Raw genomic sequence first — 57,671 nt, 5'->3', positions numbered from 1 at the left:
CCCAAACCAAGAATAATAATTTTCATCAGGTCATTGGCGTAATCGAGCACCGGCATGAAGAAGACTTGAATGCGAGTGATCTTAAGGCGGCATTCAAGCAACAGTTGATTGAGCTTTTCGGTTTCCGCCTTCACCCAAGGTGACATCTGCTGGCTCTTGATCAGATCAATCCCAGATAGGTAACTCATTAACTGAGCAGACAGGTTTTGCAGGCGCTTCATGTGCTCTAAGTGCAGTGTTTTCATACGCTTGAAGCCCACTCGGAAAATCACAAAAGCGATTGAGATAGGAATAATCGAGTAAAGCGTTAATTCTGGTGAGATACGCCACATGTAAAGAGGCGTCAGCGACAAAGCAAGCAACGCATTGAAGAACTGCAAAAAGCCCACGCCGAACATCAAACGGATCCCACCAAGGTCATTATTGATGATTGAAATCAAACGACCTGATGCGAAGCGTTCATGAAAACTACTTGGTAAGCGATTCAGCTTTTGTAGCAGTGTACTTTTGAGCGCAGCCTCTGTGATGCGCCCAGGGTTCAACGCATAGATCCGCGATAAGATGCGCACGACAACCATAGCGACCGACATGCCTACCACAATCCAAACATAGGTTTGAAGCTGTTGGTGACCTGTTGAAGAGGCATCATCAATTAAATCTATCGCCAATTGAATATAACGAGGGATCTCTACTTGTAACCAGTTAACGAGAAAAATGAACACAATCGCCAACAAATAAGAGGTGCGATTCATGCGCAAGTAATGGGCAATAAACTGTCTTTTAGTCATAGTATTCTTTGTTTAGGGCAGGCACACAGCGATGTGATGGTGTTATCCGGCAAGATGAGACATCGCAGAGGTAAAGATACATCAAAAACACATAGTTGACAATGTCAACCATGTTTAATTGTTCGATATCGTGGTTATATTTTAGCGCCACAAGAAACAACTTTGCCGCACTAATGGCGGCAAAGTATCTTAAGTACACTAAATGGGGAGCTTTAAATCAAACTCAATACCACAGCAACAAAAATCGGATATTGATTCAGCCAACACCCCCTCACTCCAGTGGCAAGGCGGTTAGAGGATCACATCGACCTGCCCGTTTTCGACATCAATTGAGCGTTTCACTTCACTGCCCATCGCCGATGGATACCATACTTCAACCCAAACTTTTTCAACATGGTTAGGGAGAAGTAGTGTTGTAGAGAAGTCGATATCCTCATTGATTGGTACTCTCAATACTTGTGATGTGTAGTCGACAACATCGCCATTGAACTCGGTATACAGGCTCATAAAACCTCGTGAGCTTTGCGAGCTTGCCACATCAACGGTCACTTTCACTTCTCTTTCGGTTGAGAAGTCAAAACCCTCAGGTACAACGAGCTCGACCGATTTCAATGCTTGCTGAGCGGGTGCAACGCTTGATGTCACTGCGGTACTGCCTCCCGATGGAGTGTTTCCTGAAGAAGAACCACCGCCCGGTGGTGTTACTGCACTTGGCGTTGAGGTGGTTGAACCGCCACCACCGCCACAAGCCGTAAGGAAGACAACAGTCACGCTACTTAGCATTAGTTTAGTTAGTTTCATAAATCCTCCTTAATTAGTCTTCAGTAGACCAAGTTTTGTCTGAGTTAGGGTTTAAATACCAAGTCGGTTTAGAAGAACCGCCAGTAGTAGCCCACTCCGCAAAATCTGGGAACGCTTCACTGATGTCTATGTACTCGGATGGGTGATTCCAAGGAGATGAAATTAAGATACCCCAAGGCATGTTCTGCGTAGTTCGGTAGTATTTTCCACTATCTGGATCTGAATCATCTTGTGCCACACCGTAAAAGTCGCTCACTAACGTACCACGTGACGTTGGTGGAAGATCCGCTGTGTGAATTTCCAGATCTTTACCCGGAGAGCCAGTAAAACTAGAACCATGGTAATATCCTTCACCTGGACCAAAGATGAACGGGTCGAAACCACTCAATGGTAAAAGTGAACTCACCGTTGGTTGATCGTCGTCGTTAAACGGTAGTGAGATACTGAACGTCATTTGGTCAGACTCAAGAGACGGATTACAAGACGGGTTAGTACGGTGGAACATACACTCATCGTTGATCGGGATATCATTTCTCAAGTTCAGTGAAGCGACAACAACAAGGTCTCCTCCTGGTGATGCAACCGATTTATCTTCGCCCGTGAACGGTGAAATATTCACACGAGTTGCGCCGTTTTTCTGCACTCTGGCAGTCTGCAAGTCAACATCCGACTCATCAAAGCCACTCAGTTTCCAACCTAAACCATTACCGTAAGAGGCGCCGTAGGCCATGATGCTACCGCTAATATCCATACGCAATACAGCATCATCTTTACTCATAATGGTAGTTCGGTAGTAAACGACAACATCGTTTAAGTCGAAGTCACCCACTTCAGGCCAGTTATCTTCGAACGCTGCAGTGTAGTAGTTAGAGTGTTGAATTGTGGTTCCCGGATCAGTCACGTTGAACACGTAATCCTCGACTTCCCCGTCACCAACGTAACCATCACTTGGGATGTTAGGGCTGCTCGCTAGACGGAAACGTGTTTGTACAGTCCCCACACTCGCATCATCAGCCACTCGAATTGGAACCACTTGTCCACCTTCGACAACCGAATGGTTCTTCAAGATTTGCTCATCATCATCGAAAGTACCACTCAAGTCCCAGTCAGCCCAAGCTTGTAGGTAACCATTACCCACTACATTAACGTTAATGAGGCTATCCAACCCGATTTCTAGGTTAGTCAGCAACGTAATACCGTCATCATCATTCCCGTCAACATCTAAGTCATCGCCGTTTGATAAGGCGCCCGGTTGTCCGTCAGAATCTGTATCGATGCTAGCCCCTAGATAAAGCGTTGAAGAGACAGCATGTTCTGCACCATTGCTTGCTTGTAACGTTCCATAAGTGTCTGGAGCGTCACCAAAATCAGACTCGTCAGAACTCTCAATTGGCGTAGTAAAGCCACTTAAGTCCCAGTTACCATCGAACGCTGAGAAGATTGGGTTGGGAAAACTACTACTGCTAGAAGTGACGGTTTCAAACTGTAAGGTAACAATAGAAGTGTTTTTATAGATGAATTTAACCGCACCTGATGTGTCAGTTTCTGAGTAGTTAGTACCTGGGCCTGTAAATAGAACGGATGTTCCATCAGCACTCTCTTCGGCGGTCAAGCTGGCACTTGCACTACCCAATTGATAACTGAAAAAGCCTTCACTTTTAAATACTCGTACTTGCTCTGACTGAACGGGCTCGCCGTCAATGTCGTAACCGATCATTTCAAATTCTGGAACTGTGTATGGCACAGAGAAGGTGCCAGACAGACCATCAGTTCCGTCAAAGAACTCAAAGGTATAAATCAAACCTGCAGACCCGGCTGAGTTAGTCTGATAGAGGAATCCAATATCACCAGAGGGCTGAGTTGAGCCTTCTTTGTAGTTGGGAGCATGGAACATAAACGTTGCATCACCAAATACGCTACTGGATACCTTAGCATCAATGGTCTTTCCGTCATGTGTGCCGACATTGAGAAAGTGCATGGAGGCACCATCGTAGGTTGGTCCCGCCCAACCACTACTTCCGTTCGTTGACTCTACGTGGTTTGAAAAATCCAAATCCACGATGGTTGCGTGGACTGGGACGCTAACTATTGCGCCAATGAGATAGATAATTTGCTTGTATTTCATAGTAAACCTCGACTTCTTCTTCGCTTGGGCGATTTCCTTGAAAAGTACGTAAACTCTGAACGGCAAAGCTAAATAAATGTCTCCCTAAAATCTGATGCTACGAGACAAAGGATGTCTATTTTTATTATTTTGGTGCCGATAAAACGAGCTGCATAAGAAAAAGAAGCAAGAGGAGAGCCAAGTTTTCCAATACTTAGAAAATATACATAAGCAATTGAAATTAAAAGCTTATTATCTATATACTTTTCGAGCACAAGAATAAAAAAAACACTTTATTCAAAATAGGAATCAATTTGATGAAGGAAATGAGTCAACTTGACAGCTTGTCATAGATAGGAGTGAAAGAAGTAGATTCCAAGCGAATAAAGATGTCGTTCAAACAGCAGGAAGCTGCATGAAGCTGGAGAAATAATGGCTGTTGATTATAAACGAAGTTGGATGACAGAGAGCACTAACAATGAACTGTTTAAATGCGGGGTGAAATTAAACAGTTGAAAGATCATTGTCAGCCGCACTTTAGTTACAGCTGAACAATTACTTCAATATAAGGTTTGGTGAGATTAAAGCATTTCTTTTGCGATCAAATGCAACAAAAACGTCTCGCGCTCAATACTCATGCCCTTTTTAGGACTTTCAGCCATCGTTTTTTCATTATGAGCAATCGCTTCATGGATATTCATCCACACCGGCTTCATTCCGTTTTTGACTTCGTAATCTTCGTAAGCCGTTTCACCAAGCTCACGGTCGATCTTGCATGAGTAGCAGTAAGAGATCATGTGCATCATATCTGCGTCGTCTTTATACCAAGGACGAAATTCTTCAAAGATACCGAATGGCTTGATGCTGTGAATGTTCTTCGCACCCGTCTCTTCTTCCAGTTCACGAACCATGCCTGCAATAACATCTTCACCCTCATCCAAACCGCCACCAGGAATGGTGTAGTCGTGATAACGCTCTGTATAAAGCATCAAAATGTCTTCGCCATCCAACACAATCGCACGGGCTGCGTTGCGCTTATATACCGTTTTATTGTCTAGATGGTCGATATCAGGGTGGATAGTGGTTTTTAGGTGTCTCATGATTGTGACTGCTCTACTGAATTTTGCGGCATCATATCATAATCATCAATAGATTCGAGGTGCACAATCGCCTTCAAGAACGCTTTCCTACTTCGCCTCCCAGCTGTAAACGCACCGCCACCGAGTCACAGTAAACCTCAAACGAGCGCGCGTCACACAAGGAAGCTCCACTTGAAGCTTGGCTCTAGTTAGCTTGATCTAGCACTCAAAATTTGGCGAAATCCAACGAAATATCAACCTATTTCAATATCTTGACCAAATTAGGACAACCTTTTCTGAAATCTAAAATATACTCATTTCATAGAGCTTCTAATTGGGTTCTGTAGAACTTAACGCATTTATTTGTAGAGTTATCACGTAGGAGATAAACATGAAGAAAATTGGTTTGATGGCTGTATTTGCCGTTGTATTAGGCGGTTGTGCAAACGACTATGCAGAATATAGCGAAGGCCAACGTGTTTCAGTCGCTAACCCAGCTGCGGTTTATTGTGTTCAACAGGACGGTGAATTAGATACGGTGACTGAAAACAATCAACGTACCACTTACTGTGTATTCGATGACGGTGAGCGCATTGAACAGTGGGAGTACTACCGCAATAACCACGAGCAAGAAGCTGAAAAGTAATCACTTCGACTGCGAGTTTCTAACCTCACCGCTGTAAGATCCCACCTCAAAAATTCTATGACGTTACGTAAACTGCCTGCCTTAAGGCAGCGGTTTACCGTATACACACACCAATTGTACGGTGTTTTATTGCTGGCATTTCCATGACATTGTGAGGACGATCGAGACGATAGAATGCCAACCTGTTACAAAACATTACAAGCCGTATTGATATGAAAAGCCAATCTAAAACCAAAGAACAAACTCATATGTCACTTGAGCTCCCAGAGTTCACGCTGTCGCAATCAACCTCTCAAGTTATCTACAAAAGATGTCAGACAGCGTTAGTCGTATTGGCGATCAGTATTGTCGCGAACCTTGCACTTCGAATTGACTTTGTATTGTTGAATGGCAATGTTGGTGAGGTCTCAGTGACTGAGATGCTCCAGCAATTACTGCTTGTCGTGACTTCTGGTTCTTTTATTTATCTCGCAAGAGAGAAAAGCGAAGTTAAACATGCAGCCCTTCTCATCAGTGCCTTCTTTGCTGTGATGTTTATCCGTGAGATGGATTTTTGGTTTGACAAAATCGTACATGGCGCATGGGTTGTGCCTGCACTTTTAGTTGCTGGTAGCGCGATTTTTTATGCAGTAAAAAACGGTAAGCGCACGATTGATCAGCTTGTACTTATTCTTGCATCCCCACACATGAATTTGCTAGTGACTGGCGTGATGCTACTGTTGGTGTTCTCCCGCCTATTTGGCATGGGTAGCTTCTGGCACAATGTTATGGGTGATGATTACGTTCGCGTGGTTAAAAATATTGCCGAAGAAGGCACCGAGCTTCTGGCCTATTGTTTGATCGCTTTTGCTAGTTTAAAAACGGTTCATGGCATCACGAGAAAGAAATAAACACTTATCGCCACCAGCGATGTGTGTGATCCGATTCAGGATCTAAATATCGATTCAATAAAGTCAGGTTAGTGTCTAGTAGTGCTAGATATTCCCTGACTTTTTTTGTGTCCGTATCCACCGGAGTCTGTTGAATACAACATTCCAATACTGGAAGCAGGCTTCCCACGATACTAAAAAGGGGTGAACGCCCTAGCAATTCTTTTGCTTTCGCTAACGCTTCAACGGAAAGTCTTTCAGGCTCTTTCCTCACCGTATCTAAATCTCGTTGAAACGCCCCTGCGCTTACGCCTTCAAGATAAACTCGGTACGTAGTTAGTGCATCCATCAACAAAAACAGTTGGCCTTGAGTCGTTTGGTACGGGTATGGCACTGGAATATGAGATTCCAACTTGAGATCTATCTGTAGCTCTACACCCAGCGCTGAACACTTTTCAATAAGCACCTTAAGCAATCCTTGCTCGTCCATCAGCGTTTGAATCTCAAAGATACGTTGCAGGTGATAATCGTTAGAAACAAACGTTACTTTCACACTCTGCCCGCGAGTAAACAGCCCGCTCTCGATCATTTCAGAAGCCAAATTCTGAATGTTCTCCACCGTATTTGTTGAGCGTTGCTCAAGCAAGATTGCACCCAAGTTAAATAGATGTTCACGCTGAGCTTCAAGCTCTCGAAAATACTGGTGCATTGCATCCGCTTCAGAGAGAGTTTGTCTCTTTGTTACCCCGCCACAAAATGCAACGGCCGTTTGCTGATTCGACTCTTCGACCAAAAGCTCCGTCAGATACCCAACTAAAGCATCAACTCGACTGGTTCCTTCATCAGTCAATTTATTCTCATTAAGTCGCTTACCCAGCACAATAAGGAGGTGATTAATGCTCATTTTATGTTCAAGTCTCGTTTTGGTGATTAGATAGAGTGAATTATGTATACAATATCCAGTAACAAAAGTATTTTTAAATTCTCTTAGGTTGCTCGCAATAATGCTCACTATTGATAGCTACACCTAAGGCAATGCAAGAATAGACGTGACGCTTTAAAGCTAAAATAACGCGCTCTTGCATTTCATTGCTCTGAGCTCGCTAACACAAGTTTCAATAAAAGAGACGTTTCAAGCACAGAACAAGCTCGACTAAAAATGTTTCATGAAAAGTGAAACGAACAAAATACAAATTTTACACAGAGTTCGTACATCGAACCGTCTTCACAGGAAGTTACTATGCTGTCTATTTTTGACATTTACAAAATCGGGGTCGGGCCTTCCAGCTCCCATACCAACGGACCAATGATCGCTGGGTTCAATTTTACCCAAAAGATTGAACCTGTACTTGGTCAAGTTACCCGTATTCAAATTGACTTATACGGCTCATTGTCACTAACAGGTATTGGTCACCACACCGACCGTGCAACCCTGTTAGGCCTACTTGGCAACCGCCCTGATACGATCAAAATAACCAGCGCTAATGCGGCCATGCGTAAAGCGATTGAAGATAAATCTTTAATGGTGAGTGGCAACCATGAAATTCATTTCGATGTAGAGAGCGACCTGCTCTTCCACAAAACCAACCTACCCCTTCATGAAAACGGCATGACTATCTCTGCCTTTGATGAAAGTGGCAGCCTTCTGGATATGGAAACTTACTATTCGATTGGCGGTGGCTTTATCGCAACCGCTGATGAGCTTCAAAATGGCAAGCAAGAGTCAGAAACACAAGTTGAATTCCCCTTCTCTTCTGCCGACCAATTGCTTGAACTGTCCGACCAAAATGGAATGAGCCTTGGTGGTTTAGTCCTACGCAACGAAGTGTCATTCCAAGGCATGGATGTGATCGACCAAAAAGCCGACCAAATTTGGAAGGTAATGTCTCTGTGTATGCAACGCGGTTTTGACACCGAAGGTATCCTTGATGGTGGTCTAGAAGTCACACGTCGTGCGCCTGCGCTTTTGAAAAAGCTGGAAGCGAATGCCTCTATTGAAAACGATCCAATGGAGATTATGGATTGGATCAACCTATTTGCTTTTGCGGTGAGTGAAGAGAATGCCGCGGGTGGTCAAGTAGTAACATCACCGACCAACGGTGCTGCTGGTGTTATTCCTGCAGTATTAATGTACTACCATCGTTTCATCAAGGAACTGGACACTAAACAACTGAAAGACTTCTTAGCGGTGTCTGGTGCTATCGGTATCCTATACAAAACCAATGCGTCTATTTCTGGCGCTGAAGTGGGTTGTCAGGGTGAAGTTGGTGTATCTTCTTCGATGGCTGCGGCTGGCTTAACTGCCCTACGCGGCGGTAGTAACGAGCAGATCTGTATTGCGGCTGAGATTGCAATGGAGCACTCTCTGGGCATGACATGCGACCCAATCGGCGGGCTAGTACAGGTACCGTGTATTGAACGTAACGCTATGGGTGCGATGAAAGCCATCAACGCATCACGTATGGCACTAAAACGTACAAGTAAGTGTCTTATCTCGTTAGACAAGGTTATTGAAACCATGTACCAAACAGGTAAAGACATGAACAAGAAGTACCGTGAAACGTCTCTAGGCGGTCTAGCGGTGATTCACATGGCACCACCGTGTGAATAACAGACAAGAACACGAGTTCAGAAAGCCCTTATAGAGACGGCATTCTTGTAAACTTAGTTTTCAATATCAAAACAAAGCCAGCCGCCAAGCTGGCTTTTTTATTGACGAGAACCCAACCGCCAATTGAAAGTGATACTCACTTAGAAACATTTACCGAATGAGTCTCGCTAACTTTCTCTTTAATAGTTCATTACTTAGCCACAAATCAAGGCGGCTAATTTTTGCACAGCTACGCATCCACTAGCAAAATCTAACATTGCAAATTTCATTCATGAGAAATATGAATGCACTCATAAGAAAAGATATATCGAGCAAAGTCCGGTTTGGGATACATGTTTCAGTTTATGTATTACTAGCAATGGTATTATAATTGGGTAATTACACTACATATTAATACTAATGTGAGAATAAAATAATGTGGAATAGATTAAACAAATCAATGATGTTCTGCCAAATGATGTTTGGACTTTCGTTCTATGGCGTCATGGTGATCTTGACTCGTTTCTTCCTTGAAGACCTGAACTACAATGAAGCTGACACCATGATGGTCGTTGGTGCTTTCTCCGCAATCGGACCACTGTTTGCTATCGCAGGTGGCTTCATCGCCGACAAATTTTTAGGCGCTTACCGTTCTTTAACCATTGCCTTTTTAGGCTTCGCAAGTGGTTATGTTTTACTGGTACTCGGTGCAGCAGCAACCAATGTACCGATGGCATTATGTGGTATCGCTTTAGCAAGTTATGCACGTGGTTTGATGTCTCCTTCTTACCCAAGTCTTTACAAACGCACGTTCAAAACTCAAGAAGATTTTGAAAACTGCTACCCTATCAACTACTCAGTAAACAACATTGGTGCACTACTAGGCCAATACTTGTTCCCAATGCTAGTGCTTGTTGTTGGTTTCCACGGCGGTTTCCTTCTTTCTGCTGTTCTAGCTGGCGCCGCGCTTCTAATGATGATCTTTGTTCGCAAAGGTCTTGTTGAAGCAAGTGCAGAGATCGACCAACAACCAGTAAGTACGAAAAACTGGGCTGCGTTCCTTGGTCTTTCTGCCGCTATGATTGGCTTGGTATTCTTCATGTTCTCTAACATGGATATTGGCCAAAACATCGTATACGCAATTGGCGGCGCAGCGATCGTCTACTTTGTTTCTTTGATGTTGAAATCGAAGAAATCTGACATGCTGAAGATGGGTACTATCTTAATCATTACATTCCTAACCACCTGTTTCTTCGTGTACTACGGTCAAATGATGACATCGATGACAATGGTAGCGATCAACACAATGCGTGGTGACCTATTTGGCTTTATCCCTGTCGCTCCAGAAGCTTCAATGGCAATGAACCCACTGTGGTGTATGGTTGCTGGCCCTATCATCGCGGGCATCTTCTCTAACCTAGAAAAGAAAAACATTAACTTCTCTACTGCGACCAAGGTAGGTTTCTCATTCATTCTAACGGCTATCGCTTTCGGTATCCTAACAATGGCAGTGACCACAGTGGGTGACGACGTTCTGATTCGCCCTGAAGTATTCCTAGCAATTCACTTTTTCCTAGCATTTGGTGAAGTAATTGTTGGCTCTATGGTTGTGGCGTTCATTCTGTCTGTTGCACCTAAGCACATAGAGAACTTCTCAGTAAGCTTGTTCTCTGTAGCAATCGCCCTATCAGGCATTGTTGGTGCGGTATTCTCAACGTCAATTGCACTAGAGAAAGGTCAAGAAATCACACAAGAGATCGTGCAAACGGTTTACGGCGATTACTTCCAAATGCTGACTGTTCTTGCAGTCGTAATGGTAGGTATTGCGATGGCAGCGTCATTCATTATTCGTAAGATGCTAGAAGCAGCAAAAGCCGCTGATGAAACGATTGAACTAGAGCAAGCTAACAGCTAATTACTCTCACGTTCAACCGCGCTAACACATCAAGCCCTTTAGTTTTCTAAAGGGTTTTTTTTGTCGATGAATTTTACCGACAAAATAGAGGAGTTCTGGTTAGATTGCACTAATGTAAATTACAGTAAATGATAATTATTAGTATTGAGTGTTTTCTGGTTCAGGATTATGATGTCTGAATCAAAATCTAAGAGAGCCTTATATGAGCAAGCCTAGCCCTATCACATTAACCGTTACTCAAACCTTAACCATTACTCCAAACATGCAGCGTATAACGTTGAGCGGTCAGGGATTAAGTAAATACCCAACAGAATGTGCCGGCGGCTACATCAAGCTTTTATTCTCGCCACTAGGCACCACCGATTTGAGCCAATTGAATGAAGGTGAGCGCCCAACCATGCGCACCTACACCATTCGTCAGTACAATCCAGTAGAGCAATTCATCGAAGTCGATTTCGTTCGTCACATCACTAAAGATTTGCAATGTGGTTTTGCCGCAAGATGGGCAATGAGCGCGCAAGTGGGTGATACTATTTCAGTGGCTGGCCCAGGTTTAATTCAAGGACTGAACTTTGATTCAGATTGGTTCTTCTTAGTCGCAGACATGACTTCACTCCCTGCGCTTTCCGCAAAAGTAAAAACACTTCCAGAGAACGCGACAGGCCACGCTGTGGTTCAAATCAACTCAGCAGCAGACAAGCAAGCTCTTGAAGCCCCTCAAGGCATCAAAATCACTTGGTTGATTGAAGATGAAACTGAAGAAACACTATCACAAACCGTTCGCAGCATAGATTGGTTAGACGGTCAGGTTTCAGTATGGACAGCGTGTGAGTTTGAAAGCATGCGTGAGCTAAGACAGTACTTCCGTAACGAAAAAGAAGTCGCAAAAGAGAACATCTACATCAGCAGCTACTGGAAACGTGGCGTCACTGAAGATGGCCACAAAGTGCTGAAACAACAGGATGCTCAAACTTTAGAGAGCTAAAGGTCTTTGTAACACAAGCGCTTAAGCTAAAAGCATCAAAGACAAATAGAAACGCCCTTAACGACTTCATATCGTTAAGGGCGTTTTTTCATCTAACTCAAGAAATATACCTCTGCACAAATCTCCAATCGCTCTGGTGATCTTTTAATTCAGTGAGATAACTAAACCGGCAATGATAAAAACGACGCCTACACCGCGAGTCATGTGCCACTTTTCCTTTAAAAAGTAGATCCCCATCACTACGCCGAAAATGATACTTACTTGCCTCAGTGCCACAACCAAGCTGACGTTCTCTGTCATGGTCATTGCAAATAACACTAAGCCATAAGTCGATGCCATCATAATACCTGCAACCGTGGCTTTCTTACGCAGTATCCATGCGTTGGTGAACTCAACTCTTTGATTGGTCACCAACAACCAAATACTCAACGGAATCACTATCGCCCAAAACTGAATGCCTAGGTAGAAAATCGCCGTGTGTTTATTCGTAATGGTAGGCGTGCTTAATGACTCCAATAACAAAAGCGCTTCTTTATCAATAATGGAGTAACCCGTGGTACCAATAGCGGCGATGAGTGCCCACAACACACCAAGGTTCAGGTAAGCCTTGAGCCTCAGCTCAGAGAACTGTTTCAATGGAACAAACAAACAGCCTAATGTGATCAGTGCAAAACCAACCCATTGATTCAGTGACAACTCATAGCCAATCAATACGGTCCCCAAACCTACCATTAACACAGGTAGCGCTCGTGCCATTGGATAGATAACACCAATATCAGCCTGTTTATAGGCGATGCCTAAGCCGATTAAATAAATGATTTGGCAAATGCCACTCAGGAAGAGCAACTGCCAGAATGGAATTGTGATGTTGGAAAAGCCGACGCTATAGACATACCAAATCAAATAAGGGGTCAGAATCGCGGCAGCGGCAAAGCCAGACGCTAAGAAAAAAGATGAGCCAGAGCCTTGATTTGATTTACCTAGGACATTCCAACCCGCATGCAGCAGAGCCGAAATAATCACGATGATGATGGCAGAGAATTCCATTTCATTCCTAACTTGTTGACTAATAGAAGCAGTCACTGAAAACAGAGGATAAAAAAGGCCTCCAGATAAGAGACCTTTGATCATTCCAGTTGGGCAAATCCCTAAAGTGAGATGTGCCAGCGTTCTAACGTACGACTAACGATCTAGCTGTGCTATCGACTCGATGCTGATCGCGTCATGACGCCAATACTCAATATCGCAGTCAATCAAATCGCCGTTTTGATTGTAGTTAACACGCTCGACAACCATTGCAGGAGACCCTGAAGTCGCACGCAATGCTTGCGCGGTTTCTCCCAACAGAGACGTTGTACTCACACGGTAACGGATCTTCTGATACACCACGCCAAAGTGCTCACGGTAGATGTCCGTTAGCGATTTAGACAGGTCATAATCGAGCAAGTTAGGAAACAGCTCTGGTCGAATGTAGTTCGTCACATACACAACCGGTCTGTCTTCAAGGTAGCGAACTCTGTCGACTCGATAAACGTCTGAGAACGGTTGCAACTCAAGAAGCTTAGTCGCCTCCTTGGTTGCCAACATCCCTTTCGCCGCCACTAACTCTGTTTTCGGCTTTCGATTCTGCGCCAGAGCCATATTAGTGAAATTCAGAGTTTGTGTTGGGTCGTAACGCAGCGGCGCTGGTGAGATAAACCAACCACGGCGATCTTCTCGATAAATACGCCCTTCCGCTTCGAGCGAAGATAACGCTTCACGTAACGTAACTCGTGTTGTATCAAACGATTCAGCCAACTTACGCTCTGCAGGCAGCTTCTGTCGTGGCGTTAACATCCCCGACTCTATCTGCTCTACGATGACATCTTTGATTTTTACGTACTGCACTTAATTTCCTTTCATTCTTGTTCTTGTCGTCAGCCACTCCTTGGCCAACTGCAATATAAATGGTTCGCTAGCGCTTGCGCCAAGCTTGCGTGCGCTTCTCGAATAACTTATTGATTAACATATGAATCAACTTCGCACTCGCCGCAGATATCATGATCATCACCGCCATGGCTGCTGCTGCACCAGTTTGCCCCGCATCATCCATATTCAGTACTGAAACTGACGCAGGTATCGTATCGGTAGAATACAAGAATACTACCGCAGATGTCGTGGTAAGTGCATTAATAAACAGGTATGTCGCAATATCTAAAATCGCAGGCAGACAAACAGGCACAGTCACCTTAAAGAACAACTTGTATTGCGGTAAGTTTACCGAGGCTGCGGTGGCTTCAATTTCCGAAGGTAACTGCTTCAGCGCAGTTAATGCCGTCATGTGCCCTACAGTGTAGTAGTGGACCACGGTATTGATAACCAAGAACGCCATCGTGCCATATAGGAAGTTGAGTGGGTTACTTAAGTCATTAAAGTAGAAGATGTAGCCCAAGCCTAACACCATCCCCGGAACCGCCATTGGCACAACACTGAGCATCTGCATCGCCTGACGAACAGGACCGAATGCTCTGCCCTTCTCAATGCAGTACGCACCTAAGAAAATCAACACGGTACCGATAATGGCAGTCCATGCGCCAAGCGTTAGAGAGTTGAAGAACGGAGTCCAACCATAGGTACTCATCTCTGCGAAATTATAGTTGTTCAGTGTAAGCGCTTTGTTCCAAGGCCAGAAGGTCACCATAGAACCGTATATCGCCATGCCCAACACGATAACGACAGCAGCCGAAATGATCGTGCAATAAAGAAAACACAAGCCGTCACGCACGGTATTTGGCTCTGGTTGATACGCGACAGAACGAGTATCAAACAAGCTCTTCTGTTTCTTTTGCACCCAGCGATCCACTGTAAATGCGAGCAATGCAGGTAATAGCAACAAGATACTGGTCACCGCACCCATCGAGAAGTTTTGTTGACCGACTACTTGTTTAAAGATGTCCGTCGATAGAACGTTGTAGCTACCGCCAATAACCTTTGGTACACCAAAGTCACACACCACCAGCGTAAACACAACGATCAGAGTGCTGATCAAACCATATTTGGCTGCAGGTAAGGTCACCATGAAGAAGGTTTTGAGCGATGAAGTATTTAGAGCACGGGCTGCCTCATAAAGACGAGCATCGGACGTTCTGAGTGAAGTGGTTAGAATCATCAGTGCATGTGGGAAAGTCCAAAATATCAAGCCGAGTGAGATACCAATCAAGCCGTATACCGAGTTTCCACCGAGGACTTCTTTGGCGATACCTTGGTTACCAAATAGGAAGATCAGACTAATTGCAGGAAGTAATGAAGGCGCAAGTATCGGCGCAGAGCCTAATACCTGAAATAGTCCCTTAAAAGGCATGCATGAACGAGTCAAAGCATAGGCATAACCAAACGCTAAAACGCCAACCACTGTCGTTACCAACAAACCCAAGGTGAAAGTGTTACCAACGGATTGCCACAAGCTTTGAGAAGCAAAATACGTCGCGAAATTCTGTAAACCGACAAATTCGCCATCTGCGTTTTGAACACTCTTTTTCAACATTGCCCACAATGGCATCAGAATAAACAGTGTCATGACTACAGACAAGAATGCCAGCAGCCCAAATAGGATAACGTTGTCTTTACTCAACCGAGCAAGAAAAGGTTGTACTCGTCGTTGAAATAGCAGCTTAGATTGCATCATTTGAGTCGATTCCATGATTGATTACGCCGCCTCGTCTTTCATCACTTGTAAGCTTTTCGATGGGTAAGCTCTCAAGCCTTCTTGATCGAATGCCACGTAACGAATATCACTGCGGCGCAGCTTCAATCGATTGAACTCTTTAACAGGCACATCAACAATGATCTCTTTCGCGGTTGAGTCGTGTTGTAACTCGCACTCCACGCGATAGAACGCTCCTAGAAATTCGCTTGATACGATTCGAACAGGTAAAGATTCATTAAAACGATCAACAAACTGAATTTGCTCTGGACGAACCGCGATATCAAACACATCACCCAGCTTTGGTTCTAAGTTATCTAGCCCGGGCAATGGCAACATAGACTCAGCAATACGCATTTTTCCTTGGGCTGCTACAGACGCTTGAATGAAGTTCATACTGCCCACAAACTCAGCTACGAAACGGCTCACTGGTTTTTGGTAGATCTCTTGTGGAGCACCGACCTGCTCAATAACTCCATGATTCATCACCACAATGCGGTCAGCCATGGTCAAAGCTTCATCTTGGTCGTGCGTCACCATAATAGTGGTGATACCCAGCTTGCGTTGCAGTTGGCAGATCTCATCGCGCAGGTGTGTTCTTACCTTCGCATCCAATGCCGACAGCGGTTCATCAAGGAGTAGCAAGCCAGGAGACAGTGCCAAAGCGCGAGCCAAAGCCACACGCTGCTGCTGTCCACCAGACAGTTGGTTTGGGAATTTCTGACCCGACGTTGGTAAGCCGATGGTTTCTAACCAAGATTCAACAGTCTCAAGGGCTTCTTTGGTCGACATACCTTGGTTTTTAAGGCCAATCGCAATGTTTTCTTCCACAGTAAGATTCGGGAACAAAGCATAAGATTGGAACACAATGCCGAAGTCACGCTTTTCTGGCGGCAAGAAGGTTGTGTCATTACCGTTTTGCTCGATAGAGCCAGAAGTTGGTAAATCTAAACCTGCAATCGCACGTAATAAGGTGGTTTTTCCACAGCCAGACGGGCCAAGGAAACAGACGAACTCGCCTTTTTCAATAGATAAGGAGATGTCTTTTAGCGCTGTAAATTGGCCAAATTGCTTTACAACGTTTTCAATATTCAAATAAGTTTGGTTGCTCATACTACAGCACTCTTTAAATGGTATATACCAAATTTAAACTTTGAATATTTCAGTTGAGTGACAAATTTATAGAAGCTAAGTGACAGTTATATTGCAGAAATAAAATTCATTCTAATGGAGGATAATGCGAGTTAAGCAAGTTTTAACATTCAATAGCTTACAGAAAACCAATGGCTTCAGAAAAGTATTTGACGATGAAAGCCAATGTACTTTTCACCGCCAAATATCAATGCTTGCTGATGGTTATACCTATCGCTTGTGCCAATACTGAAATCAGTAGACCGCACACCATGGAGCAGAGTCCGAACGAGCGCTTAAACGTTCGTGTGGATTAACGAGATGAGGGCGATCGGCCAATTCATATTGAGGCAAGTCGTTGATTGAATCACCATTGTTTTGACGTTGATGAGACGAGGTACTGTACTGCTCTAGCCACTCTTTCAAACCAACACTCTTTCCGTATGGGTGATTTGGAAGCCCTAGAATTTTGGCAGTGTATTGACCCGATTCTTCCGTTAGTTCGATGCCAACAACATTTGGAATATTAAGCCTTTTCGCGACACACGCAGGAATGAATGAGACGATCGCAGAAATGATCACCATCGGCTGCCCTTGTGTTCTGGAAGACCAACTCCCCTGCATGACTTGAGGAAAGATTTTGCTCAGAACTTTGCTATCAATACACTCTTCTAACAAAGCACACACCTCTTGATGTGTCTTCTTCGCTAGAGAGCGTGTAGCAAATTCAAGGTAAGTATCTTCATTAAGAATACCTTGAACGTACAGTGTCATTAGCCGGCGTTCTTCGTTCAGAAAGCTAGGTTCATTCGCTAAGCCTTTCTCAACCAAAAACTCATTCCAAATCATGGCGCTGTTTCCGTCCATGAGTGTTTCATCTAGATCAAATACATACAGCGGGGTCGTCATATCAATTCTCACTTCAAATCAAATTTAACTTCCAACTCAGACTTAGCGGGCGAGAAAAAATCTACACAACAGATTTACTCTACCTTGTCGGCTTTACCTGCCGCACCAGCCAGCTTTGCCAATTGCTTATCTAGCCACAATGGCGTGTTACCAGAATCTTCCGCGTTCTCTTTTCTTCGTACTGCATCACGTACCATCATTGCACCCACCCAACGAAATGGCTCTGGCGGGAAATGTCCAAGCGGTCCTTTGGTGAGTCCACAACACGTCCAAGCGTTATCAGTACCGAGTACCATGGACGACAAGATCTTTCCGCCCATACGAGTTTGAGCAACACCATTACCTGAGTAACCGAGCCCATAATAGATGTTGTTTTGGCCTTTTAGATTACCGAAAAATGGCAATCCTGTTACCGATCGATCTGAGCCCCCCGACCAGTTGTAGTCGAATTCACTTTGTTCCAGTTTAGGGAACAGTTTTTGGAAGGATTGATTGAGAATCGGCAGATAATTAGTCGTTTGGTTAAACATGCTTTCTACTTGATTGGCAAACGAGAATTTATTGCCACCTTTGCCTAGCATCAATCTTCCATCTTGGGTGTCTCGGTAGTAGTGAACAAAGATGCGGGAGTCCACCACTGCTGCTCCTTTCTCTGGGCCAAACTGTTTAAGTTTTTCTGGAATTGGTTTGGTCACCACCATGTCTGACGAGACAACCACAATGCTGCGTTTGAACTCTTTGAAGTGATCGAGCATCCACGCGTTGAGCGCCAAAATCACTTTATCAGCAAAGACAGATCCACCCTTGGTTTGGATGCGAGCCGGAGAGCCGTAATCGAGTGACGTCATCTCTGTGTTTTCGTGAATTTCGACACCTAGATCAATAGCAACTCGGCGTAACCCTCTCGCCAATAACGCTGGCTGCACACTACCCGCAGCCTCTGAGTAATAACCTTCAATATGACGATCTGACCCAGCTTTATCGGGCAATGACTGATCGCACTTCTTCCAACTGTTGATGCCCTGCTTGACCAACTCATTTACAACAGGTTCCATTCCACCTTTTTGCGCTTCATTGGTCGCCGTGTAATAAGTGCCACTGCGATAGAGATGCGCGTCGATGTTGTGTTCGTTACAGAAAGCTTCGATCTCGTAAATGACCTTTTCCGATTCTTTAACCAGCCATTTTGCTTGTTCTTTGCCGTAGAGCTTCTTCAACGTTGGATACTTTGTCGACCACGTCAGCATGCAGCCACCGTTCGCGCCAGAAGCACCGCTGCCACACAATCCTTTTTCAATCACTACAATATGCTTTTGAGGTTGCTGCTGTTTGATTAAAATCGCCGTCCATAACCCGGTGTAACCACCGCCAACAATAGCGATGTCGCAGTTAATGTCTTTTTGCAGTGGCTTCGCGGATTCTAGACCTGCATCTATGCTGCCAAATTCCTTTTCTAGTGCTTGCTTGAACCAATATGAATAGTGTTTTGTCATTTGTCGTACCTTACTTAAAACCTAAAGGCGTAAAACTAAAAAAGGAAGACCGAAGCCTTCCTTTACTGATTTCTAACTTCTAATGAACTCAATAGTTAATTAACTGAGTAGCTCGATAGATTAAGATTTTGGCTCTGATTTAGCGTCAAACTTCTCAGACCATGTTTTCAATACGTCTGCACGCTCGCTGCCCATGCGTGCAAAGTCCATTTTTGCCATGTTCTTTTCGACGTTAGGGAAGTTTTCAATTGTTGCCGTCACATCTTGGTGGCCAACAACTGGGTACATTTCGATGTACAGCTCGTTTGCTGCTTTAGAGATAGACCAATCGACCACACGTTGCGCTGCATCAGACGGCTTAACAAGACCTACCGCTTCAGATTCCCAGCCGATACCTCCAGGCGTAATCACAGAAAGTGGTGCACCTTGAGTTTTCAGCTTAGCGCCGCGGCTCGCCATAGAGATACCGATAGCAACTTCACCCATACCCGCTTGAACACATGGCTTAGAACCAGAGTGTGTGTAGTGAGCAATGTTTTGGTCTAGCTTCTGCATGTAGTTCCAACCTTGGTCTTCACCCATGTTTTGTAGCCAAGCCGATACTTGCATGTAACCCGTACCAGAAGACGCTGGGTTTGGCATCGCAATGTGACCTTTGTAGATAGGCTTCGTTAAGTCATCCCAAGACTTAGGTGCTGGTAGGTTAAGTTGTTTCGCTACCGCTTCGTTGAAACAAACCGCATTGAAGAATGCATCGTTACCATACCAAGCTTGAGTAGATTGCGGATCGTTGAGGTTTGAACGCAGCGCCTCTACACCTTGAGGAGTGTAAGGCTTAAGAATGCCCTCTTCTTTAAGTAGAGCCATTGAAGAACCAGCAAGGCCCCAAACGACTTCTGCACGAGGGTTGTTTTTCTCAGCCAATAATTTTGCCGTCATGATTCCTGTTGAATCACGAACCCATTTGATGTTGATGTCTGGGTTTTCACTTTCAAATGCGTTTTTGTATTTCGCTAAAATGTCAGTTTCAAAAGCTGTGTAAACCGTCACTTCCTGTGCTGCATAAGCATTACCAGCTAATAGAGTAACTAATGCTGCAAGTGATCCTTTCATAAAACGGTTTTTCATCATTTTCTCCAGTCAGGCCCGATGCCAAGGTTAGAAGTTAGAAGCTCCATCTAGAGGCTTCTATATCCATAAATTCATTTAGGTTGTTAGCACACACTCTTCACATTGGTATGTACCAGATTTCGAGTATTAAGCTAACTGGCTTTTATGACGATTAAATGAACAAAAAATGGCAGTTTAAAGATCGGGAAACTTCTCGAGGCAAGTGACCAATTTTAATATGAAGCTTTTGTGAAAATGATGTTTGGGCTATTTACGACCGTTTAAATTGGTTGTTAAAGTAACTTCAAATATTGGTATAGTCCAAAATGAACATCACGAGAATTGAACATGATAAACGAATATTTACTACTGACACCGGGTCCTCTATCTACTTCTGAAACCGTTCGCCAAGCAATGCTAAAAGATTGGTGTACTTGGGATGATGAATACAACAAAGACGTTGTTGAAGTGATTCGTAGCAAGCTAGTGACTTTGGCGACTAAGCAAGCGGGATACACAAGCGTATTAATGCAAGGTAGCGGCACGGCTTCAGTTGAAGCAACGATTGGTAGTGTTATCTCTAACAGCGGTAAGCTTCTGGTTGTTGATAACGGTGCGTACGGCGCTCGTATTGCTCAAATCGCAGACTATTTAAACATTCCATGCCATGTCGTTTCCCCAGGTGAAACATCACAGCCTGACTTGAACGAAATGGAAACGGCATTGGCATTGGATTCAGACATTACTCACGTTGCGATTGTGCACTGTGAAACCACGACTGGCATGCTGAATCCAATTGAAGACATTGCCAAATTGGCAAAACAACACAACAAAACCGTCATTCTTGATGCAATGTCGAGCTTTGGCGGTATCCCGATGGATATTGCTGACTTAGGCATCGACTACATGATCAGCTCGGCAAATAAGTGTATTCAAGGCGTACCGGGGTTCGGCTTTGTTATCGCCAAGCAATCGGAGCTGGAGAAGTGCGAGGGCCAAGCTCGCTCATTAAGCCTTGATCTGTTTGACCAATGGCACTGCATGGAAAGCAACCACGGTAAATGGCGATTCACGTCTCCAACTCACACGGTGCGTGCTTTCTACCAAGCTCTGCTTGAACTGGAACAGGAAGGCGGCATCGAAGCTCGTCATAATCGCTACCAAACCAATCAAACCACATTGGTTGCAGGTATGCGCTCTCTTGGTTTTGAGCCTCTGTTAAATGATGACCTTCATTCACCGATCATCACCTCTTTCTATTCTCCCACTCATAGCGATTACCAATTCAAGGAATTCTATGACCGTTTGAAAGAGCAAGGGTTTGTGATCTATCCGGGCAAGGTTTCAAACGCAGACTGCTTCCGCATCGGTAACATCGGTGAGGTTTACCCTTCTGACATTGAAGCCCTCATTGGCGCAGTGAAAAACGCTATGTACTGGGACATCAAATAATGACGATGACCAATCAAGAGCCAGTTCTAAAGGCGACACACTTTCGAAGCGAAGGCGATGTGAACACAACACCAGCACGCGAGAAATGGAACGAATCGCTAAACGATGATGCGACTCAAGCAATGTTAAAACGTGACTCTGACGTGTTTCTTCATCAAGCGATGTCAACGCCTTGCCTAGATACACTTGAAGCCGCAGAGGGCATCTACATTCAAGATGCGACTGGCAAGAAATACATGGACTTTCACGGTAACAATGTTCATCAGCTGGGTTATGGCCACCCACACATCATTAATAAAGTAACTCAGCAAATGGAGTCATTGCCGTTTTCACCGCGTCGCTTCACCAATGAAACCGCCGTTCAGTGCGCTGAAAAGCTAACACAGATCTGTGGTGGTGATTTGAATCGCGTGCTGTTTGCTCCAGGTGGTACTTCTGTTATCGGCATGGCACTCAAACTGGCTCGACATGTCACCAACAACTTCAAGGTCGTTTCATTGTGGGATTCATTCCACGGTGCGTCACTGGATGCAATTTCAGTGGGTGGTGAAGCCTGTTTCCGCGAAGGTATGGGGCCATTGATGGCTGGCGTAGAACGTATTCCACCGGCGGTTTCCTATCGTGGTGCTTTCCCGCTCAATGACTCTTTGTCGCGTCGCGGGCAAAACTCAAGCGATAACAATGAGACGGCATGTGATGTGCACTATGCCGATTACCTTGAGTATGTGATTGAAAAGGAAGGCGGTATTGGAGCCTTCATCGCAGAAGCGGTTCGTAACACCGATGTTCAAGTGCCAAGTAAGGCTTATTGGAAACGCATCCGTGAGATCTGTGACAAACACAACGTCATGTTGATCATTGATGACATCCCAAATGGCATAGGTCGCAGCGGTGAATGGTTCACACACCAAGCGTTTGATATCGAACCTGACATCCTTTGTATTGGTAAAGGTTTTGGCGGCGGCTTGGTTCCAATTGCAGCCATGGTCACCAAAGACAAATACAACACGGCAGCGCAAGTATCACTTGGACACTACACCCATGAGAAAAGCCCTATTGGCTGCGCGGCGGCACTGGCTACCATGGAAGTGATTGAGCAAGAAAACCTACTTGAAAAAGTGCAAGCGGACAGCGTATTCGTTCGTGAACAACTGCTGCAAATGAAAGAGAAATACCCAGTTATTGGTGACGTTCGCGGTATCGGCCTACTTTGGGGTGTGGAATTGGTTACTGACCATATCACCAAAACCCGAGCGTTCGATGAAGCAGAAGCCGTACTTTACCAATGTCTGAACGATGGCCTGAGCTTCAAGGTGTCACAAGGTAACGTGATTCAATTAAGCCCGCCATTGATCATCAGCCGTAGCGAGCTAGAAGTCGCTCTGTCTGTCTTTGAAAAAGCGATAGCCAAAGTCTGCAAAGATTTTGAATACCTTTAATTCATTCTCTAAATCAACATTTAAACCAATAACCTAAAACAATCATTCGTCCTCCCAGTACTTTGCACTAGGAGTGACACAAAAATAGGACACTATTATGAACACAACATCACCTATCCAAGCGGTTATCTTTGACTGGGCTGGCACTATCGTTGATTTTGGGTCGTTTGCTCCAACTAGCATCTTCGTTGAAGCATTCAAACAAGGTTTCGACTTTGACATCGACTTAGCTGAAGCTCGTGAACCTATGGGTATCGGTAAATGGGATCACATCCAAGCGGTGGGTCGAATCCCTGCTGTTGATGCTCGTTGGAATGCCCAGTTCGGACGTTCGATGACCGGTGAAGACGTTGATGCGATCTACGCGGCATTCATGCCTCTTCAAAAAGCGAAAGTAGCCGACCACGCAGCACCGATTTTAAACGCGATAGAAGTGGTAAATAACCTTAAACAGAAGAACGTGAAGATCGGTTCTTGTTCAGGGTACCCACGCGAAGTAATGGATGTGCTAATTCCTGCGGCTGCAGATTATGGCTACCGACCAGACAACGTCGTTGCAACGGATGACTTACCTCAAGGCGGTCGACCAGCTCCATTCATGGCGCTTAAAAACGTCATTGATCTAGGCGTGACCAACGTTGCAGCGTGTGTGAAAGTGGATGACGCAGCACCGGGTATCGATGAAGGTCACAATGCAGGTATGTGGACGGTAGGACTTGTTCTGTCTGGTAACGAAGCAGGCTTAACGTATCAAGAATACTTAGATGCAGACGAAGCAACACTGGCATCAGCACGTGAAAAAGCGAGCGTGAAGCTAAACAAATCAAACCCTCACTACCTGATCGATACCATCACCGACTTACCTGGAGTGATTGCAGATATCGAAAAGCGTTTACTGTCAGGGGAACGCCCTTAAACAAAAGCGAGCTATTCGCATGATGTGAAAGTGCGCGAAAAACATCTCTGGTCACGTTAATTCAAATCCCTATCTAATCATGTACTCATTTGAGTTCAACATGTTGGGTGGGGATTTTTGCTTTATAAGCATGATAAAGCGCAAGTTTTTGACCTATTCCCCTTTAGAGCCACTGGTAAATGGACGAGGCTAGGCTATAGCTTAAATATACGCATTCTAACAAATGATAAAACCAACAATAAAGGCATCTTAAATATATAATATTTAACAATTTCATTGACTCCAATACGCAATCAGATTAACAATATGAGTACTGAAAAAGAAATAGGTTCACCTGAACTAACACCTTGATTTACTTATTATAAGCAGGGTCGTAACCCAATAAGTGATCGTTTTACTGATAAGTTCAGATAAAAATAAGAGTTAATCCAAGGAAAAGATTATGAAAAAATTGTCAAAAATCATGTGTGCTGTTGTAGCCGCTTCAGGCTTAGCAGCAGCTCCTTCTATTGCTGCAACGACTTACGTGGGTGCAAAAGTGGGCGTGGGCTGGCTAGACAGCGCATGCGTAAGCGGCGAAAAGTGTGATGATGATGCAATTGGTGCTGGCATCTACTCTGGTTACAATTTTAATGACAAGTTTGGTATTGAGCTAAGCTCAGACTTCCTTGGCGACTACAAGACAAGCTTTTCAAAGAACGGCACAACAGCTGCGTTCAGCGATCCACTGATCGCAATCTCTCTAACTCCAATGTACCGTCTACCAGTACAACAAGAATTTGACGTATTCTTCAAAGCAGGGCCTGCATACATTTCACACGGTGGCGAAGATGACGTTGTTCTTTCTGCTGGTATCGGTGTAGAGAAGCAGCTTTCTTCTGATTGGGCACTACGTGTTGAATACCAATACTTTGACGACTTCGACGACAACTTCGTTCAAGACCTAAACTCGAACCTACTGTCTGTTGGTGTTAGCTACAACTTCGGTACTGGTAACACAACTGCATCAGCGGCGGCAGCAGCAGCTTCTGCGGCAGCGGCAGCGGCAGTGACACAAGCACCATCAGAGCCAATCACAGAGCCTGCAGTTGTTGTCGAAGAGAAAAGTACTGTTGTAGTGACTAAAGCACAAACAGAGAGCTACTCTCAAGAAATGTTCGCAACTAACAGCACAGAACTGTCTACAGACGGTAAGATTGCACTACAACCTCTAGTTGAAATTCTTAAAGCTCACCCTCAATCGACTGTTGTTGTTGTTGGTCACACTGACTCAACAGGCGCTGCTGAATACAACATGATGATCTCTAAGAAACGTGCTGCTGCAGTTGCTGCACACATCGAAGAGCAAGGTATCGAAGCTGAGCGTATCACTGCTACAGGTGAAGGTGAAGATAACCCAGTTGCATCAAACGATACAGCTGAAGGTCGTGCTCAAAACCGTCGTGTTGACGCAACGATCCCTGGTTTCGAATACCAAGAAGAAGTAAAAGTTGAAGAAGTTATCGTAGAAACTGCTGAATAATAGCACTCTACCTTAGCCGAAATAGTAAGGGCGGAGCACTCAAAGTGCTCCGCCCTTTTCTTTATCTGTTTTTACTAATAAGCCGTAAGCCGTAAGCCGTAAGCCGAAAAGTACCGGCCCAAAGCCAAGCTGTACAATCAGAAAACTAAACGATTTCCCAGCTGTGAGTCATTTCTACGCCAGCACCTAACATTAGACATACTGAACAGTATTTTTCTAGCGAATCAGCACATACTTTAGCAACCAACTCAGGATCAAGGTTGTCACCAGACACTTCAAAGTGAATGTTAATGACGGTAAAGATTTTTGGTGCTGTTTCACGACGTGTCGTTTCAAGTTTTGCATTGCAGCCTGTGATGTTCTGGCCCGCAGATTTCAAACCATCGACGACATCAACAGAGCTACAACCACCAGCGGCCATAAGGACCATTTCCATAGGGCTTGGCGCGGTTGCACCACCACTGCCATCCATTACTACAGAGTGGCCAGATTGAGATTGACCTAGGAATTTAAAGCCTTCGACCCATTTAACTTCTGCTTGCATGTTGTTCCTTAGATGTACGATAACCGCCATCACTGTCTATTATTGGATATCAATACTGACACCCTACTACTGGCGGCATTTATGAGCAAGATTTTCTCGGCGACATATTTTTTTGTGAATGGTGCAATTTTTTCCATCTAAAACCTGTCTCTATTCGTACATTCAAAATCGAATGAGAAGAACGTCAAGATGAGGTATCTATGAATAAATTATCTAAAATATTGGTATCACTCGTGGTTGCGCTACCACTGATTTCGCTGTTTGTGAGCCAGACTGGCACTGCCAATACAATGGATAAAACGGCTAATTCAGGTAAAAGTGAAATCGCGACACTGGCTGGTGGTTGTTTTTGGTGTACGGAGTCCGATCTAGAGAAGCTAAAAGGTGTCACCGACGTTATCTCTGGATATTCTGGTGGCGAGTTAGAAAACCCAACCTATAAACAGGTCTCTTCAGGCAAGTCTGGTCACATAGAAGTGATCAACGTGACCTATAACCCTGATGTTGTTAGCTACGAGCAGGTTCTTGACCAATTCTTCCGACACATCGACCCAACCGATGACAAAGGATCATTCGTAGACAGAGGCCCTCAATATCGACCTGCTATCTTCTATCATAACCAAGAGCAAAAAGATGTCGCTCAAAACTTCATGATGGAAATCGACAAGGCTCAGATCTTTGGTGAACCACTTAAGACAGAACTGATTGAGTTTGAGAAGTTTTGGACAGCAGAAGATTATCACCAAGATTACTACAAGAAGAGCAAGGTTCGTTATAACTACTACCGCTACGCATCAGGTCGTGATCAGTACTTAGATAAAATCTTCGGGAACGATAGAAAGGACAACCCACAAACACTCCGTCAGATCATCGATGGTAAGAATGCGACAGCCAATGCTAAAACCTACGTTAAGCCATCTGATGCGGAGATCAAAGCCAAGCTAACTGCACTTCAATACGATGTAACGCAAGATGACGCGACAGAACGCCCGTTTGATAACAAATACTGGGATAACAAACAGGAAGGTATCTATGTCGACATCGTTACTGGTGAGCCGCTGTTCTCTTCAAAAGACAAATACAAATCAGGTACAGGTTGGCCGAGCTTCACACAGCCAATCAGTGAGGCTTATGTCGTAACCACTACTGACTACAAGTTGCTGTACCCAAGAACAGAGGTCCGCAGTAAATTTGGTGATTCTCACCTAGGTCACGTATTTAAAGATGGCCCTAAACCGACAGGTTTGCGTTATTGCATGAACTCAGCCGCAATGCGTTTTATCCCTGCGGATAAATTAGCAGAAGAAGGCTACGAAGAATACGTTGAGATGTTTGAGGGCTAATTAACGACTCAATCCCAACTCGTTCAGTTCATCAACAACATTCTATTCATAAACAACAAAGCCAGCATATCGCTGGCTTTCATTTCTCTAACGCACTAACAAAAAGGGTTACCCCTAGCCTGTTAGCATCATTAACCCGTTAACACAGTATCTTCTGGATACTTGAGTAAAGAAGGTTCTGGACGAGCTAACATATACGCAAGAGTCAAAGGCCCAATACGCCCGATGACCATCACAACAATCATGATGTATTTGCCTGGCTCCGTCAGGTTCGCAGTTAATCCGGCAGTTAACCCTACCGTTGCAAAAGCAGAGATCACCTCAAACATGACTCGATCAAACGCGGCTTTTTCAGTAAGCATCAACAAAAACATTGCGGTGGTTAATAGCGCCCCACTGACCACAATAATGGCCAATGACTTGGTTACTGCTTGCCATGTGACAGTGCGCTTAAACATCACTACATGCTTCTTCTGACGCAAGAACGTCCAAGTCGCTACGAATGCAACCGCAAAGGTTGATACCTTAATACCGCCACCTGTTGAGGTAGAGCCAGCACCAATCAGCATCAAGACAATCATCACCAATAAAGCAGGCTGTGTGTATTGAGATAAATCGACACTGTTAAAGCCTGCAGTACGAGCACTCGCCGATTGGAAAAATGCCGCAAGCCATTGTCCTTGTGTCGATAGCCCTTCCATGGTCGCGGAGTTGCTTCTCTCCAACAACCAGAACAATACCGTACCCACTAACAGTAGAGTCGGCGTTGCTGTCAGCATTATCTTGGTATGTAAATGTAGATGTCTGAACCCTTTACGCCAATTACTAGATAGGTCACCCACTACCGTGAAGCCTAAACCACCAAAAATGAACAGAGCCGCGAGCGTAAAAATCACTAATGGGTCGTCAACAAAGCTCATCATACTATCTGAAAACAGAGCAAAGCCTGCGTTATTGAAGGCTGATATCGCATGAAAAAGTGCGTAAAAGCTCCCTGTTGCCCATCCCATTTCAGGAACCCACCGGAAACAGAGCAACACAAAGCCGATAAATTCAGCGACTAACGCAAAAATGATGATCTTCTTGACCAGTTTTCGAAGGTTAATCTTACGATCTTGTCCCAATGCTTCTTTCGCTAATGCTTGTTGCTTCAGGCTTAACCGAACACCAAACATGTACAGAAGTACCGCTGATAAGGTCATCTGCCCTAACCCGCCCACTTGCATCAAAAACATCAGTAAGATTTTACCAGCCAGGGTGAAGTGCTCACCCGTATCAACAACACCCAAACCCGTCACACTGATCGCGGAAGTCGCGGTAAACAACGCATCCGTAAAGCTAAGCCCTGTAACAGAGAAAACAGGCATCGTCAGCAGTATGGCCGAAGGGATAAGAACCCCTAAGAAACTCGTCAGAATAATCTTAGGTTCGGAGCCTTTACGTGGCTTTTCGTCTCTCTTAAGCGTGTAGAAAGTACCTTTTCGTTTTAACGAATTCATACTAATACCTTATGACCCATTACCGGTTACCAATTACGTAGCTTTCTAGACAAGGTCTCTTTCGGCCCTGCAATGATCACAACATCACCGATTTCTAAACTCACATCCAACTCAGGTGCTTTGGTTAGGTTTGGACCACGCTTGAAGCCAAGAACTTCAACGCCAGTCTCTTTGCATAGCTTAAGTTCGCGAAGTTGTTTACCCAACAACTTGGCACCGATAACAATTTCGGTCATCGCTAAACCACTACCTAGGTCGATAAACTCAAGAACACGTCTATCCAACATCTTACGCGCAACACGAATACCCATATCGCGCTCTGGCATTATGATATGGTCAGCACCAATCTTAGAGAGGATCTTGCCGTGGAACTTATCGTTCGCCTTCACCCAGACAGCTTTTGCGCCTGACTCTTTAACCACCAAAGTGGTTAAAATGCTAGAGTTAACATCGGAGCCAATCGACACCATTACCATGTCATAATCGTCTAGCCTTAACTCTTTTACCGTTTCTTCGCTCGTACAGTTAGCAACAATCGCTTGTGAAACAAAAGCCGCGGCTTCTTTCACTCGCTCTTCATCAATATCGACGGCTAGCACCTGCGCCCCTGAACTTTGCAGCTCTTTGCATACAGATAACCCAAAACGCCCTAAACCGATAACTGCATATTGTTTGTCGCTCATTTGAAATCCTGTTGAGAAATTTTAATTACACGGGATAGCCAAACCTACATTAGTTTCTATCTCAAAAAAAGTTAGTTTTTCAATAATAAGGTTATACTAGTGTCATAATCGCTTGATTTATAAAGGTAGAGAACAACTCGAGTTTCTGCTAATTTCCAATTCATAATTTCTGCGGCAGCACACACAATGAATGAATTTTTAACCCAAGTACAAACCTACATTAACCAGAGCCATAGTGATTGGGCGAACAGTGTCCTATTCATCACTATTGCGAGTTTTCTTGCTTGGGTAGCTTGGCGAATTATCCACAATCGCTTAGAAATTCTGGTACAGAAAACCCCTTTCCACTGGGATGACCTGTTATTAGAAGCACTAAAAACCCCAGTCAGTACGTTACTTTGGTGTTGGCCAGCTACGGTCTCTATCGGGCTGATCCTTCAAGACCAGTTTGGCAATGAAATCAACTGGTTAAAAACACTAAAGCACATATTAATCATATGTACCTTCGTTTGGTTTACCTTACGAATGATTACCAACACTGAAGCATATGTCTTAGAGCAAAAAACCAGAGACGAAACCACAGTACAAGCTATCGCGAAAGTCGCTCGCTTGTTCTTTATGGTAATGGGTGGCCTGACGATCATGCAGGCATTTGGGCTCAGCCTATCAGGCTTGCTGACCTTTGGTGGTGTGGGTGGTTTGATTGTCGGTTTGGCGGCAAAAGATCTACTATCGAATTTCTTTGGCGGGATGATGATTTACTTCGACCGTCCTTTTAAAGTCGGCGATTGGATTCGCTCTCCCGATCGTCAAATCGAAGGTACTGTCGAACGTATTGGCTGGCGCATGACCATCATTCGCACCTTCGATAAACGCCCATTGTACGTGCCAAACTCGGTATTCAGTAACATTGTGGTGGAGAACCCGTCTCGAATGTTGAACCGCCGAATCAATGAAACCTTCGGGCTTCGTTACCAAGACGCGAGCAAGCTGGCTCTCATTGTGGATGACGTCAAAGCCATGCTTGAAACGCACCGAGATATCGATGCTAAGCAGACGCTCATCGTGAACTTCGATAAGTTTGGGCCATCAACGCTGAACTTCTTTATCTACACCTTCACCAAAACCGTCAACTGGGTGAGATACCATGAAGTTAAGCAAGATGTATTACTGCAGGTGCTAGCCATTATTCACAAGCACAATGCGGATATCGCCTTCCCAACACAAACACTCAAAATCGACCCGCAAGGTTTTAACGAAGCTCAAGACATAGTCATGTCCAATCCGGAAGTTCATCGATAAGTAAATTTCTTATCGATCAATAATAACGGTGAAGCGTGGTAACATGGCGCCAGTATTTTAAGGCACCCAATTACCACGATATGATTTTACCTGTCATTCTAGCTGGCGGCTCTGGTAGCCGCCTCTGGCCACTGTCTCGCGAGCTTTATCCTAAGCAATTTCTAAATATTGCTGGCGAACAATCGATGCTCCAGCAAACCCTTTTGCGTTTGCAAGGCCTTGAAGCGCACTTAAGTGATACCGAGTGTGCCGCTCCCTTCATTATCTGTAACGAAGAACACCGCTTTATTGCTGCAGAGCAAGCCCGATCGGCTAACATCGAACACAGTGGTATTCTGTTAGAGCCTGTAGGTCGAAACACAGCACCCGCCATCGCACTCGCAGCCTTACAGGCCTTAAGTCACTCGAACAGCAACCAACAGAACAAGTCAGATCCAATATTATTGGTACTGGCAGCCGATCATCACATCGCCAAAACGACCGAATTTCAGCAAACGGTAGCGAGAGGTGTCGAATACGCGAAACAAGGCAAACTCGTCACATTTGGTATTACTCCGAACGCACCCGAAACGGGCTATGGTTATATCAAGCAACGAGAGCCTCTCTCCCAAAGTGCTTATACGATTGAGTGTTTCGTTGAAAAGCCCGACCTAGCAACTGCAGAGCAGTACATTGATTCGGGACAATACCTATGGAACAGCGGTATGTTCATGTTTAGAGCATCACGCTACCTTGAAGAACTTGCTGAACATCGTCCAGAGATCTTAGCGGCCTGTAAACTCGCTCTCGCAAAGCAAAACACCGACCTCGACTTTATCCGTATTGACGCCGAAGCATTCAAAAGCAGCCCTAGCGACTCTATCGACTATGCAGTGATGGAAAAAACGTCACACGCTGCAGTAATTCCTATGGATGTTGGCTGGAATGATATTGGTTCATGGTCTGCAATCTGGGATGTCAGTGACAAGGATGAGCACAACAACGTGATTGAAGGCGATGTATTGACTGTCGATTCTCAGCACAACTATATCCATGCTGAAAATAAACTGGTTGCGACTGTGGGTGTCGAAAATCTGATTATTGTCGAAACTAAAGACGCTATATTGGTTGCGAACAAAGACAAAGTCCAGGGTGTGAAATCTATTGTTAGTCAGCTAAACCAAGCTGGTCGCACAGAACATGTTCATCACCGTGAGGTGTTTAGACCTTGGGGTAAATACGATGTGATCGACCTAGGCAAGCGCGATAAAGTTAAACGTATCACCGTAAAACCCGGTCACAAGCTCTCGCTACAAATGCATCACCATAGAGCGGAACACTGGGTTGTCGTCGCGGGCATCGCGAAGGTGACCAATGATGAGAAAACTTACCTAGTCGAAGAAGACCAATCTACCTACATTCCATTAGGGCATGTTCATAGCTTAGAAAACCCAGGTGATTCCCCATTGGAAATGATTGAAGTACAAACCGGCAGCCATTTGAGCGAAGACGACATCATCCGATATCAAGATAGCTATGGGCGAGACGTGAAATGCGAACAATCTGATTCACCTCAAAACAACAAATCGAACTAAAGCAGCGACAAATCAATGAAATCAACATTAGACCTGAGCTGCTTTAAGAATAACGATATCCGCGGCATCATTGGTGAACAAATCCATGAACATTTCGCCTTTCTGCTTGGAAAGGCATTTGGCGAACACGTACTTTGTGCTTCAGCTGAAACGTCACTCGATGGCTCCGCTCAGGTAGTGATTGGCCGTGATAACCGCGAAACGTCCCTTTCATTACAAAAAGCTATCACCAAAGGCTTAAACGAATCTGGAATAAGCGTAATAGAGCTTGGTATTACAGGTACTGAAGAGATTTACTTTGCAACTCGCCACCTACAAGCGATTGGCGGGATTCAAATTACTGCCAGCCACAACCCAATCAATTACAACGGAATGAAATTAGTAGGTATTGACGCTAGCCCTATCAGCAAAGACAACGGCTTAGATCAAATCAAACAACGCATTGAGATTTTGGCTCAAAAGCTCAACAGCGGTTTACCTATCAGTCGCGTACAAGCCTCTTATTCTTGTAAAACGGCCAGTGTTCTCGCTCCGTACGTCGAGCACCTACTCTCTTATATCACCCCATCAAGGCTGTCACCGTTGAAGATTGTGGTTAACGCAGGGAACGGTGTTGCTGGGCATGTCATTGACGCGTTAGAGAAGAAGTTTAACGAACTGAATGTTCCTATCTCTTTCATCAAAATTCATCACACTCCAGATGGAAAGTTCCCAAACGGTATTCCAAACCCCTTAATCAAAGACAACCAGATTGCTACACGAGATGCTGTGCTAACTCATTCCGCAGACCTTGGTATCGCATGGGATGGCGATTTCGACCGTTGCTTTTTCTTTGATGAACAAGGCAATTACATTGAGGGTTACTATATCGTTGGTCTGCTCACCGAAGCATTCTTACTGAAAGAGCCTAGCGCCACTTTGTTGCACGATATGCGTATGACATGGAATACGATTGAAGTTGCTAACAAGCTTGGTGGAAACGCTGTTGGCGTCAAAGCTGGACATGCTCTGATTAAAGAGAAGATGCGAGAACTGAATGCGGTGTACGGTGGAGAAATGAGTGCACATCACTACTTCCGTGATTTTGGGTATTGCGACTCGGGAATGATTCCTTGGCTGTTAGTGATTGAGTTGATTAGTAAGACTCAACAGTCTCTCCACCAACTCATCAGATCAAGCATGGGCAAATTCCCTTCTTCAGGAGAGATCAATCGCGAGGTAGTAAACCCTGAGCTAGTTATGGATCGAGTATTGTCATGCTACCAAGAAAATGCTTTAAACATCGATCATACCGATGGAATCAGTCTCAACATGGGCGAATGGCGTTTCAACTTGAGAAAGTCCAATACCGAACCATTAATACGCCTTAACGTAGAAACCAGACAAGATCGAACTTTGTTGTCACAAAAAGTGGAAGAGCTACTTCACCTAATCAAATAGGCTTATCTTGTCATTGTCTAGATAACCAAAAGCCGAAATAATTGCGGCTTTCTGATGTAAGCAAACGGTACTATTTGAGTTGTCTAGCGGTATAACTTTCGCTCGTCACGCCAGAGCCTTTGCGCTTTTTCATTGTAACTTTTACTGAACGTTTAGCATCAGCAACATCATAGCGAATCGCTTGGCCCAAGAACTTGTCGTTGCGCTTGAGTTCTCTGGCTTCTAACTTAATCGTTTTGTTACCGCGGTTCACATCGCAACGGTAATCCCAATCGTTATTGCCATCTTTCAAACTAAGTAGAATACGCTGATTGCTTTTTCCTGACGTTGCTTTAATACCACGAGGCTGCTTGTCAATCGCTAGAGCAAGGCCAGCTTTACATAGTTGCTCTGCGTTAAAGCCGGTTGCGGCTTGTACATTTGATATAGAAAACGTGTTTACTGCAATTAATACAACACTCGCCAATACTGCTTTCATTGATACGACTCTTCAGTTTATGGGACACTACACCATTTAACCATTCACTATACGATAAGTAAATAAATTTATAATATGACAACCCCTAAAGTGACACCCCCGCAAAAAAGCCCTTACTAGCAACGACTAATAAGGGCTTCGAATTTTCAGTAACTCAGTGGTCGATTGTAAGGAACAACCTATTTGTTGCGGCGAGCTTCAACAGCATCTGCCAGTTGACGAAGTACGGTTTCAGTATCTTCCCAACCAATACAAGCATCAGTAATCGACTGACCGTATGTTGCAGCTTTGCCGTCAACTAAGTCTTGGCGACCTTCAACTAAGTGAGATTCGATCATCACACCGAAGATAGCTTTATCACCACCAGAGATCTGTGCGCTTACGTCATCAGATACGTTCATTTGACGTTTAAACTGCTTAGAGCTGTTTGCGTGGCTGAAGTCAATCATCACCTTCTGTGGAAGACCTGAAGCTGCTAGCTCTTCTTTGATCTTACCAACGTGCTCTGCGCTGTAGTTTGGCTCTTTACCACCACGTAGGATGATATGACAATCAGGGTTACCTGCTGTCTCAACGATAGCTGAGTGGCCGTATTTAGTTACAGACAAGAAGTGGTGAGAAGCGCTAGCAGAACGAATTGCGTCTGTTGCGATCTTAATGTTCCCATCAGTACCATTCTTAAAGCCAACAGGACAAGACAGACCAGAAGCCAGTTCACGGTGAACTTGAGATTCAGTAGTACGTGCGCCGATTGCACCCCAGCTAATTAGGTCAGCAACGTATTGAGGTGTGATCATATCCAGGAATTCACTTGCTGTCGGCATGCCCATGTCTGTTAGATCAAGTAGTAGCTTACGTCCTAAACGAAGACCATCATTTAGCTTAAATGTGTCGTCCATGTACGGGTCATTGATCAGACCTTTCCAACCAACGGTTGTACGTGGCTTTTCAAAGTAAACGCGCATTACGATTTCAAGCTTATCGCCTAGTTCGTCGCGTAGCACTTTCAAACGCTTACCGTACTCAAGAGCAGCTTCAGTGTCATGAATAGAACATGGACCTACAATAACGAGTAAGCGATCATCGCTTTCTTCTAAAATATTGTGAATCGCTTTACGGCTTTCAAAGGTTGTAGAAGAAGCAATTTCTGTCGCTGGAAACTTTTCTAAAACAGCAACAGGTGGTAATAACTCTTTTACTTTGTTAATTCTTACATCATCAGTCTGGAACATTGCTTACTTCTTCCTATTTTCTATCCTTGAGCTGAATGTACGTTATCTCACGTAACTTTCCATCAGCACATATCTTCTTGTTCCCTGTAACTTAACTAGTAAAAACTCTAGTTTCAATCACTAATTTAAAAAAAACGCAATTTTTTTTGTGTTTTATATTTAAAACACCCCGTATAACATTATTTACACGTTATCGATTGCGCAATTTAAGGCAGGATAAGATTCTATGTTGTGCGAATTGTCCTATACCTCTAATCCAATGCGGAAACTGAAAACAAAAAAGCTCACGTGATTAGCGTGAGCTTTAATTTAATTACACTCTTTTCAATGGCTTGACGACACTATCAAGCCCTTCGATTTTCAAAGCAAGGCACAGCTTTAATAGGTCACCCAGTTCACCAGACGGAAATCCTTTTTTATCAAACCACAGCAAATATTCTTCAGGTAAATCGATCAATGTACGACCAGCGTATTTGCCAAAAGGCATCTGCATTCTGGCAAGTTTGATGAGGTTCTCTTTTTCTAGCATTACAGGCTCTTTCTATGCGTCATCGATGTTCTGTAGAGTATCACCTAAACGTTCAACCCAATAGTTGATTGCGTCTTTGGCATCATCTAGGGAATCAATCATGGTCGAAAAGTCTTTGTTCCCGGCTTCGCGGTCGATAGCTGCGAACAGTGGTGTACCATCTTGAGCATCACTCACTAAAAGCTCAACACTAGCGCTACCAACATTGGTGTGCTCACCTGTCGCTACTTTGGAGATGGTCGACATGGCAAGCCCAAAAGGTAAGACACTACTGGTAACTGCTAAGATAGGATTTGGCGTTTCAACATTACTTAACGCGATACTTAGTCGCAACGTCTTACCCGTGGGTTCGTCGACAATTGTTTTATGAGGCGATATTTTCTCTTCCAAGCGTGCAACCATGTGATCAGTCAGCTCTTGAATCTCTTCCTGATCGAGCGAACCTTCTTCTGCAAGCACAAAGATCTGGTCAATCACCACAGAATCATAATCGTCTAACTTAGATTTCAAACGTTGTGCATCACGCAGGCCGATTCTAGCCCAAACTAAGTCAACACCACCGTCAGGACCTGGCTGAAAATCTTCATAACTGGTGAATTTGGTTGCGGTTTTAATTGGACCGCCTGCACAACCAAACAAAAAATGCTGGTTGCAACAAGCAAGAGAAGTTTTAAAGGTTTCATAGCGCACTTACATTAAAAAGAAGAATCTAACTAAGTATGCCATACCCTATGTGGAAAGATTGTAGAAAAAGGGGTTAAAACTCAGAGCTAGCTCTAAAATTAGTCATGCTGCACAGTGTGAGCATACTCTACAATCACCTGATTTCCTTCGATATAAGCGTTTTGAATCTCGCCATCAACACTCATTCTACTTTTTAAATAAACCACTTTAGGCCCAGATTCATAGCCTTCTTTAAGTGAAGGAAACACATTTCTAGGTTCTAAATGAAGTAAACGGCAAAAGTGACTGATGAAAGACATGGTCAATGGCGTCTCCCCTCTTAACACTCGTGAGAAATCAAGCTGGTTCATTCCTAGCTTTTTTGAAAACTCCATCTGCGTAATTCGCATTCGCGATTTTTGTGACATCCACGTTTGATACAACGCATCTCTGTCTTGTTCTGTGAATTCCATACCGACTCCTTTATATAATTCATACCAATCAATTGTCCGTTTTTTCATACACGACATGTCAGGGCTCGGTTAGTGGAAACCAAAGGTTTGGTTTTGATATGAGTGCAATTGTTGTACAGAGCAGAACACAAAAACCCAAAAGCATTCACAAAAACAATTAGAGCAAATACTTTCTTTATTTATATCAATAATTTATACGTTAACTAACGAAACATATAGCAAGTTAATTTGTATTAAGAATTAAAAGTTCGAGATTAGCATTCCACATTTCAATCTATTGATTCGCATTTATAAAACTGGTTGGCTACATTCCGTTTGCTTAAACGCACTTCTGGCAAACTATTTGAAAGAATAGGACGCAAAGCCACCGGTCTGTCGACAAATATTCTGTCTATGATAGCGGAGCTGCCACTTAATAGGATTTAAGTGCACATGCATGCCGGAGTGTTCTCTTTTTTGTCGGCCAAATACAGTAAGGACAAATAATGAAACAACTCCCAAAAAAATCACTCATCGCGCTGTCGCTACTTAGCGTAAGCGGTGCAAGCTTCGGTCATGGTTATGTTTCGGCATACGATAATGGTGTCGCTGAGAGCCGTGTCGCCCTATGTAAGTTCCCTGCGAGTGACACACAACAGAAAAACACCGACTGTGGAGGTATCCAATACGAACCACAAAGTGTGGAAGGCCCTGAAGGTTTCCCTGAAGTCGGCCCTGTCGATGGAAAAATCGCTAGTGCGCAATCTTCTTTAGCGGCTGCGCTAGACGAACAAACCGCAGACCGCTGGGTTAAACGCCCTATCAAGTCTGGTTCTCAATACTTTGAGTGGACATTCACAGCGAACCACAAAACCCACGATTGGAAATACTACATCACACAACCTGACTGGAACCCAAACCAACCTTTGGCACGCAGTTCTTTTGATTTAACGCCATTCTGTGTTGTTGAAGGCAATATGGAACAGCCACCGATGCAAGTAAGCCACTTGTGTAACGTTCCAGAACGCGAAGGCTATCAAGTGATCCTTGCTGTATGGGATGTGGGTGACACTGCTGCAGCTTTCTACAACGTTATCGATGTAAAATTTGATGGCGACGGCCCTATCATTCCGGATTGGGATCAAGGCGGTCATATTAACCCAACTCAAGATCTGAACGTTGGTGATGCGGTTTACACTCGTGTCTTCGACCAATCTGGTGAAAACGCTTCATACAGCACTGAGCTAGTGATTGAAAGCAACGAACAAGGCAAAGCAAACAACTGGTCTTACGCACTTGCCTCTAAGATCAACCAAGAGCAGACGCAAATCAAAGCAGGTCAATTAAACGGCCAAGGCGATTTCGCTCCTGTATACGGTTCGAACCCTATTTACTTAAAATCAGGTTCAGGCTTTAACAGCGTAGAGATCGGTTACAAGATTGATACTCCAGAACCAGACCATGAGCTAGAAGTAACAGGTTTAGAGTCTGAGTACATTATTGATGAAAACCAGCCAACACAGCTTGATCTGACTCTTGCAGCAACAGGCGATATTCAAGCTGAATTGACTGTGTACAACCATCATCGTGAAGCGCTTGCCTCTCAAAAATCTGAATTGGTAGACGGACAAGTTGAAGATGTTCAACTGACTTTGTCTAAATCTGAAGCTGGCCACCACATGCTTGTGGTTGTGACGAAAGATGACCAAGGTAACTTAGTGGATCAGAACACGCTTGATTTCCATCTGATGGATGAGCAAACACCTCCACCAGCGGGCGATTACGATTTCGTATTCCCTGAAAGCATTGAGTCTTACACAGCCGGTACAACAGTACTAAGCAGCGATGGTAGCGTTTATCAGTGTAAAGAGTTCCCATACTCTGGCTACTGTGTTCAATGGGCACCAACAGCAACTCAGTACGAACCAGGTGTAGGTTCACACTGGCAAGATGCTTGGAACAAAGTGGACTAATTGATCACTAGAAACTGACTCTTAATAGATAAGAGTGAGTAATCAACCAAACAAAAACGGATGCCTAGCGCATCCGTTTTTTTACTCAGTGCCATCTGAAACGTCAGTTATCAAAGTACATAATGATCTGCCAACAAGGCCACAAACAAGAGCATCAAATGATAAATGGAGAACTTGAATGTCTTCATCGCCATGTTGGGCTCATCACGATATTTAAGAACCCACGCGTGATAAACAAACCCACCGTTTAGCACCAAAGACGCGCTCAGGTATATCCAACTGCTCATCCCAACTAATACTGGAAGCACACATACGATGCTTAACAACAGTGTATAAAGCAAAATTGAAGTCTTGGTGTAGGCTATCCCATGAGTAACAGGCAGCATCGGAATATCCACTTTGGCGTACTCGTCACGACGATGAATCGCAAGTGCCCAAAAGTGTGGAGGTGTCCAGATAAAAATGATCATCACCAACAACCATGCGCTTGAATGTAACTCATTAGTGACAGCTGTCCAGCCCAATAACGGAGGCATTGCTCCAGCTATTCCGGCTATCACAATGTTCTGCGGCGTCGCTCGCTTCAAGTACATGGTATAGATAACCGCATAGCTCAATAAGCTCGCAAAGGTTAGCCAAGCGGTCAGTGGGTTTACCAACATCACTAAGGTGACGAAGCCAAGCAAGCCAATGCCCGCGGCAAAACTGAACACTCGTACGCTACTGAGCTCCCCTGATGGTAAAGGACGTCGATTAGTTCGAGACATCTGCCCGTCGATCTTCTTGTCGATCAAATGATTAAATGCAGCTGCCGAACCGGCCATTAACCCTATCCCGATCATTCCGAACAACGCTTGCTGCAAAGGTAATCCATTGGGCACGGCCAAACACATTCCGACTAATGCCGTTAGCAACATCAAAGCAACCACTTTAGGCTTGGTCAGTGTTAAATAAACCTTCCAAGCAGCTTTGTTTTTTGCAGCCATTTCATTACTTGAAACTGGGGCTTGAACCGCCACTTCATGCTGTGTTGAAACTCTACTGACCATGATTACCTCCTTGTAATACACTGTTCTTCACCAAGCTCTCACTCGGTTTGCGCTGCCACACGACAAAGTTGGTTACAACCATACTGATAAGTAGCATCGCCGCGACTAGATTATGTAAAACCGCGACTGAGATTGGCAGGTGAAACCACACATTGCTGATTCCAAGGCTGATTTGAGTAACCAACACTATTGCGACAATCAAGCTCAGCTTTTGGTGTGGTGTTTGACCAAACTTCCACAACTGATACACGACCATTAGCACCGTCAACGTTGCCACAATAGCGCCAAACCTGTGCATGACATGTATTGTGAGCCTTGCGGGATACTCCAATACACCGAACTCATAGTTATCATGGCCGTGCTGTGCAAAGTCGAACGCGTTTTTAAAGTCTAGGTAGCTAGTCCAGTTCCCCTCACAAATTGGTAACTGGGTGCACACCAACGCGGCATAGTTTGATGAGGTCCACCCGCCAAGCAATATCTGCCCTACCACAATCACTAACCCCAACGAGGCCCAGAATTTAAGCTGAGGCGCATAAGAGGTTTCGCCAAATCGAGTTTGAAAATTAGAGAGACGACAGTAGAGTAGACACAGTAGAGACAACAGAGTAAAACCACCCATCAAGTGCGCCATCACCACGACAGGCATCAGCTTGAGTGTCACAGTCCACATGCCTAATAAAGCCTGAAAAATCACGGTTGCCGATATAAGTAACGGTAGTCCATCAGAGGTGATGTTCTTCTTAATACACCAAGCAACCACAACAAAGATAAGAAGCCCTAATGAACCCGCGAAGTAGCGATGTATCATCTCTATCCATGCTTTATCTGCTTCAAGAGCGCGTTCAGGAAATTGGAGATTGGCTTGATTCACTGATTGTGCATCAGAAGGAACGGTGACTTTCCCATAACACCCAGGCCAATCAGGGCAACCAAGACCAGCATCAGACAAACGAGTATAAGCACCGAGCACAATCACGGTAAGCGTCAGTAAGATAGTCACTCGCATCACGAGCATGAGTAAATCAGGGGCTTTGTTCTGCATCGTTTATCTCCCTATATTTATTCCCTGTCCCTAATAGAGTTCAATCGCTACGGTCAAACACGAATGCTCTATCAGCTACCCAACGCGCGAAAGTTTAAGAAGCTTTCTGAGATCATGAATCATGCCTTTAGATTGCCCGACTAACTGCGACGGTTCTGAAACACTTTTGTATTCCATAACGAGTTGCCCAAGAGGATCAATGATAACAATGGAAGCCGGCGCGAACTTGGTGCTCAACTGATCTCCACCCGATAGAAACAACAAATCAGGTTTATTAAATGCTCCTGGTAGCGCATCCCCTTCAGAGACAAAAACCACCGCTGTCACTCGTTCCTTATTTTTCCCTAACGCTAAATAGCTTTGATTCAAGTAATGTAGCTGTTGTTCACACAAGCTATCGCATTCTGTTGGCGCAATGTAACCCACCAACCATCCTTCTCCTTCCACCGGAGCCGTCAATCCAAAATCCTGTAACGTCACTCTTGGCTCAACCAACTCCCCCGTGTTTGTCACACCAGATGTGTACCAATTTTGCTCCAACACGGTTTTAGCGATAATGGCAGGTAAGGCGAAGATCAGAATCAGTCCGACTAATACAAGGCGACCACGCGAGCGACGCTGTTTAAACGCAGCCAAGTTAGCATCGGTACTTTCCTTGTTCATTTGTACTTGAGACTTATCCATTTTGATTCCCTGTATTAAGCGCTGCCGTTCGCTATCTGTATTTATGTCATTCCGAGTATTTACTTCTTATTAATGTGACTATGTTTCTTTAAGTGTCGGTAGCCAATCAATAACATCAGCGAGAGCAGTACCACGGCCATAACGAACCATTGAAATGAGTAACCAAAGTGCTTCTCAGACTTCATCGCCGTAGGGCGCCATAACATTTCATAAGGCCATAAATCTAAACTCTGAGGTTGAAAGATAAACGGCAATACCTCTTGGCCTGTGTATTGTGATAACGCCTCTATATTGATGTTTTGAATTCTTGCTGGTGTTGTCTTTTCTAACCCAAGCTCCTGACTTAACGGATTAACTGAACGTGTGTACAAACGCCCAGACATCTTGGTTGGTAACGTGATGTGTCCAATTTGTGGAAGCTCTCTTCTATCATTACTCGCAGCAACGAACCCAAGATCGATCAACAGTTGTTTTCTTCCACCTTGTGTTAGAACCTCACCCAGCATGTAAATCACATACCCAACGGTTCCTTGGTTGATTTGATTGTCTAACAAGAACACCAAACCACTTGTTTTCACTAATTGAACGTCAGCTTTTAAACCATTTAAGGTTGAAGGATTCAATGACGGCTGAGTTCGAATGCTTTTATCTCGCCATTCAGATATCACTACATCTAGAGGCCTAGAGGACTGCGTTGCTCTCTGCGATAACTGTTGCTCGTAGCGTAATTTCTCGTTACCTCTGTCTAACTGCCATAAACCCAACTTGATTAAAATGCCGACTGAAACCAAAGTTAAAACAACCGCAACCCAAAAACCTTTACTGCGCAACGTTCGTTCATCATGATTCAAACCGTTTGGAGTTATCACTATGGCGTCATCCACCTTTATCTTGTTATTCAAAGTTGTATTAGTTGCTCTACTGTTTTTCATCGCCTTCAACTTAATGAAAGGCCTCATCCAAATCGCTTCTGGCAACCACAATGGCAAAAGGTTGAGTCACTTCCTAGGGCGTCGAGTCATGTGGTCAGCCGTTGTCGTGCTAATGTTGTTACTGGCTTTAGGAACCGGAGTTATCACACCTAACCCTCGCCCTTATTAAGCCCTATAAGCCCGACAGCTAATGCGGTCTGTGTCGTTAGAGGACATAGACGAACACAAACAGCCCTAACCAAACCACATCAACAAAGTGCCAGTACCAACTGCCGGCTTGGAACGCAAAGTGGTCTTTTGGCGTAAAATGGTCTTTCGCAACCCTTGCCAGTAACACAATCAAAAAGATCGTCCCCAAGCAGACATGCAAACCATGGAAACCGGTCAATAAGAAGAAGGTGTTGCCATAGATACCCGATTGAAGGGTCAGCCCCATCTCTTGATAAGCGTGAACGTACTCTTCGACTTGGAAAAACAAGAAAAAAGCAGCCAGAACAATCGTAATTTCTAACCAAACGATTAATGCCATGCGCTTGTTTTGTTCAAGGCTTAGGTGCGCCATGTGCAGCGTTACGGATGAAAGCAGTAAGATAATGGTGTTCTTGAGTGGAATACCTTGCCAAGGCATCGCTTGCGTCGTCACACCATCAGGTGTCGTGGTCAGCGGCCACATCGATTGAAACATCGGCCACAGCACTTCATGAGTCATTTCATTGTTGCCCGCCCCGCCAATCCAAGGGACAGATATCATGCGAGCATAGAAAAGCGCACCAAAGAAAGCACCAAAAAACATGATTTCAGAGAAGATAAACCAGCTCATGCCTTGCCTAAAAGAGCGAGATATTTGCTCGGAGTAAACACCACTCAATGATTCTGTGATCACGTTACTAAACCAACCCGCGAGCATATACAGAAGAACAGCAAAACCGACTAACAGCACGGCTTTGCCGAACACGCCACCAGCAGCATCAGTCCCCATGTTTTGCACGGTTAACCCTGCTCCGACCGCAACAAGAAATAGAGCAACGGCACCAACGAGCGGCCAATGGCTTTGATGTGGAACGAAATACACTTCCTTTTTAGAACTCATCGCTCAACTCCTTTTGTTGATTCTGGTTCTGTAATTTCCTAATTACTCGCGAGTACGTTTGGCTCAGGTTCGTTTACTCTCCCAACCACCTCACTCGTGATATTGAATAACGTATAAGAGAGCGTCAGCGTGTGTATCGACTGTGGAATATCTGGCTCAATGTAAAATATCAAACCCATTTCCGCGCTCTTGAACCCATCAAGTGGCTGCTGATTAAAGCAAAAGCATTCCATCTTGTTGAAGTAGGTCGCTCCCATTCCCGGAGACACCGATGGCACAGCTTGACCAGTCAATGAACTCGCAGATAGATTCTTCGCGATGTAATTGGTTTGCACCACCTCGCCAGGATGAACTTCCAATACACGCACTTCTGGCGAAAACGTCCATGGCATATCTGGCTTAATATGAGACATGAACTCCACCCGAATCGTCCGAGAGTAATCAGGTTGCATCCCCTGAGGTTGAACCGCAGAAACCGTATTGGTTTTGCCGTTGATTCCCAAAGCCTCGCACATCACATCGTAGAGCGGGACCAAAGCGAAACCGAAACCAAACATCGCCACCACACTCAATACCAAGTAGCCCGTCAGCTTTTTAGTTGATCGCTTCTTGGTTGACCGCTTGGGTTGTATTTCATCTTGATTTGGATTGTTTTGCTTATCACTCATAGCTCACCCCCTAATCGATCTTAGGTGGATGAGTAAAGGTGTGATGAGGTGCTGGACTTGGTACCGTCCACTCCAGCCCTTCAGCTCGTTCCCATGGCTTACTCGATGCTGGCTCACCGCCTTTCACACACTTGATGACGAGCCACAAGAAGATGAGTTGCGATAAACCAAAGGCGAAGCCACCTATCGACACCACTTGGTTAACATCAGCGAACTGAATAGCGTAGTCTGGAATACGACGTGGCATGCCCGCCAAACCTAAAAAGTGCATAGGGAAGAAAAGCACATTGACTGATATGACAGATGTCCAGAAATGCCACAAACTGAGCTTGTGGTCGTACATGTGCCCAGTCCACTTAGGCAGCCAGTAATAGGCCGCAGCCATTATCGAGAACACCGCACCAGTCACCAGAACATAGTGAAAATGAGCCACCACAAAATAGGTGTCATGATATTGGAAATCAGCAGGAACAATGGCGAGCATCAATCCAGACAAGCCACCTATCGTGAACAGAACGATAAAGGCGATGGTGAATAGCATCGGGGTTTCGAAGGTCAATGCACCTCGCCACATGGTTGCGACCCAGTTAAAGACTTTCACTCCCGTCGGCACCGCTATCAACATGGTGCAATACATGAAGAACAATTCAGCAAATACAGGCATCCCCGTAGTGAACATATGGTGTGCCCAAACTAGGAAGGACAAGATGGCGATACTACAGGTCGCGTACACCATCGAATGGTAACCAAACAAGCGCTTGCCACTAAAGGCTGGGATGATGGCAGAGACGATACCAAACGACGGTAGAATCATGATGTACACTTCGGGGTGTCCAAAGAACCAAAATATGTGTTGGAACATGACGGGATCACCACCACCTGCCGCATCAAAGAAGCTTGTTCCAAAGTATTTATCGGTCAATACCATGGTCACCGCTCCGGCGAGAACCGGCATCACGGCTATCAGCAAGAAAGCGGTAATCAACCAAGTCCACACGAACATAGGCAGTTTGAACCAAGTCATACCCGGTGCTCGCATGTTCACGATGGTCACAATGACGTTGATCGCCCCCATGATCGAACTGATCCCCATAATATGGACAGAGAACACAAACAGTGCCGTGCTATCAGGACCGTAAGTCGTTGAGAGCGGCGCGTAGAATGTCCAACCAAAACTCGGGCCGCCTCCCTCAGTAAACAGAGAACCAATTAAGATTAAGAAAGCAAAGGGCAGAATCCAGAAACTGAGGTTGTTCATTCGTGGCAGCGCCATATCGGGAGCCCCGATCATCATCGGGATCATCCAGTTGGCGAGCCCCGTGAATGCAGGCATTACCGCACCGAACACCATGATCAAGCCGTGCACTGTGGTCATTTGGTTAAAGAAGTCTGGTTCAACAAGCTGCAAACCCGGTTGAAACAACTCAGCACGGATCACCATTGCCATCGCACCACCGGTTAAGAACATAGCGAAACTGAACCACAGATATAATGTACCGATGTCTTTGTGATTGGTTGAATACAGCCAACGCGCCCACCCTTTTGGAGCGGCGTGAGAGTCGTGATCATCCAGAGGTAGGTCATTGCTATCCAATGTACCTTCCACAGAATGGCTCAAGGCCTGATCTTCTGCAGGCGCCGATTTCACCGGCTTATCAATTGGTGAACTCATAGCTGCTCCTTAGCATCACTTTGTGCTTCATCCGTTGAGCCCTGTTCGTCGGGTGCTTGGGCTCCGCCCTCTTGTTTAACTTTGTAAGCGTTAATATCTGAAGCCTGAACAATATCGCCCGTGTCATTACCCCAAGCGTTTCTTTGGTAAGTGACGACCGCTGCGATCTCTTTCTCGGTTAACTGGTTATCGAAGGCTTGCATCGCCGTGCCTCCACGCCCATAAACAATGGTATCGATATGCACATCCACATTCCCAAGAGCAACCGGGCTACCTTTAATCGCTGGGAATGCACCGGGAATACCTTCACCGTTTGCTTGGTGACAAACCGCGCATCGAGTTTTGTAAACCTCTTCACCAATAGTATTCAATTCATCTAAAGAAAGTGACGCATCTAATGCATCTTGAGCCGCTTGCTGTGCGGCAATCGTTAACTCTTTCTGTTCTGCTAACCATGCATCAAACTCATCTTCTTCCATGGCATGTACTACGATCGGCATAAAGCCATGCGCTCGGCCACACAGTTCAGCACACTGGCCACGATACACTCCGGGCTCATCGATTTTTGTCCAAGCTTCGTTAATGAAGCCCGGAATGGTATCTTTTTTAACGGCAAAGGCCGGAACCCACCAAGAGTGAATCACATCGTCAGAGGTCATCAAGAAGCGAACTTTTCTATCAATAGGAAGGACGAGTGGCTTATCAACCTCTAGTAGGTAATGCGCGCCTTTCACTTCGATGCCTTCGATTTCTTTGTCACTGGTCGCCAGCAAGCTGAAGAACTCAACATCTTCGCCAAAATAGCTGTAATGCCATTTCCATTGTGAGCCAGTAATTTTAACGGTGAGTTCAGATTGAGAAGTGTCTTCCATCGCTATCAAGGTTTTGGTCGCGGGTATCGCCATTGCGATGAGGATAATAATAGGAATGATGGTCCAGAGGATTTCGACTTTGGTGCTTTCGTGAAAATGAGCCGCCACCGCGCCCTTCGACTTTCTGTGCCTCAGAATCGAATAGAACATCACCCCAAAAACGACGAAGGCGATTGCACAGCAGATGTAGAAGATAAGCATATGAAGTTCATAAACCTCACCGCTGATCTCAGTCACGCCTCTTGTCATGTTGTACTCACTACTTGCATGCACTAAAGGCGACACTAAAACCACAACAAAACTCTTCAAAAGCCACGCTAGCCTAACCAGTAATCTTTTCAAAAGATCTCTCCTTATCCTTCCTAATTGGATACTTGCGACCTAAATGTCGTTACGAGCCATATTTCGTTGTGAGCTAAGTTTCATTACAAGCTACATGTCATTAAGAGCCGGACAACATTCATTGTTATCCCGACTACACATGAAAAGGCTGAATCTCAATCTACAACTCACATGGAGACAGCTTTAAAGCACTATCAACCTCATATCTTCCTATGAGCCAATACGGCTCAAAAGCGTTGGAGGTTTCCATGAAAGATTCAAAAACGGCGAATTTGTTAAATTTTGTTATATTTATGTAAAAGGCTAGTTAGTGATATCCAATTGTTCAAGGTAAGTTTACTTACTAAACAGTCAATTATTTGAAGTGACTAAGCTACATGCCCTCTTGCCGTTGGAATTTATTTTATATCGAGTTTTACGATTGCCTTCGTAGAAATGATAATCAATATCACTTAAGTTAAATCAACAGTAAGTCATACAGACATTAAAAGGTTTAGTGATTATGCAAGATGCAATGAATTGGTTAGCGAGAGACCCAGACCCGAGAACTCGTGAAGAGCTTCAACACCTCATCGATGAAGGAATGCACGACGAATTAGAAGATCGCTTTACGCAGCGATTAGAGTTCGGAACAGCAGGTCTTCGTGGCAAAGTGGGATGCGGTCCAAATAGAATGAATCGCTTAGTGATACAAGAAACCGCGACTGGGCTTGGTCACTATCTGATAGAGCACGTTGCAAATGCCAAGATTCGTGGTGTTGTTGTGGGCTATGACGGCCGCTTAGATTCAAAGCAATTCGCTATTGATACCGCTTCTGTACTCACGGCTTTGGGGATTAAGGTTTACTTAACCTCGAATGTCGCAGCAACCCCTATCGTTGCGTTCGGTATTGAACATTTCAACGCAGCCGCAGCCGTTGTGGTAACTGCTAGCCATAATCCGCCGGAATACAATGGTTTCAAAGTGTACTGGGAGAATGGTGCTCAAATCATTCCACCGCATGATGCTGGCATTGCCTCTGAAATCGATATCGCATCGACCAAGCCAATTCCTTTACTGAGCTTGAGTGACGCGGAAGCACAAGGCAAGTTAGTGTGGTTAACTGAGGGCTATTACCAAACGTATCGCGCTGCGATCAACCAAAGTCCGTATGTGAGTAAAGATATTGAATCGGCGAACACTACCATCACCTACACCGCCATGCATGGTGTAGGCGCACAAATGGCTGAAGATCTTCTCCATGATTCTGGTTTCCATAAGGTATTCAGCGTTGCAGAACAAAGAGAGCCCGATGGTAATTTCCCGACTGTCAACTTCCCTAACCCGGAAGAGAAAGGGGCAATGGACCTTGTGGTCAACCTAGCAAAAAGTGTCGATGCAGACATAGCTTGTGCCAACGATCCTGATGCAGACCGATTCGCGGTTGCGGTTAGAACTGAAGATGACTCGTACAAAATGCTGACGGGTGACCAAGTGGGAGTGTTGTTCGCGCACTACTTGTTGTCAAAGCCACACACTAAAAATCAGTTGGTGGGTAATAGTATCGTCTCATCAACGCTGCTTGAAAAAGTGGCGAATGCCCATGGTGCTACCTATTTCCAAACACTGACAGGCTTTAAATGGTTAGCCAACATCGGCATGCAATTAGAAGACGAAAACAATGAGTTCTTATTCGCCTATGAAGAAGCGCTAGGCTATACGATTGGTACTCAGGTTCGAGATAAGGATGGACTGTCTGCGATTGTCGTGTTTGCCCAATTGGTTGAAGAGTTGAAATCTCAAGGTCGAACGGTCTGGGATCTTCTTGCTCAGATATCATTGGAACATGGCGTTCATACCAACGCACAACGCAGTATCGCGCTTGACCCAGATTCACCATCGATTGGCTCTAAACTTAGGTCAGCACAACCCAAAGCAATCAATGGTGTCGCGATATCAGTGATTGAAGATCTGCAATCATCGTTACGTTTTGTTATTGGTGGGAATACTGAAGCGATTAACCTACCCGCAAGTGACGTTCTCATCTATCACCTCGAAGACGGCTCGCGCATTATCGTCCGCCCTTCCGGAACAGAACCTAAAGTTAAGGTTTACTATGAGACGGTGACAAAATTCGAAGGAACAGAAACGTACGAAGACACTCGTCTACGTGGTGAAGAGTACATGGATAAACTTATCGAACAACACCAACAAGAGCTGAATTCTTAACGACTGGTATGTTCAATATATAACGGCTAAAAACAAAAAATGGACGCTCTTAGCGTCCATTTTTCTATCGTCATCTCACCGCGCGATAATACGTTCGATTTGGAACTTTTACGAAGTAAAGAATGAAGACAACATCCAAACCGCCAATACGATGAATACACCGCCCATCACTTTCTGCTGATAAGAGCGAAACTTAGCATTTTCTACCAGAGATTTACCAATCGTACCCACCAGTGCTACCAGTAGGAAATTGAACGTTAAACCTAAGACATTCAGCAGTAAACCAAGCACTAACATTTGCTCGCCCGAAGTCGCTTCAATATTCGTCGATACAAACTGAGGTAAAAACATCACGAAGAACACTAGGGCTTTAGGGTTAAGCAAGTTGCTGATCAGCGCTCGTTGATAATAGGCTTTTGCAGCAAAGTTATCGTTTAACTCCGGCGCATTACCCTGCTCTGTTCGCAGGCAATCCCACCCCATCTTCAACAAGTACGCGCCGCCTAACAAATGGAGAGCTTTAAGCGCTATTGGGCTCATTGCGATCAACGCTGATACACCCATAGCCGCTAATACCGTCAGAATGATTCCAGAAGTCGCATTACCTAGGCTTGCAAACACACCAACCTTACGGCCATAGCTCATGCTTGAGCTCGCGATGAGTAACATATCAGGACCAGGCAAAAGGAGAAGTGCAACAACAGCAGTCAGGTAGACAGGTAAAATGGTTAAGTCGATCATGGGTTTCAGTATTAATAAAAACGGAGGCGGATTTTATATCAATTACCAACACCCTTCCAGATGCAATCAGTTGTTCGACGTTTATTTACTCGAATTAAAAACTAATATTAAACAACAAAGCCAATTTATTAACTTAATTGAAAAGGCTAACTAACTTGCTACCCACTCGATCTCAATCAATGTCGTATCGCCACACTTTAGGCGACCAAGGAAGATATCGCCTCTGTGTACAGCACCAACACCTTTTGGAGTGCCCGTCATCACAACATCGCCATCGAGCAAGGTGGTATAAGAAGACAGCTCTTCTAGGATAGTTTGTGGAGAGTAAAGCATCTGCTCAACATGTCCTTTCTGAACACGAACACAGTTAATAAACAGTTCTAGATTCAAGTCTTCAAGGTCTAATTTATCAGTTGGAACAAAGCGACTAAACACGGCAGAACCATCAAATGCCTTAGCGCGTTCCCAAGGTAAGCCTTTCGCTTTTAAGCTACTTTGCAACTCACGCTTGGTGAGATCTAACCCTAAGCCCACGGCTGAGTATTGGCCATTTTCAACGATAAAGCAGATTTCAGCTTCGTAATGTAGTGCTTCTTGATGGAATGAAGAAAGAGAGGAAGTCACGCTGGTACTTGGTTTATTGAACACCACCATCGAGTCCGGGATCGCGTTGTTAAGTTCTTCAATGTGATCAACATAGTTACGCCCAACACACAACACTTTGGTTGGTGTCGCGGTGCGTTTCGAATTCATCAATTGTTCCGGATCTACAACGCTGCTCATAGTTTGTCCCTGACTATTTTTGGAATGCAGAGTTTACCGCATCACAAAATGAGAGTCTTCGACAAGATGGTTACCAATATCTAAATTCTGATCTTTAGCTCAATTAAATGATTTAAATACTTTTATCCGAAGATCGCGACATATAAGAACTGATGACAAGAGCCATAGCTAAGTAGACAAAATGAATAGCAGGGGAACATGAAGGAAAAGCTAAAACAGTACGTATAGAACGAAAGAAGCCCTCTCAAACCAAAAGGCTTGAGAGGGCTTAGCATGGTGTCTAGGACAGTATCCTAAAAGGTAAACCTAAGGAGTAAACACTATGCTAAATCAGTCTGCGACTTATAGGTAGTAACGAGCACCAAGTAGCCATTGGTCGTCAGCTTTCTCTTTGTACTCACCAGAACCTTGTAGGTCGAATTGGTAACCAGCGAAGCCTACGAACTGAGATGTGAAGTTGTATTCAGCTTGTAGAGCTGTTGTAGAGAATACTGTTTCGCTCTTCTTATCATCTTCTACAGCTTCGTAGTTAACGCTTAGGTTAAGGCTGTTAGAAAGCGCGTAAGATGCAAGCAATTCAACTGCAACTGACTCTTCAAGAATCTGGCCGTTACCTGAGTTCATGTAGTTGTTCATTGCGTATACACCAGCAAGGAAAAGACCTTCTGAACCATATGAACCGTAAGTTGCACTTACTACGTGAGAGTCAGCAGTCTTAGAGCCAGAAACACCCGAGTAGTTTACATCACCGCCATTGTACGCGTAGTTTGCTGTGAAGTCGGCAATAGAGTAGTTCAAAGCGATTTGACCACGGTTGCCATATTCATTTTGAGTTAACAGACCAGTGCTTTCAACCTTACGACCTTGCCATGCAACACCAAGACCTAGAGAGCCCGCGTTACCGAAATCGATAGCATTAGCGTAGCTTACCATCTCTTCACCACGACCAGTACCTAGGTTACCGTGATCTTCGTAGATGAAGTCATTCGCGAAAGCGATTGGCATATCGGCAACACCAGCAACGTTGTAGTAAGGTGCCCATTGAGTACCAACAGCTGCACGACCGTAATCATCGTGAGAAAGGCCAACGTAACCAAGACGAGTAGTGAATGACTCATCACCGCCGTCTAGCATGTTTAGCGCCCATTCACCTTTAGCATCAGCAGTAAAGCCGTTACCAAGTTCGTGAGTTGCACCGAAGTTGATACGTGGAGAAACAGTTTCTACACCGATGTCATCGCTGTTTTGACGATCGTCGCTGTTTACATCACCAACTGCAACTGAAACGTGGCCGCCAACTGAGAATGTTGTACCGTCTTCGTTGTAAAGTTCTACTGCAACTGCCTGTGTACCAAATACTGCACCAGAAATTGCTAGCGCTAAAAGTTTCTTATTCATTTGTCATGTCCATTATGTAACTGGGTGAGTTATTCACTAACAACCTCGTGCTTACGAAGAAGTTGTTACCTGCATTTAACAAGTAGGCAAACACTAATCGATGAATGACAAAAAAGTTGCATTAAAATATATAAAATAAAAACAACAATACTATAAAAAACAAAAATCACTTTAAAAACAACAAAATAAAACACAATAACAAGAAAATACTTGTGTTTTATTTATATTACTCAAAGCGGTTTTTTGGTTTTTAAATCACTAAAAAAGCATTTAAAATCAAAGAAAAGAAAGAGTGAACCGTCCATGAATAGGAAAAATTCGGCACTGAAACATTCTGTAACATTTAGAATCTACTAGAAAACTTTCAAAACAAAGCTTACTAGCGAAGTCAAAGCTGAACTCACTAATATATGGATAGACCACTGATATCAAGCTGGAGCGTTAGACACAAAAAAGGGCAATCAGTCGAAGACCAATTACCCTATTTATCATTTTTCTAAGTGCGTAATATCCCTATCGGAGCTAAACGAATCAAGCTGTTATTTAAAACAAACCTCAGCCCAACGAGCTAGGCCCGCGGTTACAGAACCAAAGTAATTACCACTCACAATAGGAACATTTGGCACAGCTTGTTGTACCGCTTCGCGCAGTATTGGCGAACGAGCTGAACCACCTGTCATGTAGATGACATCTGGCTTTTTCTGACCCTGTTGTATCGCTTCTTTCACCAACTCTATCATCTTAGACTTTGGCGTTTCGATTGCATCTATCATCTGTTCAACAGAGATATCCACCTCAACCAACTCAGAAGCAACATTAATCGCTGTTCGATATTGAGCAGATTCTGCTAGCGCAATCTTGGCTTCTTCCGCACGGCGTACAATACCGTAGCCTAAAGTGTCGTGATAAACCTTCATCAAGCGATCTAACTTTTGAGGTTCTGACGCTTCTTTACGAAGTAACTTCAACGCTGCAAGGTTTTCACGAGAATAGAAGTTCTTCTGAGCTTCTACATTGTTAATCGCAATCGGGTTCCAGAATTGAGTCAATGGCATATCAATACCAGAGACCCCTTTACTACCCATACCGAAAGGTGACATCAATTGTTTGAACGCTAGATAGATATCGAGGTCATTACCCCCTACCCTTTGCCCGCTGTGTGCCAGTAAGCTCTGAGTGCGATCTGCTTGACCAGACCAACTAGGCCCCATTTCTAACAGTGAACAGTCGGTCGTACCACCACCAATATCGACCACCAATACCGTTTGATTTTCAGTTAAGGTGCTTTCGTAATCTAGACCGGCAGCTACTGGCTCAAATTGAAAGGCGATATCAAGGAAACCAGCACGCTTAGCAGCGCGAGTAAGGATGTCTTCAGCTTGTCTGTTTGCCTCTTCACCACCTCGGCCATGAAAGTTAATTGGTCGGCCAATAACCGCTTGTTTAATCTGTTCTTGAGTCGTGCGCTCGGCTTGGTGCTTAATATTGGCCATCATGGCACACACCAAATCTTCAAAAAAGCTGACCTGAACATCGTGCAAACCACTTGCACCAAGGAAAGACTTGGGAGACTTAACGTAATAAACGTCACGAGGGTCTTCTAAATATAGGTCTAATGCCGCCTGACCAAATGCCATATCTTCCGGCACTAGGTCGATACTCTCTTCTCGGTTCAATGCAATCGCACGTCGTAACACTTGCTCACCAACCGCATCACTCGGCTTGATGTTTAAATGGCGAAATAGATGCTCAGACACACTCTCACGAGTAGGAGCAAACACAGTGGAGGGAATATAGTGGTTGTTACCTTCTAGTGGTAACAGGCTTGGTTCTCCATTAACCACCGCCGCGACAGAACAGTTCGCTGTTCCATAATCAAATCCAATAAACATAATATCCCCCACGCAACAAAAGGGGCGAGATGCTACATGAAAAGCCTTGAAATTACGAGGTCATTTGTCGATTTTACTCTGTCATTTTTTGACTAGGTGACTCTTAAAAAGGAAACAAATATGCTACATTTCAGCCCAAATAAATCACGGGTCAGATAGATGAAAACACCTTGCCGAGCGGCTTGTAAAAATAATGGCGGTATGTGTAGCGGCTGCTTTCGCACAATGGATGAAATTATAGGTTGGAAAGGCTTATCTGAGAGCGAAAGGGATTCAGTTATGGATAACGTCAGTGGCGCGAGTTCCACTCACCAATGTCCACAATGTAATGAACCCGCTCAATGCGATATCAGCGCTGGTAAAGAAACGTGTTGGTGTTTTGAATTAGAGAAGCGCGATACGAGTAACGTTCCAAAAGCTGGCGTTTGCATGTGTCGTAAGTGCCTGTCTGAGCTGCCGATTCAGTAATTCGCACGCCTGTTCTTGTACAGCTGTTCTTGTGCAGCTAAAGAAGCGAGATATGATTTTCTCGCTTCAAAGTACTTATTGCTAGTGAGTGTTTACTTCGTTTTTAAACCAATTTACTTAGCCTTTAAAACCAATGCAGGCTGAGAAAACTCTACGCCACTCCAACCGTGAGTCATGAAGTTACGAATATTTTGATGGTCGGTATTCTCAGGAAAACCTAATACGTCATTGCGGTAATACTGGCCAAAGCAAGCCAATGTCTGCTCCGCTGAAAGGCCTTGCTCTAAACCAAAAGCAAAAATCTTACACGAACCGTTATTCTGACCAGCAGTATTCACAACATCACCGTTGCGAAATCCACACTCTGAAAAGTCATAGTGTGCTTCTATCACTTGCATTGTGTCTTCAAATTGCACGCTTTCCGGGGCATCAGCCAACGTGTTTAACAGGGTTTCCAGTTCCATTTACTATTTCTCCATCAAGTAAGTAACGTACAGCAGTGTATCTTTTTTTTCGATAAGAGTAAGCCGTTGTTTAGTTGGCTAAGCGATTCATTTTTTAGCCTTGCTAGTATAATTACTTCAATGAAACTAATGACATAGCTTTATCAGGACGTTATATTATTTTATCAGATGGTTAACATTGTTCAGTAACGAATATGCATAAAGATAAAAACTTAGAACTGTTCAGATACCTAAAGCCAGGTACAAAAACAGCAGGTGTATTGGAATTTGGCCCAGACGATTCAATCCAGATCAGTACGCTCTATATCGGACACAAACAAGATCAGTACCTTATCCTTGAGCTGTCACAAAAAGCGACCGAAGCACTGACACTCAGAAAGCTCATCAATGTCGATATTATTGTTCGTGCCATTACCGATACTGAGCTTGGTCACATCGTCGCATTCAAGACCAATGTATTGGCTCATATCACCTCCCCTGCGCATCTTATCTTCCTGCGCCCACCTTCTAACTTTGCCACTAAACCGATCCGTGAACACGAAAGATACAGGGTACGACTCAACTGTGAAGTGACCTTTGACACCCTGTCATTAGATGCAACTCTGGTTGATTTTTCAGTGTCAGGTTGCGGGATCTATCTTACGCAGCAATCAGACATCGACGTAGGCTGGAAAATAAAGGTCAATTCACTCTTAAACGAGCACTTAGATGACGACCTAGTTTACAAAGTAGTAAGTAAGAAAAGGCAAGGACAAGGTTGGCTATTAGGCATCCAATTCCCAGAGCACTTAGATATGAGTGATGAGTTAAAAACACTGCTTTTAGAGCAAGCTTTTGTAGCTGGCTCTATTTAGGCTTTAAACTTCTGCTTCGAAACACTACCTCGCTAAAGCACGACTTCAGTAAGCTGTTGCTTCAGTAAACCAGAGCTCCAGTAAACCAGTGTATCAGCATGCCACTCTTTAGCTAAGACTCATTCCAATATGAGTTTTTGAAGTGAACAAAGGCTTGGTGTAGTGACTCTTCTTTAATGGGTTTTACAATCACGTAATTAGCCCCGGCAGCCATGAAACTGTCTCGTGTGGACTCTTGAGCATCGGCAGTACACGCGTAAATGGGAGCAACGACACCAATGTCCTCTCTCAGTTGCTGTGTAGTTTCAACACCACCGAGGTTAGGAAGTTGATTATCCATCAAAACAAGATCATAAGTCGTGGTTTTCGCCATCTCGATAGCCTCTAAGCCATCTTTTGCCCAAGTGACCATCATCCCGTACTTTTTGCAGAAAGCCTGCGCAATAAAGGCATTGGTGTGGTTATCTTCCACCAGCAGTACCTTCAAAGAGCGACTAAACAATGCTTCAGGTTCGATATCAGATTGCGGCTTCGCATCGATTAAAGGTTTAGAGTGTATTTCCACAGGAATTTCGATGATGAACTCAGAACCCTGACCGATATGACTGCGGACTTGAATGTCCCCTTCCAGCATATCAACAAGGTTTTTTACAATCGTTAACCCCAAACCGGTACCGCCATACTCACGAGTAGTGGTCTCTTCTGCTTGAACAAAGGGTTCAAATACTGCGTCTATCTTGCTTTCATCGATACCAATCCCCGTATCTTTCACTCTCACAATCAAACTGGCTTGGTCGGAATTAAAGATGCTTTCGAGCTCAAAGCTGACCGAAATGCCCCCTTGGTGAGTAAACTTAAGCGCGTTACTCAATAGGTTAAACATGATCTGATTTAGACGGACTTGGTCGGTATTGATTTCGATGTCGTCTACCAAGTGATTCACTATGGTAAACGTGACCGACTTGTCTTCACACAACGGACGATAGATGCTGTCTAAGGTGTTGACCAACTCACCCAAACGGAAGTCTTTCTTTTGGATATTAAACTGCCCCTGCTCTATCTTTGAGAAGTCCAAAATATCGTTAAGTACCGCCAGTAGGTGTTCCGCACTGTTACAAAGTACATCGACTTGCTCACGATTATCTTCACTGTGTATCGAGCGTTTGAGTAATTGAGACACACCCAAAATACCGTTCAGTGGTGTTCGAATCTCGTGGCTCATCTTCGCTAAGAAATCAGCACGCACATTGGCAAGGTGCTCTGCTTCTTCTCTTGCTCGATCGGCTTGTCTCTCAGCCTCTATCAGCTTAGTGATGTCTTGCCCTTGTACCACCACGCCTGTGATGCCGTGTTCAACACGAATGG

At 44.5% G+C, this 57,671-nt stretch carries 51 protein-coding genes, 1 pseudogene and 1 riboswitch (2 of these 53 running past the window's edge); of the genes and pseudogenes, 18 read left to right on the top strand and 34 right to left on the bottom strand.

Annotation, left to right across the window (positions count from 1 at the left end):
* The 4 genes from L0992_23840 to L0992_23825 all read right to left on the bottom strand — a co-directional run.
* Positions 1–788: the 5' portion of an ABC transporter ATP-binding protein/permease gene (locus tag L0992_23840; GenBank protein XGB69409.1), read on the bottom strand. The gene continues 976 nt to the left of window position 1, outside the view; the window shows 788 of its 1,764 coding nt (coding positions 1–788); its start codon is at positions 786–788; its stop codon lies off the left edge, out of view.
* A 291-nt stretch (positions 789–1,079) separates the two neighbouring features.
* The gene (locus L0992_23835; protein XGB69408.1) at positions 1,080–1,589 is read right to left on the bottom strand and encodes a hypothetical protein; all 510 of its coding nucleotides are present in this window, start codon (positions 1,587–1,589) and stop codon (positions 1,080–1,082) included.
* 13 nt (positions 1,590–1,602) lie between these two features.
* Positions 1,603–3,714: an LruC domain-containing protein gene (locus L0992_23830; protein ID XGB69407.1), complete on the bottom strand. Its 2,112-nt coding sequence runs from the start codon at positions 3,712–3,714 to the stop codon at positions 1,603–1,605.
* A gap of 560 nt (positions 3,715–4,274) precedes the next feature.
* Positions 4,275–4,793 (bottom strand): NUDIX domain-containing protein, encoded by a 519-nt coding sequence (locus L0992_23825; protein ID XGB69406.1) that lies wholly within the window; start codon positions 4,791–4,793, stop codon positions 4,275–4,277.
* 370 nt (positions 4,794–5,163) lie between these two features.
* Between L0992_23825 and L0992_23820 the strand changes: the two genes are divergently transcribed.
* Complete coding sequence (locus L0992_23820) at positions 5,164–5,418, top strand: DUF333 domain-containing protein (GenBank protein XGB69405.1); 255 nt, start codon at positions 5,164–5,166, stop codon at positions 5,416–5,418.
* 212 nt (positions 5,419–5,630) lie between these two features.
* Positions 5,631–6,308, top strand: coding sequence for a hypothetical protein (locus L0992_23815; protein XGB69404.1), 678 nt, complete (start codon positions 5,631–5,633; stop codon positions 6,306–6,308).
* A gap of 4 nt (positions 6,309–6,312) precedes the next feature.
* On the opposite strand, the gene L0992_23810 is transcribed toward L0992_23815, so the two are convergent.
* Positions 6,313–7,191, bottom strand: a complete 879-nt coding sequence (locus L0992_23810) for a YdcF family protein (GenBank protein ID XGB69403.1) — start codon at positions 7,189–7,191, stop codon at positions 6,313–6,315.
* Positions 7,192–7,527: 336 nt separating this feature from the next.
* Here L0992_23810 and L0992_23805 point away from each other — a divergent pair, with 336 nt between their 5' ends.
* From L0992_23805 to L0992_23795, 3 genes are all read left to right on the top strand, one after another.
* The gene (locus tag L0992_23805; GenBank protein ID XGB69402.1) at positions 7,528–8,898 is read left to right on the top strand and encodes an L-serine ammonia-lyase; all 1,371 of its coding nucleotides are present in this window, start codon (positions 7,528–7,530) and stop codon (positions 8,896–8,898) included.
* Positions 8,899–9,313: 415 nt separating this feature from the next.
* Positions 9,314–10,792: a peptide MFS transporter gene (locus L0992_23800; GenBank protein XGB69401.1), complete on the top strand. Its 1,479-nt coding sequence runs from the start codon at positions 9,314–9,316 to the stop codon at positions 10,790–10,792.
* A 202-nt stretch (positions 10,793–10,994) separates the two neighbouring features.
* A complete protein-coding gene (locus L0992_23795) occupies positions 10,995–11,777 on the top strand; it encodes a siderophore-interacting protein (GenBank protein XGB69400.1) in 783 nt (260 codons plus the stop codon).
* Between the two features lie 144 nt (positions 11,778–11,921).
* Here the strand turns inward: L0992_23795 and L0992_23790 are convergent, their stop codons facing one another.
* The 7 genes from L0992_23790 to L0992_23760 form a co-directional block, all read right to left on the bottom strand.
* A complete protein-coding gene (locus L0992_23790; GenBank protein ID XGB69399.1) occupies positions 11,922–12,824 on the bottom strand; it encodes a multidrug transporter in 903 nt (300 codons plus the stop codon).
* 135 nt (positions 12,825–12,959) lie between these two features.
* Positions 12,960–13,664 carry a phosphonate utilization transcriptional regulator PhnR gene (gene phnR / locus L0992_23785; GenBank protein XGB69398.1) on the bottom strand — a complete coding sequence of 235 codons (705 nt, stop codon included), beginning with the start codon at positions 13,662–13,664 and terminating at the stop codon, positions 12,960–12,962.
* 67 nt (positions 13,665–13,731) lie between these two features.
* Positions 13,732–15,456: a putative 2-aminoethylphosphonate ABC transporter permease subunit gene (locus L0992_23780; GenBank protein ID XGB69397.1), complete on the bottom strand. Its 1,725-nt coding sequence runs from the start codon at positions 15,454–15,456 to the stop codon at positions 13,732–13,734.
* 6 nt (positions 15,457–15,462) lie between these two features.
* Positions 15,463–16,572, bottom strand: coding sequence for a putative 2-aminoethylphosphonate ABC transporter ATP-binding protein (locus tag L0992_23775; GenBank protein XGB69396.1), 1,110 nt, complete (start codon positions 16,570–16,572; stop codon positions 15,463–15,465).
* 273 nt (positions 16,573–16,845) lie between these two features.
* The gene (locus tag L0992_23770) at positions 16,846–17,499 is read right to left on the bottom strand and encodes an HAD-IB family hydrolase (protein XGB69395.1); all 654 of its coding nucleotides are present in this window, start codon (positions 17,497–17,499) and stop codon (positions 16,846–16,848) included.
* A 74-nt stretch (positions 17,500–17,573) separates the two neighbouring features.
* Positions 17,574–18,992 carry an FAD-dependent oxidoreductase gene (locus L0992_23765; protein XGB69394.1) on the bottom strand — a complete coding sequence of 473 codons (1,419 nt, stop codon included), beginning with the start codon at positions 18,990–18,992 and terminating at the stop codon, positions 17,574–17,576.
* 120 nt (positions 18,993–19,112) lie between these two features.
* A complete protein-coding gene (locus tag L0992_23760; GenBank protein ID XGB69393.1) occupies positions 19,113–20,123 on the bottom strand; it encodes a putative 2-aminoethylphosphonate ABC transporter substrate-binding protein in 1,011 nt (336 codons plus the stop codon).
* 327 nt (positions 20,124–20,450) lie between these two features.
* Here L0992_23760 and phnW point away from each other — a divergent pair, with 327 nt between their 5' ends.
* The 4 genes from phnW to L0992_23740 all read left to right on the top strand — a co-directional run bounded on the left by phnW (position 20,451) and on the right by L0992_23740 (position 25,431).
* Positions 20,451–21,554 (top strand): 2-aminoethylphosphonate--pyruvate transaminase, encoded by a 1,104-nt coding sequence (gene phnW, locus L0992_23755; GenBank protein ID XGB69392.1) that lies wholly within the window; start codon positions 20,451–20,453, stop codon positions 21,552–21,554.
* Positions 21,554–22,993, top strand: coding sequence for an aspartate aminotransferase family protein (locus L0992_23750; GenBank protein XGB69391.1), 1,440 nt, complete (start codon positions 21,554–21,556; stop codon positions 22,991–22,993). The genes phnW and L0992_23750 overlap by 1 nt, the downstream gene beginning before the upstream one ends.
* 97 nt (positions 22,994–23,090) lie before the next feature.
* On the top strand, positions 23,091–23,909 hold the full coding sequence (locus tag L0992_23745) for a phosphonoacetaldehyde hydrolase (GenBank protein ID XGB69390.1): 819 nt from the start codon (positions 23,091–23,093) through the stop codon (positions 23,907–23,909).
* Between the two features lie 442 nt (positions 23,910–24,351).
* On the top strand, positions 24,352–25,431 hold the full coding sequence (locus L0992_23740; GenBank protein ID XGB69389.1) for an OmpA family protein: 1,080 nt from the start codon (positions 24,352–24,354) through the stop codon (positions 25,429–25,431).
* A gap of 145 nt (positions 25,432–25,576) precedes the next feature.
* On the opposite strand, the gene L0992_23735 is transcribed toward L0992_23740, so the two are convergent.
* Complete coding sequence (locus L0992_23735) at positions 25,577–25,975, bottom strand: OsmC family protein (protein XGB69388.1); 399 nt, start codon at positions 25,973–25,975, stop codon at positions 25,577–25,579.
* A 200-nt stretch (positions 25,976–26,175) separates the two neighbouring features.
* Here L0992_23735 and msrB point away from each other — a divergent pair, with 200 nt between their 5' ends.
* Positions 26,176–27,318, top strand: coding sequence for a peptide-methionine (R)-S-oxide reductase MsrB (gene msrB, locus L0992_23730; protein ID XGB69387.1), 1,143 nt, complete (start codon positions 26,176–26,178; stop codon positions 27,316–27,318).
* A 131-nt stretch (positions 27,319–27,449) separates the two neighbouring features.
* Here msrB and L0992_23725 read toward each other — a convergent pair whose 3' ends face one another.
* Both L0992_23725 and L0992_23720 read right to left on the bottom strand, forming a co-directional pair.
* On the bottom strand, positions 27,450–28,817 hold the full coding sequence (locus L0992_23725; GenBank protein ID XGB69386.1) for a TrkH family potassium uptake protein: 1,368 nt from the start codon (positions 28,815–28,817) through the stop codon (positions 27,450–27,452).
* A gap of 26 nt (positions 28,818–28,843) precedes the next feature.
* Positions 28,844–29,500 (bottom strand): TrkA family potassium uptake protein, encoded by a 657-nt coding sequence (locus L0992_23720; protein ID XGB69385.1) that lies wholly within the window; start codon positions 29,498–29,500, stop codon positions 28,844–28,846.
* Positions 29,501–29,686: 186 nt separating this feature from the next.
* Between L0992_23720 and L0992_23715 the strand changes: the two genes are divergently transcribed.
* The 3 genes from L0992_23715 (at position 29,687) to L0992_23705 (ending at position 33,816) form a co-directional block, all read left to right on the top strand.
* Positions 29,687–30,802, top strand: coding sequence for a mechanosensitive ion channel family protein (locus L0992_23715; GenBank protein XGB69384.1), 1,116 nt, complete (start codon positions 29,687–29,689; stop codon positions 30,800–30,802).
* An 80-nt stretch (positions 30,803–30,882) separates the two neighbouring features.
* Positions 30,883–32,376: a mannose-1-phosphate guanylyltransferase/mannose-6-phosphate isomerase gene (locus tag L0992_23710; protein XGB70422.1), complete on the top strand. Its 1,494-nt coding sequence runs from the start codon at positions 30,883–30,885 to the stop codon at positions 32,374–32,376.
* Between the two features lie 15 nt (positions 32,377–32,391).
* Positions 32,392–33,816 carry a phosphomannomutase CpsG gene (locus L0992_23705; GenBank protein ID XGB69383.1) on the top strand — a complete coding sequence of 475 codons (1,425 nt, stop codon included), beginning with the start codon at positions 32,392–32,394 and terminating at the stop codon, positions 33,814–33,816.
* A 70-nt stretch (positions 33,817–33,886) separates the two neighbouring features.
* On the opposite strand, the gene L0992_23700 is transcribed toward L0992_23705, so the two are convergent.
* The 5 genes and pseudogenes from L0992_23700 to L0992_23680 all read right to left on the bottom strand — a co-directional run bounded on the left by L0992_23700 (position 33,887) and on the right by L0992_23680 (position 37,191).
* On the bottom strand, positions 33,887–34,294 hold the full coding sequence (locus tag L0992_23700) for a hypothetical protein (GenBank protein XGB69382.1): 408 nt from the start codon (positions 34,292–34,294) through the stop codon (positions 33,887–33,889).
* A gap of 179 nt (positions 34,295–34,473) precedes the next feature.
* Positions 34,474–35,526, bottom strand: a complete 1,053-nt coding sequence (aroG, locus tag L0992_23695; protein XGB69381.1) for a 3-deoxy-7-phosphoheptulonate synthase AroG — start codon at positions 35,524–35,526, stop codon at positions 34,474–34,476.
* 313 nt (positions 35,527–35,839) lie between these two features.
* A complete protein-coding gene (locus L0992_23690; protein XGB69380.1) occupies positions 35,840–36,055 on the bottom strand; it encodes a DUF3820 family protein in 216 nt (71 codons plus the stop codon).
* 12 nt (positions 36,056–36,067) lie between these two features.
* Positions 36,068–36,738, bottom strand: a pseudogene (locus tag L0992_23685) (DUF3313 domain-containing protein).
* Positions 36,739–36,837: 99 nt separating this feature from the next.
* Positions 36,838–37,191, bottom strand: coding sequence for an XRE family transcriptional regulator (locus L0992_23680; protein XGB69379.1), 354 nt, complete (start codon positions 37,189–37,191; stop codon positions 36,838–36,840).
* 323 nt (positions 37,192–37,514) lie between these two features.
* A riboswitch (cyclic di-GMP riboswitch) is annotated at positions 37,515–37,604 on the top strand.
* Positions 37,605–37,676: 72 nt separating this feature from the next.
* Here L0992_23680 and gbpA point away from each other — a divergent pair.
* Positions 37,677–39,143 (top strand): N-acetylglucosamine-binding protein GbpA, encoded by a 1,467-nt coding sequence (gbpA, locus tag L0992_23675; protein XGB69378.1) that lies wholly within the window; start codon positions 37,677–37,679, stop codon positions 39,141–39,143.
* 110 nt (positions 39,144–39,253) lie between these two features.
* On the opposite strand, the gene cyoE is transcribed toward gbpA, so the two are convergent.
* The 4 genes from cyoE to L0992_23655 all read right to left on the bottom strand — a co-directional run bounded on the left by cyoE (position 39,254) and on the right by L0992_23655 (position 42,880).
* Positions 39,254–40,192: a heme o synthase gene (gene cyoE / locus L0992_23670; protein ID XGB69377.1), complete on the bottom strand. Its 939-nt coding sequence runs from the start codon at positions 40,190–40,192 to the stop codon at positions 39,254–39,256.
* Positions 40,182–41,237, bottom strand: a complete 1,056-nt coding sequence (locus tag L0992_23665; protein ID XGB69376.1) for a COX15/CtaA family protein — start codon at positions 41,235–41,237, stop codon at positions 40,182–40,184. The genes cyoE and L0992_23665 overlap by 11 nt, the downstream gene beginning before the upstream one ends.
* Positions 41,238–41,312: 75 nt before the next feature.
* On the bottom strand, positions 41,313–41,921 hold the full coding sequence (locus tag L0992_23660) for a hypothetical protein (protein XGB69375.1): 609 nt from the start codon (positions 41,919–41,921) through the stop codon (positions 41,313–41,315).
* A gap of 59 nt (positions 41,922–41,980) precedes the next feature.
* Positions 41,981–42,880: an SURF1 family protein gene (locus L0992_23655; protein ID XGB69374.1), complete on the bottom strand. Its 900-nt coding sequence runs from the start codon at positions 42,878–42,880 to the stop codon at positions 41,981–41,983.
* Between L0992_23655 and L0992_23650 the strand changes: the two genes are divergently transcribed.
* Complete coding sequence (locus L0992_23650) at positions 42,792–43,022, top strand: DUF2909 domain-containing protein (protein ID XGB69373.1); 231 nt, start codon at positions 42,792–42,794, stop codon at positions 43,020–43,022. The two genes, L0992_23655 and L0992_23650, sit on opposite strands and share 89 nt — an antisense overlap.
* A 36-nt stretch (positions 43,023–43,058) precedes the next feature.
* Here the strand turns inward: L0992_23650 and L0992_23645 are convergent, their stop codons facing one another.
* The 4 genes from L0992_23645 to coxB are packed head-to-tail and all read right to left on the bottom strand — an operon-like array spanning position 43,059 to position 47,497.
* Positions 43,059–43,943, bottom strand: a complete 885-nt coding sequence (locus L0992_23645) for a cytochrome c oxidase subunit 3 (protein ID XGB69372.1) — start codon at positions 43,941–43,943, stop codon at positions 43,059–43,061.
* Positions 43,944–43,981: 38 nt separating this feature from the next.
* Positions 43,982–44,611 (bottom strand): cytochrome c oxidase assembly protein, encoded by a 630-nt coding sequence (locus L0992_23640; protein ID XGB69371.1) that lies wholly within the window; start codon positions 44,609–44,611, stop codon positions 43,982–43,984.
* A gap of 10 nt (positions 44,612–44,621) precedes the next feature.
* The gene (ctaD, locus tag L0992_23635; protein ID XGB69370.1) at positions 44,622–46,283 is read right to left on the bottom strand and encodes a cytochrome c oxidase subunit I; all 1,662 of its coding nucleotides are present in this window, start codon (positions 46,281–46,283) and stop codon (positions 44,622–44,624) included.
* Positions 46,280–47,497 (bottom strand): cytochrome c oxidase subunit II, encoded by a 1,218-nt coding sequence (coxB, locus tag L0992_23630; protein ID XGB69369.1) that lies wholly within the window; start codon positions 47,495–47,497, stop codon positions 46,280–46,282. Before coxB ends, ctaD begins: the two co-directional genes overlap by 4 nt.
* A 502-nt stretch (positions 47,498–47,999) precedes the next feature.
* On the opposite strand from coxB, the gene L0992_23625 reads away from it, so the two are divergent.
* The gene (locus L0992_23625) at positions 48,000–49,706 is read left to right on the top strand and encodes a phospho-sugar mutase (protein XGB69368.1); all 1,707 of its coding nucleotides are present in this window, start codon (positions 48,000–48,002) and stop codon (positions 49,704–49,706) included.
* A 108-nt stretch (positions 49,707–49,814) separates the two neighbouring features.
* Here the strand turns inward: L0992_23625 and L0992_23620 are convergent, their stop codons facing one another.
* The 4 genes from L0992_23620 to yegD form a co-directional block, all read right to left on the bottom strand.
* The gene (locus L0992_23620) at positions 49,815–50,447 is read right to left on the bottom strand and encodes a LysE family translocator (GenBank protein ID XGB69367.1); all 633 of its coding nucleotides are present in this window, start codon (positions 50,445–50,447) and stop codon (positions 49,815–49,817) included.
* A 150-nt stretch (positions 50,448–50,597) separates the two neighbouring features.
* The gene (locus L0992_23615; protein XGB69366.1) at positions 50,598–51,230 is read right to left on the bottom strand and encodes a fumarylacetoacetate hydrolase family protein; all 633 of its coding nucleotides are present in this window, start codon (positions 51,228–51,230) and stop codon (positions 50,598–50,600) included.
* 342 nt (positions 51,231–51,572) lie between these two features.
* Positions 51,573–52,628 carry a porin gene (locus L0992_23610; GenBank protein XGB69365.1) on the bottom strand — a complete coding sequence of 352 codons (1,056 nt, stop codon included), beginning with the start codon at positions 52,626–52,628 and terminating at the stop codon, positions 51,573–51,575.
* 539 nt (positions 52,629–53,167) lie between these two features.
* A complete protein-coding gene (gene yegD / locus L0992_23605; protein XGB69364.1) occupies positions 53,168–54,520 on the bottom strand; it encodes a molecular chaperone in 1,353 nt (450 codons plus the stop codon).
* Between the two features lie 159 nt (positions 54,521–54,679).
* Here yegD and L0992_23600 point away from each other — a divergent pair, with 159 nt between their 5' ends.
* The gene (locus tag L0992_23600) at positions 54,680–54,988 is read left to right on the top strand and encodes a DUF1289 domain-containing protein (GenBank protein ID XGB69363.1); all 309 of its coding nucleotides are present in this window, start codon (positions 54,680–54,682) and stop codon (positions 54,986–54,988) included.
* A 113-nt stretch (positions 54,989–55,101) separates the two neighbouring features.
* On the opposite strand, the gene L0992_23595 is transcribed toward L0992_23600, so the two are convergent.
* The gene (locus tag L0992_23595) at positions 55,102–55,452 is read right to left on the bottom strand and encodes a HopJ type III effector protein (GenBank protein XGB69362.1); all 351 of its coding nucleotides are present in this window, start codon (positions 55,450–55,452) and stop codon (positions 55,102–55,104) included.
* Between the two features lie 194 nt (positions 55,453–55,646).
* On the opposite strand from L0992_23595, the gene L0992_23590 reads away from it, so the two are divergent.
* Positions 55,647–56,306 (top strand): flagellar brake protein, encoded by a 660-nt coding sequence (locus L0992_23590; protein ID XGB69361.1) that lies wholly within the window; start codon positions 55,647–55,649, stop codon positions 56,304–56,306.
* A 112-nt stretch (positions 56,307–56,418) separates the two neighbouring features.
* Here L0992_23590 and L0992_23585 read toward each other — a convergent pair whose 3' ends face one another.
* On the bottom strand, positions 56,419–57,671 hold the end of the coding sequence (locus L0992_23585; protein XGB69360.1) for an ATP-binding protein. Its footprint extends 1,312 nt past the window's final position; 1,253 of the gene's 2,565 nt are visible here — the last part of the coding sequence; the start codon falls outside the window, past its right edge; the stop codon is at positions 56,419–56,421.

The organism is Vibrio pomeroyi, from assembly GCA_041879425.1.
Lineage (GTDB): Bacteria > Pseudomonadota > Gammaproteobacteria > Enterobacterales > Vibrionaceae > Vibrio > Vibrio pomeroyi_A.
This window is presented reverse-complemented; position numbering and strand designations above follow the sequence as displayed.

Coding starts and splice junctions, on each gene's coding strand:
- L0992_23615 (XGB69366.1), bottom strand. CDS start 51,230: ATGAGCAGCGTTGTAGATCCGGAACAATTGATGAATTCGAAACGCACC.
- L0992_23710 (XGB70422.1), top strand. CDS start 30,883: ATGATTTTACCTGTCATTCTAGCTGGCGGCTCTGGTAGCCGCCTCTGG.
- L0992_23790 (XGB69399.1), bottom strand. CDS start 12,824: ATGGAATTCTCTGCCATCATCATCGTGATTATTTCGGCTCTGCTGCAT.
- L0992_23680 (XGB69379.1), bottom strand. CDS start 37,191: ATGGAATTCACAGAACAAGACAGAGATGCGTTGTATCAAACGTGGATG.
- L0992_23690 (XGB69380.1), bottom strand. CDS start 36,055: ATGCTAGAAAAAGAGAACCTCATCAAACTTGCCAGAATGCAGATGCCT.
- L0992_23800 (XGB69401.1), top strand. CDS start 9,314: ATGTGGAATAGATTAAACAAATCAATGATGTTCTGCCAAATGATGTTT.
- yegD (XGB69364.1), bottom strand. CDS start 54,520: ATGTTTATTGGATTTGATTATGGAACAGCGAACTGTTCTGTCGCGGCG.
- L0992_23825 (XGB69406.1), bottom strand. CDS start 4,793: ATGAGACACCTAAAAACCACTATCCACCCTGATATCGACCATCTAGAC.
- L0992_23765 (XGB69394.1), bottom strand. CDS start 18,992: ATGACAAAACACTATTCATATTGGTTCAAGCAAGCACTAGAAAAGGAA.
- L0992_23795 (XGB69400.1), top strand. CDS start 10,995: ATGAGCAAGCCTAGCCCTATCACATTAACCGTTACTCAAACCTTAACC.
- L0992_23645 (XGB69372.1), bottom strand. CDS start 43,943: ATGAGTTCTAAAAAGGAAGTGTATTTCGTTCCACATCAAAGCCATTGG.
- L0992_23740 (XGB69389.1), top strand. CDS start 24,352: ATGAAAAAATTGTCAAAAATCATGTGTGCTGTTGTAGCCGCTTCAGGC.
- L0992_23625 (XGB69368.1), top strand. CDS start 48,000: ATGCAAGATGCAATGAATTGGTTAGCGAGAGACCCAGACCCGAGAACT.
- phnW (XGB69392.1), top strand. CDS start 20,451: ATGATAAACGAATATTTACTACTGACACCGGGTCCTCTATCTACTTCT.
- aroG (XGB69381.1), bottom strand. CDS start 35,526: ATGTTCCAGACTGATGATGTAAGAATTAACAAAGTAAAAGAGTTATTA.
- L0992_23715 (XGB69384.1), top strand. CDS start 29,687: ATGAATGAATTTTTAACCCAAGTACAAACCTACATTAACCAGAGCCAT.
- L0992_23705 (XGB69383.1), top strand. CDS start 32,392: ATGAAATCAACATTAGACCTGAGCTGCTTTAAGAATAACGATATCCGC.
- cyoE (XGB69377.1), bottom strand. CDS start 40,192: ATGGTCAGTAGAGTTTCAACACAGCATGAAGTGGCGGTTCAAGCCCCA.
- L0992_23655 (XGB69374.1), bottom strand. CDS start 42,880: ATGAGGCCTTTCATTAAGTTGAAGGCGATGAAAAACAGTAGAGCAACT.
- L0992_23700 (XGB69382.1), bottom strand. CDS start 34,294: ATGAAAGCAGTATTGGCGAGTGTTGTATTAATTGCAGTAAACACGTTT.
- gbpA (XGB69378.1), top strand. CDS start 37,677: ATGAAACAACTCCCAAAAAAATCACTCATCGCGCTGTCGCTACTTAGC.
- L0992_23815 (XGB69404.1), top strand. CDS start 5,631: ATGAAAAGCCAATCTAAAACCAAAGAACAAACTCATATGTCACTTGAG.
- L0992_23660 (XGB69375.1), bottom strand. CDS start 41,921: ATGGATAAGTCTCAAGTACAAATGAACAAGGAAAGTACCGATGCTAAC.
- L0992_23750 (XGB69391.1), top strand. CDS start 21,554: ATGACGATGACCAATCAAGAGCCAGTTCTAAAGGCGACACACTTTCGA.
- L0992_23810 (XGB69403.1), bottom strand. CDS start 7,191: ATGAGCATTAATCACCTCCTTATTGTGCTGGGTAAGCGACTTAATGAG.
- L0992_23620 (XGB69367.1), bottom strand. CDS start 50,447: ATGATCGACTTAACCATTTTACCTGTCTACCTGACTGCTGTTGTTGCA.
- L0992_23770 (XGB69395.1), bottom strand. CDS start 17,499: ATGACGACCCCGCTGTATGTATTTGATCTAGATGAAACACTCATGGAC.
- L0992_23650 (XGB69373.1), top strand. CDS start 42,792: ATGGCGTCATCCACCTTTATCTTGTTATTCAAAGTTGTATTAGTTGCT.
- L0992_23830 (XGB69407.1), bottom strand. CDS start 3,714: ATGAAATACAAGCAAATTATCTATCTCATTGGCGCAATAGTTAGCGTC.
- L0992_23600 (XGB69363.1), top strand. CDS start 54,680: ATGAAAACACCTTGCCGAGCGGCTTGTAAAAATAATGGCGGTATGTGT.
- L0992_23780 (XGB69397.1), bottom strand. CDS start 15,456: ATGGAATCGACTCAAATGATGCAATCTAAGCTGCTATTTCAACGACGA.
- L0992_23595 (XGB69362.1), bottom strand. CDS start 55,452: ATGGAACTGGAAACCCTGTTAAACACGTTGGCTGATGCCCCGGAAAGC.
- L0992_23640 (XGB69371.1), bottom strand. CDS start 44,611: ATGAGTGATAAGCAAAACAATCCAAATCAAGATGAAATACAACCCAAG.
- L0992_23665 (XGB69376.1), bottom strand. CDS start 41,237: ATGCAGAACAAAGCCCCTGATTTACTCATGCTCGTGATGCGAGTGACT.
- L0992_23835 (XGB69408.1), bottom strand. CDS start 1,589: ATGAAACTAACTAAACTAATGCTAAGTAGCGTGACTGTTGTCTTCCTT.
- ctaD (XGB69370.1), bottom strand. CDS start 46,283: ATGAGTTCACCAATTGATAAGCCGGTGAAATCGGCGCCTGCAGAAGAT.
- L0992_23610 (XGB69365.1), bottom strand. CDS start 52,628: ATGAATAAGAAACTTTTAGCGCTAGCAATTTCTGGTGCAGTATTTGGT.
- msrB (XGB69387.1), top strand. CDS start 26,176: ATGAATAAATTATCTAAAATATTGGTATCACTCGTGGTTGCGCTACCA.
- L0992_23805 (XGB69402.1), top strand. CDS start 7,528: ATGCTGTCTATTTTTGACATTTACAAAATCGGGGTCGGGCCTTCCAGC.
- L0992_23590 (XGB69361.1), top strand. CDS start 55,647: ATGCATAAAGATAAAAACTTAGAACTGTTCAGATACCTAAAGCCAGGT.
- L0992_23760 (XGB69393.1), bottom strand. CDS start 20,123: ATGATGAAAAACCGTTTTATGAAAGGATCACTTGCAGCATTAGTTACT.
- L0992_23745 (XGB69390.1), top strand. CDS start 23,091: ATGAACACAACATCACCTATCCAAGCGGTTATCTTTGACTGGGCTGGC.
- L0992_23725 (XGB69386.1), bottom strand. CDS start 28,817: ATGAATTCGTTAAAACGAAAAGGTACTTTCTACACGCTTAAGAGAGAC.
- L0992_23775 (XGB69396.1), bottom strand. CDS start 16,572: ATGAGCAACCAAACTTATTTGAATATTGAAAACGTTGTAAAGCAATTT.
- L0992_23735 (XGB69388.1), bottom strand. CDS start 25,975: ATGCAAGCAGAAGTTAAATGGGTCGAAGGCTTTAAATTCCTAGGTCAA.
- L0992_23820 (XGB69405.1), top strand. CDS start 5,164: ATGAAGAAAATTGGTTTGATGGCTGTATTTGCCGTTGTATTAGGCGGT.
- L0992_23720 (XGB69385.1), bottom strand. CDS start 29,500: ATGAGCGACAAACAATATGCAGTTATCGGTTTAGGGCGTTTTGGGTTA.